Genomic DNA, 57,671 nt, shown 5'->3' on the forward strand with positions numbered 1-57,671 from the left:
CGGTAATGTTCCTGGCGAGTTAACCGGTTCCGGTTCTTTGGATGAATGTACCCAATACCGCGACTACCGTTTCAGTGTGACTGACGATTGTGGTAATTCAGCAGAACAAACCCTTCGTATTACCCGTCACTTTGACGAAACCAATCCAATTGTGGCAGATGTAGCGGATTATGATTTAGGCGGTTGTAACACAGCATGGCCAGAATCAGTATCCACTACCTTCACCGATAATTGTGGTGTCGAAGGACAAACCAGTGGCAATGTAGCCGGCGAGTTAACAGGTTCCGGTTCTTTGGATGAATGTACTCAATACCGTGACTACCGTTTCAGTGTGACTGACGATTGTGGTAATTCAGCAGAACAAACCCTTCGCATTACCCGTCACTTTGACGAAACCGCACCGGTATTTGACATTGATCCGGCCGATCAAACCGTTGACTGTGGTGTGACACCTGTTTTTGGTACGCCGCATGCAAATGATAATTGTGGTGAAACGCCGATTATTAATGATTTAGGCATCGTAGTGGTGGTTAATCCGGATGGTTCAGTGACTCATACGCAATCGTGGACAGCCACTGACGACTGTGGTAACGTATCTGCGGCAATAACTCAAGTGATTACAGTATTGGCTTGTAACGAAGGTTGTACATTAGGTTACTGGAAAAATCATACCGACAGATGGTGCCCATCCTATACTCCTGACATGTTGTTTGGTAGTGTGTTTGCAAATGCACCATCTAATCTTGCTAATTTGACTTTATTGCAAGCCTTGAATGCAAGAGGTGGAGGTATTTATAATCTAGCCCGTCAGGGAGTTGCTGCATTGTTGAATGCTTGTAGTGATGAAGTTAATTATCCGGCACCGTATCTAGATAATCCTCAAGCTGTGATAGATGCAGTTAATGCAGCGTTCTTAGCTGGAGGAAACGCACCTGGACAATTGGCAACACAATTGGATAATCTTAATAATTCAGGATGTCCGTTAGGTGGAACCAGTGCTAATCCAAATCAAGTTGCTGGTAACAATACGGCTAATTTCAAAGCTTATCCAAATCCATTCAAAGAATATATCACCGTTAAATACGAATTCGATTATAAATCTAAAGCAAGAATTGAAGTATTTGATGCGAAAGGTATGTTCTTAATGTCTTACGATGACCCTGATGCTTATTACAACAAAGAGGTGGTTATTCAACCAACATTCAATGCCGGTGAAGGACAGATGTTCTTTATCAAAGTGATCACCGACCATGGAGTAAGCACTCAAAAAGTGATTTCCAAAAAATAGATATCCTTAGTTTATTAAAAAAGGAAGAGGCTGATTAGTGATAATCAGCCTCTTCTTATTTATGATTTCAAAGAAAATTATTTTACCAATCCTCTTGAAATTACTATTCTCTGGATTTCTGAAGTTCCTTCGTAAATCTGGGTGATTTTTGAGTCACGCATCATTCTTTCAACATGGTATTCAGCAACATAACCGTTACCCCCGTGAATCTGAACGGCATCATTAGCAACTTCTAAAGCAATTTCAGAAGCATATAATTTAGCCATAGCTCCGGAATGTGCAATGTCTAATCCTTGATCTTTTTCAGAAGCTGCTTTGTGAATTAACAATCTTGCCGCTGTAGTTTTAACGTGCATATCCGCCAATTTGAAAGCAATCGCTTGGTGATTGAAAATTGGTTTTCCAAAAGCTACACGCTCTTGTGCATATTTTAATGCTAATTCATAAGAACCTTGAGCGATACCTAAAGCTTGAGAAGCAATTCCAATACGTCCACCATTTAACGTTGACATCGCGAAAGCAAAACCAAAACCATCAGCTCCGATTCTGTTTTCTTTAGGAACTTTTACATCGTTAAATAATAAAGTATGTGTATCAGAACCTCTGATTCCCATTTTCTTTTCTTTTGGACCAACTTCAAAACCTGGCATTCCTTTTTCAACAATAAGAACATTAATTCCTTTGTGACCTTTAGAAGCATCTGTTTGGGCAATCACTAAATATGTAGAAGCAGTTCCACCGTTCGTAATCCAGTTTTTAGTACCGTTTAGTAAATAATGATCACCCATGTCAATTGCAGTTGTTCTTTGTGAAGTAGCATCAGAACCTGCTTCAGGCTCAGACAAACAGAAAGCACCGATCACATCACCTTTGGCAAGTGGTGTTAAATATTTTACTTTTTGCTCTTCAGAACCGTATTTTTCTAAACCTGCACAAACTAATGAGTTGTTAACAGACATAATAACTGCAGCAGAAGCATCAATTTTAGCAATTTCTTCCATAGCCAAAACGTAAGAAACGCTATCAAGTCCTGCACCACCGTATTTCGGATCTACCATCATTCCCAGGAAACCAAGTTCGGCCATTTTTTTCACCTGCTCAGTTGGAAATGTGGAGTGCTCATCTCTTTCGATTACACCCGGTAATAATTCAGTCTGGGCAAAATCTCTGGCTGCCTGCTGAATCATTAAATGTTCTTCGGATAAGTTAAAGTTCATTGTTATATTGTTTTGTTTTGATTTTAAAAGTGCCCAAATATAGATATAATTCTCCTATTTTCAATTAGATTGCCTAATTTTATCCCATGCAGAAAACGAACTATAAGGTAATTGGGGTGATGTCCGGAACTTCGCTGGACGGGGTGGATTTGGCCCATATTCATTTTGCGGTGGATAAGGGCAAATGGCAGTTTCAGATATTTGAAAGTGAGACTGTTGCCTATTCCGATGCTTGGGTAAACCGACTGAAAAAAGCCGTGGATTTTTCCATGGAAGAACTTCTTCAGCTTAACGAAGAATATACAACATTGCTTGCCGTAATTATTCAGTCATTTATTCAGAAACATAAGTTGGAGAACTTGGATGCGGTTTGTTCACACGGGCATACGATTTTGCATCAGCCTCAAAACGGGTTTACGCTACAGATCGGGAATCTTCCGAAAATTGCCGGGTTGCTAAACGAAAGAGTCGTCTGTGATTTTCGTGTACAGGATGTAAAACTTGGCGGTCAAGGCGCACCATTAGTGCCGATTGGCGACCGGATTTTGTTTTCCGATTACGATTATTGTTTGAATCTGGGTGGCTTTTCCAATGTGTCTTTTGAAGAAAGCGGAAAGAGAATTGCCTTCGATATTTCGCCTGTGAATACCGTGTTGAATTTTTATGCCGATAAATTAGGATTGAAATATGACGATAAAGGTCAGATAGCCAAAAGCGGAAACATCTCCGAAGTGTTACTGGTAGAATTGAATGCCTTGGAATTTTACCAAAAGAACTATCCGAAATCCCTTGGTTTTGAATTTGTGAAAACCATTGTGCTGCCGATGATGGAAAGCCATTCGATTACAATTGAAGACAAACTCCGAACCTTTACCGAACATGTGGCGTTCCAGATTGCGAATGCCTTGCCGAAAAAATCAGGAAGTCTTTTGGTTACCGGCGGCGGCGCCTATAACGATTTCCTGGTGGAACAGATGCAAACCCAACTTCCAGACATGAAAATTGTAATCCCGGAAGCCAAAACCATAGAGTTCAAAGAAGCCTTGATTTTTGCCTTGCTCGGCGTGTTAAAACTTCGAAATGAGGTGAATGTGCTGGCGAGTGTTACCGGAGCGGCTGAAAATCACAGTTCAGGTGTTGTTTTTGACTTTAGTTCCTAATATAATCGGTGACGGTTTTTATCAGATCCTTGCTTTTTAAATCGTGTCCCAATCCTTCCGTAAGCAGCAATTGACTGTTTTGCCAGTGCTTGTTTAATCGGACGGAATACTCAAAACTTGTCGCTAAATCATTTTTATCATGTATGATTAAGGCAGGAATGGCAATGCTTTCGGCAAATTTGGCGCTGGAAAAATAGCTGGGTAATTTCCCTAATTGTTCCTGAAATTCCTCTATGATCAAATTCACGGATTTTGTTGTCAAGCCTAAAGTTTGTTTGTAAAAATCGAAAAAATCGGATGCTTCACCCGGCGCGCCCATAATCACGACTTTGTTAATAGTATGCTCTTTGTAGTGGTCTAAAAAATAAGTAGTCGCAAAACCACCAATCGAATGGCTTACAATAGAGGTAATCCCCGGGTTTTTGGCTAAAAAGGCATTGATCACTTTCGCATACAAAACCACATGAACCATCTTGCCGGAAGACAAACCATGAGCCGGTGCATCCAAGGCGTACACCGTAAAGTCGTTTTTAACCAGATGTTCAATATAGGCTTTCCAACGGAACGAATGGCTCGCCCAACCGTGAATCAAAAGTATTTTTTTGCTTCCATTGCCCCATTTATAGGTTTGGATATTGTAACCGTCAAGACTAAGACTGTCTGATAAGTCTTTTTGTAAAAATTCCAATTGATGCGGTTTCAGTTTTCGCGCAAACGGATTGCAAAAAAGTTGAAATCCTTTCTTTTTTAGCTTTTTTGGGTTTGCAAACGAGAGAAAATTGAAATAAAATCCTATGGTTTTCTCCAAAATTTTTTTAGAATTCATAATTTTTTTCTTTTTAAGATACCGTTCGGTATCAAATTATTTAAATTTTTTTAGAGCAGGATGTCTGAAACAATCCAGTTTTTTAAGTGGTTCACCACAATCTCGATATCGGTGTTTGAATTTTGCAGTTTGCTCATCATGACACCGCCCTCAAGGGTTGAAATCAGTACAGTAGCCACCAATTTTTCGTTTACTAAATTCCTGACTTGTTTGTGTGTTTTGCCATTGATGATGATTCTTTCCACAGAATCACGAAAAACGAATAAGGCCTGTTGTGCTTTTTGCTTCAATTCAAGGTTAGTGTCGTCAACTTCTACAGCAACATTCAGCAGCGGACAGCCGCCTTCAACAAATGGATTTGTGATGTAACTTTTGAATAAATCGAGTACACAAAACAGCTTGTCCCGGGTGTTGTTTTCTGCCTTTATTTTCTCGTTTAAAGTGATGAAAATAGCCTGCATCATCTTTTGGAAAGCTTCAATTTCGAGGCTCTCTTTGCTCTCAAAATGCCTGTAAATCGCACCTTTGGTTAAGCCTGTAGCCTCAGTGATATCGCTCAAAGACGTGGATTTATACCCTTTTGTGTTGAAAAGGGCAGTGGCTTCTTTGAGCACTTTTGCTTTTGTAAGTTCTGAGGATCGCATATGCAAAGATACCAATCGGTATCGAAATGGCAAAAAAAAATAAATTTTCTTTTTTACATTGTTTGAAACGAACTAGCTTTGCATATCAAAATTTCGTTTTTACAGATGAAATTGCATCAATTAATGTTTGCTTCTAAATAAAAAAATAAACAGTTCAGATATGAAAGATTTACTGAAAAAATTCGAAAATAAAGAACCTGAAGTAGTGTTCCATTGGAAAGATCCGGAAACGGATGCGGAAGGATGGACAGTAATCAACTCGTTACGCGGTGGTGCAGCCGGTGGTGGTACTCGTATGCGTAAAGGATTGGATATGAACGAAGTGCTTTCTTTGGCGAAAACCATGGAAGTGAAATTTTCAGTTTCAGGGCCTGCGATTGGCGGGGCGAAATCAGGAATCAATTTTGATCCGGCAGATCCCAGAAAGCAAGGCGTTTTACAGCGTTGGTATAAAGCGGTTTCCCCTTTATTGAAAAGTTACTACGGAACCGGAGGCGATTTAAACGTAGATGAAATTCACGAAGTTATCCCGATGACGGAAGAATGTGGGGTTTGGCATCCGCAGGAAGGTGTTTTCAACGGGCATTTCAAACCAACGGAAGCTGATAAAATCAACCGTATCGGACAATTGCGTCAAGGGGTTGTGAAAGTAATCGAAAATACTTCTTTTTCACCGGACATCAACAGAAAATATACTGTAGCGGATATGATAACCGGTTATGGTGTGGCACAGGCAGTTCGTCATTTTTATGCTATTTACGGCGGAAACGTTCAGGGCAAAAAAGCGATTGTTCAAGGTTTCGGAAATGTAGGTTCGGCAGCTGCTTTCTATTTAGCGGAAATGGGAGCGAAAGTTGTGGGGATCATCGACAGAGACGGTGGTGTGATCAACGAAAACGGTTTCTCTTTTGAAGAAATCAGAACCTTGTTCTTAAATAAAAACGGTAATACGTTGGTAGCGGAAACCATGATTCCTTTTGCAGAAATCAATGAGAAAATCTGGTCTATCGGTGCTGAGATTTTTGCTCCGTGTGCGGCGTCAAGATTGGTAACTAAAGCGCAGGTGGACAGTATGGTAGCGGCAGGATTGGAAGTAATTTCGTGTGGGGCTAATGTTCCGTTTGCAGACAAAGAAATTTTCTTCGGACCGATTATGGAAGAGGTGGATTCTAAAGTGAGTTTGGTTCCGGACTTTATTTCCAACTGTGGTATGGCTCGTGTTTTTGCCTACTTCATGGAGAAGAAAGTAGCGATGACCGATGAGGCAATCTTTAACGATACTTCAGACATTATCAAAAATGCAATCCAGAAAACTTATGATGTAAGTTCTGACAAGAAAAACATCAGCGCAAGAGCTTTTGAAATTGCCTTAAAACAATTGGTATAATTCTTGTATATTTAGCTCTGTAGAACATAACAAAAAAAGCGTATTTTCGTTATTATTGTTTGAGTAAGAGTTAGAATATGGAACAGTTTGATATATCAGCAGCAGAAAAAAGAAAATCATTCCTGATTACGGTAGTGATTTACGCCTTTTTACTGCTGCTTTTGTTTTTTATCCGATTTTGGCCTCCAACCAATCCGGAAACCTTAGCCATGTTAGGTGGCGGAGGTGGCGGAGGTGGTGTGACCATCAACTTCGGAGACAGTGATGTAGGGATGGGGGATAATTTCCAGAGCGAAGTGCTGAATGTGAAGAACGACGTAAAGCAAGTGGTTGCGGCTTCGGCACAGGAAGAAGATATTATTTCCAGCGACACACCGGAAGACAATGCGGTGGTAATTCCAAAAAATCCAAACCCGGTGAAAACCAAACCGGTAGTGAAAACCGATCCGAAACCTGTTGAGGTTAAAAAGCCAACCGTATCTAAAAACACCAGTGATATCATGGCGAATATCATGAACGGTTCCAAAAAAGGTGGTGATGGTGACGACAACCAAGCCGGAAACAAAGGGAAATCCAACGGAGATATAAATTCCAACGGGTATTACGGAAACGGAGGCTCCGGCGGAGGCTCCGGTGGTGGAAATGGTCCTGGAAACGGTACGGGAACAGGCCCTGGAAGCGGAAGTGGCTCCGGTGGAGGTAATGGAAGCGGAAACGGTCCGGGTAATGGTGCAGGTTATTTTCTAGGTAACAGAAAAGCATTGTCCAAGCCAAAACCTAATAGTGATTGTAGCAATGAAACAGGTAATGTTGTTGTGGAAATTACAGTTGATAAAGACGGAAACGCAATTAGTGCGGTTGCGGGTGTTAAAGGGACAACCATTACGGCGAAATGTTTGAGAGATCAGGCTAAAAATGCAGCATTGAATACTAAATGGCAACCAAGCCCCGATGCCCGTGATAAACAGGTGGGTAGGATTGTTTACAGTTTTGGATTGAATTAACAGAATAGAGAATGGATAAAAGAAAAAGCCGACTTATAAAGTCGGCTTTTTTGTTTTTTAAGGTTTCTAATCAATCGTAATTTAGTTTGATATAGTCTATTGTCTTTTTCGGAATTAATTAAGAGCGGATAGATCGTAAACTATAACTTTGCCGGACATGTCGCCATTTTCATCGTTATGGGGAAATCCTATTGCTATTGTTTTACCGTCAGAAGAAATATCGATACACCAGCCGGTTGAGTTATTAGCCATTGGCGTAGATTCTATCCCGTCAGCATCTGTGATAGTTGTAAGCTCTTTCCAGCTATCGGGTGTTTTTTTAAAGACTTTAACATATCCTGGTTTTTTAAAGCCTAAGTAGGGTAAGCTTAGTGTTAGAATTGTTCCGTCATCGGATATGGCTATGGAATGGCCAAAGAAAGCGTTCTGCTTTTCAGGCTTAAGTGTGAAATTTGCATTTGTCCATTTTTCATTGTGCATCTCATAGGTTTCCACATACCCGGCAGTATTATTTAAGAAATCAATGCTTGAAGAACTTGCGATGATAGTTTTTCCGTTATTTGAAGCCACTACGTTTTTTCCTAAGTAAGCACCTTGTAGACTCCCGTTGAATTTGGGTTCTGTTTTTACCCAATTATTGCCTGTCAGTTTATAGATTGTGATTCCTCCTGTGTTTTTTAAATTCTTCGAATTGGCATAGGGATCTCCTACTGCAATACAATTACCATTTGAAAAAAGGGAAATTGATTCTCCAAAACCTTTCTTGGATAGTGCATCTTCGTTAGGCATAATTGTATTTCCTTCCTGTACCCATTTCTGGTCTTCCGACTTGAATATTTTTACGCAGTTGCTGTATATTTTCTGACTGTAATAAGATACGGCAAGTTTTTTCACGTCCTCGGTAACGCTGATGGTTTCTATCTGATCAAATTCGTTTTCTAAAATGATTTGTTCGTTTGTTCTTTTCCAGTCAGTTCCGTCAAAAGCATAAAAATTAATGGTTCTGAAAGGAGCACCGACGATAAGTTTTGATCCGTCGGCTGACAGTTCCATTATGGCGCCATATTCAAAATCCCTTTTGTCCGGATAAACGGCATTGCCCATTTGGGTCCATTTGTTGTTCGTGAATTTATAAATGGCAATTCTTCCGTTTTTATCCGAAAATTCACTGTTGAAAGGAGCGGCTACTGCTAAAATGCTGCCGTCTTTGGATAGTTTTACATTGCGGCCAAACTGTTCTTTTGTAGTTTTTCCTATAAGTATTTCACCTTTTGCTTTTTGGGCGAATAAAGGGTTGGAAAACGAAAGTATAAGTAAAAAATAACTGAATAGTATGAGTTTGCTGTTTGTTGTTTTCACTTGTAACTTATTTTGATGGATGTTTAGTAAGGATTTTTAATAGGCAAATGTAAGTTTGAGACTTTAAACTTACAAGTTAATTTTTGCAACAATTGGGGTTTTATTACTTTCTTATTCTCGGGGAAATGTGTCTGCTTAACTCCAATGTTCTGGCTCTGGTTGGAGCGGCATCCTTTTATAAAAAAAGCCATTCAGGCGAATGGCTTTTTTTATAAAAGATTGCTGCGCCAGTTCGCTTCGCTCGTGTGAGCGGAAGACAGGTTCCCGGCTCCTTGTTGTTGCTAATTAGCTGCGCTGGTGGCAATCACGAATTTCAGGTTGTTTTTTACCCCAATCTGCAATACGTCTACCAAATCCTGTACCTGTAAGTTGTACGGTATGCGGACTACCACAGCTTGCTCTTTATTGTCACCGATTTTGGTCAGTAATTCTTTTTCCAATTGGTCAAAAGGCACTTCCTGCTTGTCCAGGAAAAAACGTTTTTCTTCCGTTACGGAAAGGCTGATCAGCTGTTTGTTGGTCTTTTCGTTATTTTTCGATTTGGGAAGCGTCATTTTAATCACATTCGGATTCGCCAAAGTCGAGATAATCAAAAAGAACAACAAGAGGAAGAACATGATGTCGCTAAGCGAACTCGTGGCTACTTCCGCGTGAAAGCGTTTATTTCGTTTTATCGGCATTTGGTCTCTGAATTATGTTAACGAATTCCAATACGTGTCTTTGCATGTTCAGTGAGTAATTATCGATCATACTGTTGTACAAGTGGTATCCCGAATACGCAATAATCCCTACGATAAGTCCGGCTCCACTACTAATCATTTTTTCGTATAAACCTCCGGAGATGTTACCGATACTGATGTTTTCCGTAACTGAAATGCTGTAGAAGATCTTAATTACCCCGGAAATCGTTCCGATGAACCCAAGCGTGGGCGCGATACCAGCAATAAGTCCCAGAACCCCCAGTTTTCTTTCCATTTCCCCGATTTCAATATTGGCCATTTTCTCCATATTCGATTCGATTTCGGAAATCGGTCTTCCGATGGTTTGGATACCTTCTTTGATTACGATTGCTGAAGCTGCACCGTCGCGTTCTGCTGCTGAAATGGCCATTTCGATGTTTCCGGAATTCAAATGCGTACGGATGTCTTTCATCAAATGCGGATCGGTTTTAGTGGCTTTTTTGATGTATAGGAAACGTTCTATGATCACATAAATCGTATAGAACAATAAAATGGCAATCGGGATTAAGAAGATTCCCCCTTTTAAGATGAATTCCAATACGGAGATTTCGTTGTCTTTGATTACACCTTCTACCACGGTTCCTGCGGCTTGCGCGATAGAATCATTCTGTACTTGTAAAAAAAATCCAGTCATAAATATTCTGATGATTGCTATAATTTATTTTAAAAATAATCCCAATTTTGCAATAAAGATAAATTTCTATACCCTAATAAACTAAAAAAAAGTTTATTTATTTTACGGGTTACGATTTTAACAGCAAATAGCGTTCCAAAATGACTTATCCCGAAACTTTGCAGTGGATGTTTGCCCAATTGCCCATGTATCAGCATCAGGGTGCCTCAGCCTATAAAAAAGACTTGACTAACACAGTTTTACTGGCAAAACATTTAGGAAATCCGGAGCGGAACGTCAAATGTGTACATGTGGCCGGAACTAATGGCAAGGGGTCAACGTCTTCGATGATTGCGTCAGTTTTGCAGGAGACGGGTTATAAAGTGGGATTGTATACTTCACCGCATTTAAAGGACTTTCGTGAGCGTATCAAAATCAACGGGGCAATGATGCCGGAAGCTTTCGTGGTGGATTTTATAGCGGCTAACAAATCGTTTTTTGAAGCAAACCAGTTGAGTTTTTTTGAGATGACAGTTGGTTTGGCTTTTGAGTATTTCAATAAAGAAAATGTCGACGTAGCAGTAATTGAAGTGGGAATGGGTGGCCGACTGGATTCCACGAACATTATTACGCCTTTGGTTTCTGTTATTACCAATATCGGTTTTGATCATACTCAGTTTTTAGGTAATACATTGGAGGCGATTGCCGGAGAAAAAGCAGGAATCATAAAGCCGAATGTTCCGGTAGTCATTGGTGAATATAACGATCAAACAAAGCCTGTTTTTGTTACTAAAGCAAGGGAGTGTAATTCAGAGATTTATTTTGCGTCTGATTTGATTGAGGTTGACTACCCGGGCGGTTTGTTAGGTGATTACCAGGTGCATAATAAGAAAACCGTGGTGCAAACCGTTGAACTGCTCAAGCAACATTTCGATATAACGGAAGCGCACTTGAAAAAGGGCCTGCTGCATGTTGTTGAAAATACCGGATTGTTAGGTCGTTGGCAGCAAATTAACACCAATCCGAAAGTGATTTGTGATACAGCGCACAACAGTCATGGCTTGAAAATTGTGTTGAGTCAGATTCAGAAGGAGAAATTTGAACAGTTGCGCTTTGTTTTAGGGGTCGTAAATGATAAAGATTTGGACGATATTCTGCCTTTGTTTCCAAAAAATGCCAAGTATTATTTCTGTAAACCGAATGTTCCGCGTGGTCTTGATGAAAAAATAGTACAGCAAAAAGCTGCGGAATTTGGTTTGGTTGGGGAAGTATGTGATTCTGTTTCAGAAGCTTATCGGTTAGCCTTGAAGGATTCTGCAGCAAATGATTTTATTTATATAGGCGGAAGTACGTTTGTTGTGGCAGAAATTGTGTAAAATAATTTTGCAGAAGTAAAAAATACCGCTATATTTGCACTCGCAATACGGGAAAAGCCGGTTGCATGATAAAAGGGCGATTAGCTCAGCTGGTTCAGAGCACCTCGTTTACACCGAGGGGGTCGGGGGTTCGAACCCCTCATCGCCCACCACTTTTATCAAGACATACTGATAATAGAAGAATTATCGGGCGATTAGCTCAGCTGGTTCAGAGCACCTCGTTTACACCGAGGGGGTCGGGGGTTCGAACCCCTCATCGCCCACAGAATTGAAACCTCATACTAAAGTGTGAGGTTTTTTGTTTTTATAATATTGTTTAAGTTGGTTTGAGCATCCCGATTTATCGGGAGGGTCGGGGGTTCGAACCCCTTTCCGTACTCGGAACAAGCAATCGCCCACAAAAAAACTCCTTAAGCAATTAAGGAGTTTTTTATGTCTTTTTTTGAGGTTTATATTGTAAGGAATGATTGGTTCATATTGTTCTTAATATCGCTTTTTTTTGAGGTGTTTTATTTCGTGTAATTCTCTTCCATTTCTTTTAAAGCATCTATAATACTTTGGGTGCGCGCATATTCTTTAGCTTTCTGTTTCTTTCCTAAATAGAAATAAGCAAACAGCATCCAGCCACTGTATGCAACCAAAGTGATTGTTTTGGCAAGTGCAGACATCGGTGCTATTACTTCAATAAAATAGAATGCAAATGCCAGGTTGAGAAGTAGGAAGTAGGCCAGTGCAACTTTAGTGCCTACAAACTGCTGGAATTTGTAAAACTTTTCTAAAACTGTGATGTTTTTTGAAGGGGAATCGGTTACGTTGATGCGTTTTAACCAAATCATTTGGTAGATACGAATCAGTGTGAAGCCAAAAACACAAAGAAACATCAGGGCAATTCCGATAAAAGTCGTAATCATCTTAAAGTCCACAGCGCTTACTACCCAAGCCACACCTACTAAAGAAGCGATCAGTGTTAAAATCTGAAACAGCATTTTGTTGGCAAACTGTTGTTTTTCTTTTTTGGCTTTCGCTATGATCAGGGAAACATCGGGAAGTGTGCTTGGCTTCTGTTGTTTCCAAAGGTCCTGTAATTTGTCAAAGTCCTTCATATTTTGCGTAAATGGTGCTTAATTGTTGTTTGATGCGATGGATTTTTACCCGAAGATTGCCTTCTGAAATCGAGGTGATTTCCGCTATTTCCGGATAAGGGACTTCTTCCAGTAAAAGTGTGATGATAAGACGATCGGCTTCAGAAAGTTCGCTGATACACTTATACAAGAGCTGGATTTGTTGTTCTTTTTCATCGGTTTCTTCTTCTCTTTTAATGATGGCCTTGTTCAGATCCACCTTGTTTTTGGATTTGTCGGACCGTAAATACTGTAAGCAGGTATTCATGGCAATCCTGTAAATCCAGGTACTTAGCTGAGCTTCTCCACGGAACTGGTCATAATGCTGCCAGACTTTGATGAAAACCTCTTGCAGTAAGTCGTCGGCGAGCATGGTGTCTCCTGTATATCCCAAACACAAGCGATGTATTTTAGCGGAGTAGGCCGAGTAGAGCTCTTTGAATTGGTTTTCCTGTTGATGGTTTAGTGTCACAAGTAATGTTGATTTTTTTATTTGGAATGTAGAAAAGTGTCGATTTCGGTGTAAAACCATTCCGGCTGGTCGTACATGATGAAATGTTTCGCATCGGCTACTTTTATGGTTTTGTTTTTCAATTCGGCGTATTGTAAGGTGTATTCTTTTTCGCTCGCTTCTTTGGTGGTCCATTTGCTGGCCAGTACTAAGATAGGGGATTTTATTTTACCGATTTCTTTTCTTAAATCGGTAGTTGCCATTTCAACAATGGTGCTGCCTAGGGTAGTGCGGTCGCTTTTGTAGCTCCATTCAGCTATTTGTTTGGCACGGATGGAATCGGATACCTGATACAGCATCGCTTTGGTCATGTTTTTCACATAGCCTTCGCTGGGAATGGATTTGAAGTTGTTGATGACCGCTTCTTTGTTGTATTGGGGTTGTGTTTTTAATTCTTCAGCTTTAGCATCCGGTTTTCCAACTGCGGAAACAAACGGTAAACCATCCACACAGATGCTTTTCCGAACAAATCCGGCTCGGTGCTTTGTAGCCACAGCGTCATGAAAGCGCCTAAACTGTGGCCGATCAGTATTGGTTTTTGTATTTTATTGTTCTTTACGTATGCGATGATTTCATTGCGGACGGTTTTTAGGATTTCGTCATTTTGAATCGGCTTAGCTTCTCCAAAACCTGCTAAAGTAAGTACATGTAATTGGTATTCGTTTTTAAGGTGTGAAACCGTTTCGTTCCAGACTTCACCGCTGCAGGAGTAGCCAGGGATCAGGATGACAGGTTTTCCTTTTCCGATAACTTTGACTTCAAAAGAAGGATGTTGTTGAGCGAATACATTAAGGGCGGCTAAGGCAACCAATAAAGAGAGAATCAATTTTTTCATAGTATGTTTTTTTGGTTTTTTACTTGAATTTCTCTTTTGATGCAGCGAAGCGGCTATTGTTACAAATAAAAGTTCATTTTTTTAAATTAAATAAAAAAAGCCGCTGTTTATGCGGCTTTTCAGATTATAAAATATCTAAGGTTCGTTCCAGGGCCATACCTCTGGATCCCTTGATAAGAATGGTTTTGTTTTTTGGTTTGTTGTCTTTGAAGGTTTGTGAAAAACTCTCAAAAGATTCATGAAAACGGAAGTGGTTCTGTGTTGTTTTGTTGGCAAAAAAATCTTTTCCGACAAAATGGGTTTCAATTTCGGAGTGATCAAGAAGTAATTCAATTACTTTTTTGTGTTCCTCCAGGCTTTCTTTTCCCAATTCGAACATATCGCCAAGTATGGCTATCTTGTTGAGCCCGTCTAATTGAATGAAATTGGCAATAGCGGCTGCCATGCTGCTCGGATTGGCATTATAGGCATCCAGAATGATTTGATTATCGTTCTTCTCGGTCAATTGAGAGCGGTTGTTGGAAGGGATGTAGTTTTCAATGGCGTCTTTGATATCAGTATCCGAAACATTAAAATATTTCCCGATTGTTATAGCGGCATTGATGTTGTTAGCATTGTAAATCCCGATAAGATGGGAGTTTATTTCCAGCTTGTTGAAGCCTATTTTTACCATCGGATTGGCGGATGCTGTATCAATAACGGTGTCTGCTTTTTGGCTTTGTGAAAAAGTGACACGGGTAATCGCTGTTGTTTTGTCTTTTTGGATCGAATCGTCCAGGTTGACAAAAGCTGTTTTGTGATGTGCTTCCAGGTATTGGTAGAGTTCACTTTTACCTTTGATTACACCTTCAATACCTCCGAAACCTTCCAAATGTGCTTTTCCGAAGTTGGTGATATAACCATAATCCGGTTGTGCGATTTTGCAAAGCATTTCAATTTCTTTCTGATGATTGGCGCCCATTTCCACAATACCAATATCGGTGTTTTCATCAAACGACAAAAGGGTGAGGGGGACTCCAATATGGTTGTTGAGGTTACCGATGGTGGCTTTTGTGTTGTATTTTTTAGCAAGTACCGTATTGATAAGTTCCTTAGTAGTGGTTTTTCCATTGCTGCCGGTTAAGGCGATGATGGGTAAGCCTAATTCCTGACGGTGAAAACTCGCCAGATCCTGTAAAGCAATTAAGCTGTCGGAAACCAATATCATTTTGTCTTCATCGGTGAAGAATTTTTTGTTGTCGATAACGGCAAACGAAGCCCCTTTGTTAAGTGCTTCCTGTGCAAATTCATTCGCGTCAAAGTTATCGCCTTTTAAGGAAAAAAATAATGAACCGGGACCTATTTTACGGGTGTCGGTGGAAATGGTCTTGCATTGTAAAAAGCATTCGTATAATTCTTCGATTCTCATTTTGAAAAGCGTATATAAAAATAAAAGCCCTAAAATAGGGCTTTTATTGTATAGTATGAAAATTTATTTATTAACCTCTTGGTTTTTTCTTGTTGTCTTTCGGACCTACTTTAGACATTGCGCAACGGAAACCGATGTAGTCTGTTGCCATATCTTGTGGGTAGTATCTTCTTGATGCAGGATCCAACCAGTATGCTCTGTCTCTCCAAGAACCACCTTTGTAAACTCTTGAATCGTCGTTTACTAAAGTTGTACGTTTAGAAGATTTGTCATATTGTCTTTTCATTACACCTAAACTGTCAACAGAAATCTGGTGTTTAGGAGAATCGTACATTCTTTTTGCGTCAGTTCCTTTTTGCTCTCCAGCTCCTTCTTCTTCTTCAGAACTTGCGAATTTGAAGTAACGAGTAGATTGTTTGTCACCATCTCTGTAGTTTCTGTTATCAGAAGTAGAGAAGTTGTATCTTAAGTACGTTTCGTTTTCGTCAACTGGAACCTGAGCGATTTGTCCAGGGAAGTTTCTTGCTAAAACTTTACCGTTACTTAATGTGTCGTATTTAACGTTTTCAGCAGTAACCATTTCAACTTTACCGTCTTCACCGATTTTGTTTTTCATGTATACGTTACCACGGAAGTAGTTGAAGTCATTCGCCTCATCGTCAACCATTGGACGATAAACGTCTTGTACCCACTCAGCTACGTTACCAGCCATGTCGTATAGACCAAAATCATTTGGAGGGTAAGATTTAACTTTGTTAGTGATATCAGCACCGTCATCAGACCATCCTGCGATACCGCCGTAATCTCCTTTACCTTGTTTGAAGTTAGCCAATTGGTCACCTCTTAACTGACGTTTTCCAGAACGGGTGTATTGACCTTTCCAAGGGTATTTTTTCTTACCTCTATAGATGTTGTATTCACGGATTCCGTTCAAAGCTGTTGCAGCATATTCCCACTCAGCTTCTGTTGGAAGTCTGTACTCCGGTAAAATGATACCTGAAGATCTTTGAGCGAACACGTTTTTAGGCTCGATAGTTTTACCGTCTTTTGTGGTTTGAGGTTTTGCATTTTTACCTTTTGCACCTTTTTTGCCTCTGAAAACGATTTCCTCGTTACCACCACGTGCAGTAGAAGGACTAGCTAAATAAGCTTCAGTACTGAAAGTGTTTGTAGCGTCAACTTCGTTAACTTTCGCGTCTTTTTTCAAGTATTGCTCTCTTTCTAAGATAGCCTCATTCACACGGTCAGTTCTCCATTTGCTGAATTCAGTTGCCTGGATCCAGTTAACACCTACTACAGGATAGTGTCCGTAAGCCGGGTGTCTTAAATAGTTGTTGGTCATCGTTTCGTTGTAACCTAAACGATTTCTCCATACTAACGTGTCAGGTAATGCACCTGTATAAATGTTTTTGTAATTCTCATCATCTGGTGGGAATACTGTTTTTAACCAGAACAAGTACTCAGCGTACATCATGTTGGTTACTTCAGTTTCATCCATGTAGAAAGACTGAACGTGTTGTTGGTTTGGAGAGTTGTTCCAATCGTGCATCACATCATCTTCCACTTTACCCATTGTAAAGGTACCACCTTCAATGGCAACCATTCCAGGAGGAGTTTCTTGTTTTTTAAACTTGTCGTTGTATTGGAAACCACCTTTCTTGTCGTTGATTTTCCAACCTGTAGCCTGAGAACCTCCTTTAGACGACCCTTTTTTGCTACAACTAGCAAATGAAATTGTAAGCGCTAATGCCGCCAACATCTGTAAAGTCAAAATTCTTCTAATTTTCATACTTTCAGTAGGTAATAAATTTAGTGCCGCAATATAGTAATTAACCGTTAAACTGCAACAACTTTTTTTCAAATTATTAAAAAAAATATAAAATAATGTTAATGTCATCAGTTATAACGGATTCAGCCGAGATATATTGTATAAAATTAGCGAATGCGAAAAATATTTTTTCTATTTGTAATAAGTTTATATAAATAACGTTTAATACTGAATGAGAAACGCATTACTTTTTGTTCTCCTTTTGAATGTTTTTTTCTGTTTTTCACAGCAAAAAGAAACTGTAACCGTGCAATGGAGCGAGGCGTCGTCTTTTTATGTCGATAGCATTCCTTTTGTTATTCCTAAGTTTCAGCGGGAAAGTATTGATTTTAATTCTGCGGAAAGAACGCTTATTTTCAGGAAGAAGTTTCAGGTGTCCGGTATTGTTGATGAAAAGAGTCTTAAAATTGAAAATATTGTTTTCGAAGAAATGACCAAAACGGATTTAAAGGATTTGTCTTTTGAAAACCTGCCAAACTCTGTTAATGCGGTACTTGCTAATCATATAGCCCGTGACGTTGTGTCCGGGGTGCTGTCGTTTTCTCCGGTTATTAAGCAAGGAAATGTCGTGCGAAGAGTAAAGAAACTTGATTTTTCTTTTTCTGTTAAAACATCAGGAAGTGCTTTGAACCGCAACGCCCAATCCATAACGAGTTCCGTTTTGGCCAGTGGGGACTGGTACCGTTTCTCTGTTGAAAAATCCGGTATCTATAAGGTAACCAAATCTTTTTTACAACAATTGGGCATGGATACAAATGTAAATCCACGCCGTTTGAAAATTTACGGGAACGGCGGACGAATGGTGCCGTTAAGCAATCAGCTTTATTATCCTATGGATTTGGAGGAAAATGCCATAAAAGTAATTGGTGAAGAGGATGCTGTTTTTAACGACAGTGATTATATTCTTTTTTATGCTGAAGGGGTTGATGTCTGGAACGAGGAGAGTTTGACAAGTGTTAATTTATACGATACAAAATCCTATTATTATGTTACTGTTGCCGGAGGGGACGGAAAGCGAATCGCGGTAAACCCACAACCGTCTGCAGCGCCGGATTTTACGTTTTCTACTTTCGACGACTATCAGTATTATGAAGTCGATAAAAACAATTCCGGGAAATTAAGCAGAAAATGGGTGGGTGAGAATTTCAATTTTCAGAACATCCAGACTTTTGACTTCAATTTTCCGAATCTGGTAACCACTGCGCCGTTGCAACTCAGGATAAATGCCGTATCGGCAGCCTTTGTTTCTTCCTCTTTTAAAGTAAAAGCAAATAATCAGGAGATTGGGACTATTCCTTTTGGGGTATTGCCGGCATCTGCTGATTTTACAGGATTTGAGAATTTGATGGTAACCCAGTTTACCGCATCGACGCCTGCTGTGAGCATACAAATGGAATATAATAACGGAGGAGCGCCTTCCTCTAATGGATTTCTGGATTACATCTCGCTTGTAGCTAAAAGAAACCTTCAGGGGTATGGGAAACAGTTTTTGTTCCGAAATGATTTAGCAGGTTCTAATGTAGGGGTGGGGCAGTATCAGCTGGCAAATGCTTCCGGGATTTCAGAGATTTGGGATGTGACGGATCTGTATAATGTGACTAAATATGAAAATTCCGCTCAGGCTTCGTTTTCTTTTAAAGCGAATTTAGGGGAAGTCAGAAAATATGTGGCCTTGGATTTGGCAGATGTCTATTCGCCTTCCGGCGGGTCTGATGCCCGTGTGGCCAACCAGAATATAAAAGGTACTTTGTTTGCCGACAATTCAGGGGCTTTTCAGAATGTTGATTATCTTATCGTAACACCTAAATCCCTGAGAGTACAAGCGGAAAAACTGGCGGATTTTCACCGAAACTATTCGCAGCTTACCGTAAAAGTAGTTGAGTTGGAGCAGATTTATCAGGAGTTCTCTTCCGGGAAACAGGATATCGGGGCGATCCGGAACCTTGTAAAATACATGTACAATCAGGACGATCCAAGGGTTACAAGACGGATAAGGTTTGTGAACCTTTTTGGAGATGCTTCTTATGATTATAAAAACAGAATATTCGGTAATACCAATATTGTTCCGGTATTCCATATGCTGCACCGGTATACAACGCCTTCACCGGTCGGGTATGCAACTAATTTTTCCCAGTTGATGGCTTTTATGTCGGATGATTTTTACGGGCTGATGAATACTAATGAAGGCAGCGTGAGTTCTACGGAAGGGATTGATGTGGCTGTAGGGCGAATGTTGGTAAGTTCTGTTTCACAGGCGGAGGCTATGGTGAACAAAGTTGTGGAGTATCATGCAGAGGCTTCCTACGGCAGATGGCGAAACAGTTGTCTGTTTGTTTCGGATGATGTGGACAGGTCTTCTGACGGAACCCTTCAGGAGGATTTGGACGCTATTGCGGAAGATGTGAAAACGCGTAAGTCGTTTATCAATGTAAAAAAAATCCATTCCGACTCTTATATGCAGATGACCTCGGCCGGAGGTAACCGATACCCTAAAGCAAAAGAGGATTTGTTAAACGAATTCGCTCAGGGCAATCTTGTCGTAAATTATTTTGGTCATGGTGGCGAGGATGGTTTGGCACAGGAACGTCTTTTTGAAAAGCTAGATGCACAAAACCTTACGAATCGTTACCGTTACCCTTTGTTTGTGACTATAACCTGTGAATTTACACGTTTTGACAACCCTCAGCGACCTGCTGGAGGAGAATATATGTATTGGAATACTGCCGGAGGAGCGATTTCTTTAGTGGCGACTACAAGGGAAATCAGCCAGTCTACCGGTAAAAATATGAATGATAGGTTAGCTGAGACGTTATTTCCGGATGGAGATGTTTATCCTACGATAGCCGAAGCTTTAATGCAGGCAAAAAATATGGTTTTGTCTTCAGATATCAGAGTAGTTTTCAGCATTGGTGATCCGGCGCTGAAACTTGCCATTCCGAAGCCGAAAGTCCGTCTGACCAAAGTGAATGACGTACCAATCACTCAACCGGTTGATACATTGAAGGCTTTAAGCTATGTGAAACTTTCGGGAGAAGTTGTGGATGAATCCAATAACCTGATCTCGAATTACAACGGGGATTTGGCAGTTCAGATTTTTGATAAGCCGCTTCAGCGTTCTACACTTGGTAATGATGGGGTTATGAACGGGACGCAGCTGTGGGTTATGAATTTCAGTACTTTAGGAGAGACCATTTTCAGAGGAAATGCTTCCGTGAACAACGGATTGTTTGAATTTGGGTTTGTGGTGCCTCGCGATATTCGTATTCCGGTCGGGAACGGAAGGGTTAGTTTTTATGCTAAAAACGGTTCGCCGCTTGAAAACCAGGCAGGTTACGATGAAACCATAAAAGTGGGCGATATCAATACCAATGCCGTTGCGGACAATCAGCCCCCAAAAATCCGTTTGTACATGAACGATGAAACTTTTGTTTCGGGTGGAATCACTAATGCTTCACCTTTTCTGTTGGCTTTTCTGGAAGATGAAAACGGTATCAATACGGCCAGCGGAATTGGTCACGATATAGTGGCGATTTTGGATGGAAACGAAACCACGCCTTATATTTTAAATGATTATTACGAGACCGAACCAAACGATTATACCAAAGGAAAGTTGCGTTTTCCTTTTCATAACCTGGCCAAAGGGCTTCACACCTTAACACTGAAATGTTGGGATGTTTACAACAATTTTGCTACGGCTGAAATTCAGTTTATAGTAGCGGATGACGGCGGGGTTACGTTATCGAATGTGCTGAATTATCCGAATCCGTTTGTGAGTTATACCGAATTCTGGTTTTCGCACAACAAGCCTTATGAGCCTTTGGATGTTCAGGTGCAGGTGTTGACCATTAGTGGGAAATTGGTCAAAACCATTAACCAGTCGGTTACTACTGAAGGGTTTATGTCCCGTGATATTAAATGGGACGGAAGGGATGATTTCGGAGACAGAATCGGTAAAGGGGTGTACGTTTACAAATTAACGGTTCGTTCGTCAATAACGGGGAAAACCTCCGAAAAGATTGAGAAACTTGTAATACTTTAAGAAAATAGTATATTTGTCAAATTAATTTTTACAATAAAAATGAAAAAAATTGCAATTGTAGCTCTTTTTTTATCTGTGGTTCAGTCGATTACGGCTCAAGATAGAGCAATCACAACAGGAGTGCCTTTTCTGTTAATTTCCGCTGATGCCCGTGCCGCCGGTATGGCAGATATGGGGGTGGCCAGTACTGCTGATGTTTTTTCTCAACAATATAACCCTGCTAAATACGCTTTTTCACCCTATAAGCATGGTTTTTCGGTGAGTTATACACCATATTTAACGAGTATTGCCAATGATATTTCCTTAGGTCAGGTAACGTATTACAATCGTTTTAATGAGCGTAGTGCTTTTGCGGGAAGTTTGCGTTATTTCGGTCTTGGTGACATTGAGTTAAGAGATACCGGAGATCCTGCAGAGGTTCCGAGAACGGTTAGTCCAAACGAATTTGCTTTGGATGTGTCCTATTCCTTAAAATTAAGCGAGTTGTTTTCCATGGGTGTGGCGGGGCGTTATATCCGTTCCAACCTGAAAGTAGGTACGGATAATGTGGATGCTTCTGCGGCAAATTCGTTTGCGGTTGATGTGGCAGGTTACTTTCAGTCGGAAGAATTTGCTATGAGTGATTTTAATGCGAGATACCGTTTAGGTTTCAATTTACAGAATATGGGGCCGAAAATTTCCTATGACGGAGATGTGGAGCGTAGTTCGAACTTTTTACCGGCCAATTTAAAATTAGGAGGTAGCTTTGATTTTATCTTAGATGAATACAATAAAGTTACTGCTATTGCCGAAGTAAATAAATTAATGGTGCCAACCCCACAGAAAATCGAAGATAAAAACGGTGACGGAACCATTGATTCAACTGATTTTGCCATTGCAAATGATGAGTACCGAAAAATAGGATGGGTTTCCGGGATGTTTCAGTCTTTTGGTGATGCACCGGACGGATTTGGTGAAGAGTTGAAAGAGTTTACCTGGGCTTTAGGAGCAGAATACTGGTATCAGGATTCCTTTGCTTTCAGAGCCGGTTACTTTAATGAAAGTGTTGAAAAAGGAGCAAGAAAATTTGCGACTATCGGAGCCGGATTCAAGTACAATGTTGTGAAAGTCGATGTTTCCTATTTGTTCTCTACTTCAAAAGTGAGAAATCCGTTGGAAAACACTTTGCGATTCTCGTTAACGTTTAACTTCGGTGATTCGTACGATGATTTATAGGAAAAAATAAAAGTAAATAAACGATCCAAATTCGCCATGAATTTGGATTTTTTGTCTCTAATAATTTGATTACATGAAGAACATTAGTATTACATCAACTTTTTCGGTTTTTGATTCTCAGGAAGAGCTTTCGCCGGATGTTAAAAGTTTGATGGAACAGGCGGTTGAAATCAGAAAGAAAGCCTATGCGCCCTATTCCAAATTTAGAGTGGGGGCAGCCATTTTATTGGACAACGGAAAAGTGGTTGTCGGTTCCAATCAGGAAAATGCGGCTTATCCGTCCGGGCTTTGTGCGGAACGTGTGGCGATATTTCAGGCCGGAGCTATTTATCCGGATGCTAAAATTTTGAAAATCGCGATTTCGGCAACGGCAGATGCCAAAGAAATGTCCGATCCTATTCCGCCTTGCGGAGCCTGCAGGCAGTCCATTGCGGAGTACGAATTTCGTCAGGACGGCCCAATCGAAATCTATTTTATGGGAGCGGTCGGTAAAATTTACAAATCGGATTCGCTGAAGGATTTGTTGCCTTTAAGTTTTGATAAAAACTTTTTGTGATATTTTTAAAATCCTGATTTTTAATTTTCACTTCTAAGATTGAAGTGTTACTTTTGCATTTCGCAAAATTGTGTAATTATAGCTTAAAAGCGCAAAGATGAAACCAATTACAAAAGAAGTTTACCTGAAATGGTACGAGGACATGCAGTTCTGGAGAAAATTCGAAGACAAACTGGCTGCATTGTATATTCAACAGAAAGTTAGAGGATTTCTACATTTATATAACGGACAGGAAGCAGTGTTGGCAGGAGCTTTACACGCGATGGACTTGTCCAAAGACAAAATGATTACCGCTTACCGTAACCACGTTCAGCCGATCGGAATGGGAACAGACCCAAAAAGAGTAATGGCGGAATTATTAGGTAAAGTAACCGGTACGTCAAAAGGTATGGGAGGTTCCATGCACATTTTCGACAAAGAACACGGTTTTTACGGTGGTCACGGAATTGTTGGGGCACAAATCCCGGTTGGAGCAGGTATTGCTTTTGCAGACAAATATTTCAATACAGGTGGCGTAACCTTAACCTATTTTGGTGACGGCGCGGCACGTCAGGGGTCTTTACATGAGGCTTTCAACATGGCGATGTTGTGGAAACTTCCTGTGGTTTTCATCGTGGAAAACAACGGTTATGCGATGGGAACTTCTGTGGAAAGAACGGCAAACCATACCGATATCTGGAAATTAGGTTTAGGATACGAAATGCCTTGCGGGCCTGTTGATGCAATGAACCCGATTAAAGTGGCGGAAGCGATGCACGAAGCCATCGAAAGAGCACGTCGAGGAGACGGACCAACTTTCCTTGAAATGAAAACGTACCGTTACAGAGGGCACTCCATGTCTGATGCACAACATTACAGAACTAAAGAAGAGGTGGACGAGTACAGAAAAATCGATCCGATCACTCAGGTTTTAGATATTATCAAAGAAAACAAATACGCAACCGATGCGGAAATCGAAACGATCGATCAACGCGTGAGAGACTTGGTGGACGAGTGCGAAAAATTCGCTGAAGAATCACCATATCCGGAATTGAATCAGTTGTATGATGTTGTGTACGAAGAGCCTAATTATCCATTTTTACCACATAAATTATAATCGATTATGGCAGTAGTAATTACCATGCCGCGTTTGAGCGACACCATGACCGAAGGTGTAGTGGCAACTTGGTTAAAAAAAGTAGGAGACGTAGTTAAAGAAGGTGATATCCTTGCAGAAATTGAAACGGACAAAGCCACTATGGAATTTGAATCGTTCAACGCAGGAACCCTTTTGCATATTGGAATTCAGGAAGGAGAATCCGCTCCGGTAGATTCACTTTTGGCTATCATCGGACAACCGGGTGAAGATATTTCAGCTTTGTTAAGCGGAGGTAGCGCACCGGCACCTAAAACAGAAACTGCACCGGCAGCAGAAACGAAAGCAGAAGCTCCGGCAGCTGCAGCAGTTGAAATTCCAGCTGGTGTGAAAGTGGTTACCATGCCGCGTTTAAGTGATACCATGACCGATGGAACAGTAGCAACCTGGTTGAAAAAAGTAGGCGATGATGTAAAAGAAGGTGATATCCTTGCAGAAATTGAAACGGACAAAGCCACTATGGAGTTCGAATCGTTCAATGCAGGAACCCTTTTATACATTGGTGTGAATGAAGGACAGACTGCTCCGGTAGACAGTATTTTGGCGATCATTGGTCCTGCAGGGACAGATGTTTCCGGTATTGCGGCCAATTTTAAAGCAGGAGGCGCTGCTGAAGCTCCAACCCGAGGCACAGCCGAATCGAGCGAAGCTAAAGCGGAAGTGAAAACAGAAGTGGCTGCAACGGCAACAACACCAGCAACAAATGCGGGCGGACGAGTATTTGCTTCTCCGTTAGCAAAAAAAATAGCACAAGACAAAGGAATTGATTTATCGCAAGTGAAAGGTTCCGGTGAAAACGGCCGTATCGTGAAAAGTGATGTGGAAGGCTTTACACCAGGAGCTGCTGCACAAACAGCCGCTGCTTCAGCTGCTACAACTGCTGCGCCTGCTGTAAAACCATTCGTTCCGGCTGGAGAGAAATTCCAGGAGGAAATCAAAAATTCACAAATGCGTAAAACGATTGCACGTCGTTTGGCAGAATCAAAATTCACCGCGCCACATTACTACTTAACTATTGAAGTAGCCATGGACGAAGCGATGAAATCAAGAGCAGTAATCAATACGGTGCCGGATACTAAAGTGTCGTTTAACGATATGGTAGTGAAAGCCTGTGCGATGGCACTTAAAAAACATCCGCAAGTAAATTCACAGTGGAGAGAAGATGCTATGATCATCAACCACCATGTGAATATTGGTGTAGCCGTAGCGGTGGAAGACGGATTAGTGGTTCCGGTATTGAATTTTACGGACCAGATGAGTTTGTCTCAAATCGGGGCTAACGTGAAAGATTTAGCTGTAAAAGCTAAAAACAAAAAACTGACGCCGGCAGAAATGGAAGGTAGTACTTTCACGGTTTCCAATTTAGGAATGTTCGGAATCCAGTCGTTTACTTCAATCATCAACCAGCCGAATTCAGCTATTTTATCCGTAGGGGCTATTGAAGAAAAACCAGTGGTAAGAAACGGACAGATTGTAGTTGGCAATACCATGACCGTAACATTAGCTTGTGACCACAGAACCGTGGACGGAGCAACAGGAGCACAGTTCTTACAGACGTTGCGTCAATATTTGGAAAACCCTGTAACGATGTTGGCGTAAGCCCGTCGTTTTTAATAAATTAAATCCCGTTTTGAAATTCAGGACGGGATTTTTAGTATTTTAGATTTATGAACAAAAACATTATCATCACCGGTACTTCCAGAGGAATAGGCTACGAATTAGCATTGCAGTTCGCGTCTGCTGGGCATCAGGTTTTGGCCGTTTCGCGTAAAATCCCGCAAGGTTTGTTGGGGAATGCGAACATCAGTTGTCTTTCCGTGGATTTGTCTGTTGAGGAAGATTTAAACAAAGTTGCTGATTTTATCGGCTCGACCTGGAAAAAAGTTGATGTCGTGATTCATAATGCCGGTTCCCTTTTGAACAAACCTTTCGGGGAAATCTCTTCTGAAGAATTCGAGAACGTGTACAAAGTGAATGTTTTCGGAGTGGCAAATTTAACACGCGTTTGCTTGCCTTACTTTCAAAAAGGAAGTCATGTGATAACTATCAGTTCCATGGGCGGCATTCAGGGGAGTATGAAATTTCCGGGCTTATCGGCCTACAGTTCCAGTAAAGGAGCGGTGATTACGCTTTCGGAATTGTTGGCGGAGGAATACAAAGAGCAAGGGATTGCCTTTAATGTGCTGGCTTTGGGCGCCGTGCAAACCGAAATGTTGCAGGAAGCGTTCCCAGGCTATGAAGCACCGATTTCAGCCAAAGAAATGGCAGATTATATTTTCAATTTTGCCTTAACCGGAAACAAATATTATAACGGAAAAGTGTTGCAGGTTTCTTCAACCACCCCATAAATAATGAGCGACGTCCTTCTTAAATATCTGCCCGAACACGCTGTTCCGCCTTGTTTTGAACTGATCAAAGCCTATGATGTGCATTTGAAGATCGTCAACGAGCGCGTGACCCGTCATGGTGATTACAGAAGACAGCCGGACGGTTCGCATCAGATTACGGTCAACGCCAGTCTGAACAAGTACCGTTTTTTGATGACTCTGATTCACGAAATAGCCCATTTGGTGGCCTTTGAGAAATACGGCAGAATGATAAAACCCCACGGAGACGAATGGAAGCTGACCTTTCAAAAGCTAATGGTGCCGTTTTTGCGTCCAGAGATTTTTCCCAGCCAGTTGTTGCCTTTGCTGGCAAGGCATTTCAGAAACCCGAAAGCAAGTAGTGATACCGATGCGACGTTGTCTTTGGCCTTGAAACAATTTGACCCCGTTAGCGATAAAAATTATATCTTTGAAATTCCCTACGGAAGTACGTTTAGAATCCATAATGGGAAAGTGTTTAAGAAAATTGCACTTCGAACCAAACGATACGAATGTATTGAAGTGAATTCGGGCAGGATTTACCTGTTTAATCCGAATGCGGAAGTGGAATTACTGCCAAGCTAATCATAACTTTGTTACTCAGTAACACAGAAACAATGAACAAGAATTATTATGCCATAATTATGGCCGGTGGAGTGGGATCCCGCTTCTGGCCTGTGAGTACAACTGAATTTCCAAAACAGTTCCACGATATGTTGGGAACGGGCGAAACTTTAATTCAGAAAACGTTCAGTCGTTTGTTGCAACTGATTCCGAAGGAGAATATCATCATTCTTACCAATGAAGGGTATAATGATATTGTTCTGGAACAATTGCCGATGATAAAACAAGAGCAGATCGTTTTGGAGCCCGCTATGCGAAATACGGCACCCTGTATTTTGTATGCCTCCCTAAAGATAAAAAAACAGAATCCGGATGCCGTAATGGTGGTGGCACCAAGTGATCACTGGATTGAAGATGAGGTACAGTTTTGTGCCAACCTTCAGCGCGCCTTCGATTTTTGCGAACGTGACGAAAACCTGATGACGTTAGGTATTTTACCGACGTTTCCCAATACCGGTTATGGCTATATCGAATACGATAAATTAGATTCAAGACCGATAAAAAAAGTGAAGCAATTTCGCGAAAAGCCGGATTATGCGACTGCGCGTAAGTTCATACAAAGCCGTAATTTCCTTTGGAACGCCGGGATTTTTGTCTGGAGTGTGAAAACGGTTTTAAAATCGTATGAAGAGTTCCAGCCGGATATGTATGCTCATTTTATGAACGGGTATGAAATGTATAACACCGAAAGGGAGGGTTCGTTTATTCAGGACAATTATCCGTTAGCGCAAAACATTTCTGTCGATTATGCCATTTTGGAAAAAGCACTGAATGTTTTTGTATTACCGGCTACCTTCGATTGGAATGATTTGGGCACCTGGGGATCACTTTACGATAAATTACCGAAAGATGAACAGGATAATGCCGTAGTCAACGCAACCGTAATACTGGAAAATGCATCTAATAATATAATTCGTACAGAAGGAAAAAAACTGGTAGTGGTGGACGGCCTTCAGGATTTTATTATAGTCGATAAAGACGATGTGCTGTTGATTTATCCAAAAGGGAAGGAACAAGAAATTAAGAGGATAACTGCGATGGCCAATGAATTGAAGTAGTTTACCCCAATCTTATGAAAAAAGCCCTTGCTTTCCTTTTTATTTTTGTTTTTTGCAATCTGTCTTATTCACAATTAGCGGATTTTACATTGCAGCTAAACGTAACCCATGAAACCTGCAGTGGAAACGGCGCACTTGGTTTTGTTGTAAGCAATACAACACCAGGAGCCACTTTAGTGTACAGCGTTTACAGATTACCTGATGTTACGACTCCTATAACGGTTACAAGTGCCAACAGTCTTACAGGGCTCGTTTCCGGAAGTTACAGGGTTATAGCGACACAATCGTTAGGGGCTGAATCGAATTCCCAGCTTAGGGATGCGGTGATAAATAACTTTGTGGCCCCGCTTCAATACAATTTGTCTTCCAGAAACGTATTATGTGGTAACGATGGTGGTATTACCGTGAATGTTACTCATGGAAATGCGGTCAGTTATGAAATAATTTCAGGTCCCATGACTTTTCCGATGCAGGTATCTAATCAGTTTGCCGGCCTGACTACCGGAACGTATCAGGTACGCGTTTACGATTCCTGCGGGGATGCCATAGTACGAGATGTAACCATTACAAGGCCTTCCATCCCGAACCTTATTATTAACGGGTATCTTCCCCATGATTTTACTTGTACTACATTAGATGTTATTATAGGAATAGCAAGCGGTACTATGGATTTTCAGAATATAATAGCCTATCCGCTTCAGGTGGAAACAACAGTATTTCCGCCTTCCGGACCGCCGGTTGTCAATAATCAGGTAATCAATTCAGGTAATCTTATTAATGAACAGCTTACGGTTCCCATTGCCTTTTTTCCGGATCAGCCGTATTCCTTTAACCTTAAGATTACGGATGCCTGCGGTAATGTGTATCAGCTTAACAATAATCCGATTGCTATTGAATTGGACATGGAAATTCATGAAGCGATATTGGCCTGCGGCAAAAAAATGATCGTGAATCCTTTAAATTACGTAGCTCCTTTTACGGTAACTTTTGTATCCGCTCCTGCGGGGTTTAATCCGGCCACTTTTAGCAGCATTCATCCCGGACCTTATACAGAGCCTGCCGAATACGGAAATACTTTGGTTGCGTATCCGGAAGGTGATTATGTGATTCAGATTACAGATGCTTGCGGACGAACCATAACCAAAAGTTTTACAACGGCTATTTTGCCTCTGGAATTTACAATACAGGAGTATTATGAAGATTGTGTGAAGAAACTTTCAGTGGAAACAGCCGCGCCAGTTCCATTTACTGTTGAGTTTTTATCGGCTCCGGCAGGTTTTGTTCCTTTGGTTTTTAATCCGTCACATCCGGGACCTTTTTCTTCTCAGGCAGAATATTTCAATCTTTCGATACCTTATCCGGAAGGAACCTATGTGATCCGGATTACCGACGAATGCGGGCGGGTGGCAGAAGAAACCTATACCACGATCCCATTGAGTCAAACGCTTAACATCTTTAACAGTCCGGGTTGTGAAGCAGGATTTGGTTCGATTCTTCTAAGAACTCCGGAACATTTTCTGAACGTTTATATTGACGCAGCGCCTCCGGGATTTGCATCAGCATTGCCTTTGAATGTCAGTCAGAATATTACTGCTGATGATCAATTCTTTTCAATGAATTCTCTTCCGGCCGGTACTTATACGTTTCGTTATGTCGATACCTGTAACCGTAGCTGGAATCAAACCGTAACCGTAACCGGCTATCAGGTCAATACAAGTGTGGTAAATGTGACGGAGCATTGCAGTTCTTTTGATCTTCAATTGAATTTTTCGTCCAATTCATCCGGTGGTACTTTTTGGCTGCAAAAATATTTTCCGCTAACCAACAGTTGGGGGAATCCACAAACCGGTGTTTCGGGAGGACCGACTGGTTCCCTGAATGCTATGTGGTTAAACAATAACACCAATAATGTCAATTTCTATTATTTTGGGAGGTTTAGGGTTGTAAGTGTTTTTAGTGTGTTTTCCAATGGGGATACTCCTGACGGTTTCTGTGAAAAAGTACTTTATGAATTCGAATTTACTAACGGGCCCAGAATCGGGAACGTGTATGGATATGCTTGCGCGAATAGTTTGTCAGATGTTATCGTAGAGGCTTTCGGAGTCGCTCCTTTACAATATAGGGTCACTACGAGAAACGGATTGCCTTTTGCCCTGAATAACGGAAATTCCCCTTTGTTTACAGGATTGACTACCGGGGTTTATAATTTCCAGGTGGAAGATGCCTGCGGGAATATTTTGAACAGGATATACGATGTGAGTACGCCGGCGAGTTTTAGCATTTCGCCCAATAATTTGTGTGACGGGCAAACCGGTTCACTTTCCGTGCCTTATTTTTCGTTTTTGAATTACCAATGGTGGAAAGATACCAATACCGGCACAATACTCAGTACAACGAATGTTTTGACGTTTCCTAACTTCGCTTCCGCTTCGGATTTCGGGACGTATCATGTCAGGATTACCAATCCGGGCAATCCAACTTCCTGTATGAATCTTGTACTGGATTACACCGTTTCAAACGACTTGCAGACTCCGAACGCCGGAACTGGTAACAATGTGATCCTTTGTGGGGCACAGACGACGCTTAATTTGTTCGACTATTTGATCGGGAGTTACGATACCAATGGAGAATGGAGTGAGGTTTCTTCAAGTGGTATGTTGACAGGAAATATCTGGAATGCTGCGAATTTGCCTTTCGGAACTTATACTTTCAAATATAGGGTAGACGGGTTGTGTGCTGCTTTTGATGAATCAATTGTACAGCTAGACCTAAGGCCGATTCCGCAACAACCGGTGGCTTCAGGGGATGCGATAACGTGTCAGGGCGGGACGCTGCATCTTTTTGCTTCGGATATTCCCGGAGTGACTTACCAGTGGACGGGGCCTAACGGTTTTGTTTCTTCAGACCAGAATCCAGTTATCGACAATGTGAGTATTGCCAATCAGGGAACCTATACCGTAAGTGTTTTGCAAAATGGTTGTACCTCCGAATCGGCCAGTATTACTGTTACCGTGGAAGTGCTTCCGTCTTTTGTTGTCAAGAATGACTGTCAGGGCAACCAAACCTATCTTACGGCCTCGCCGGAAAATGATTTGGCATCGTTTGATTATTTCTGGACGTTGCCGGACGGGACGATCATTCAGAATACCAATCCAATCAATATAACGGGGAGTGCGGTAGGCAGTTATGCTTTCACGATTACGAGTCCTAACGGCTGTACGGTGGTTTCGCCTGTGGAAGTGTTTTGTACCCAATGCGGTATTCCGAAAGGTGTTTCGCCCAACAACGACGGTGCCAACGATACTTTCGATCTTTCCTGTCTTACCGGAATCACTAAGGTTACTATTTTTAACCGTTACGGGGTAAGCGTTTATGAGAAAGATAATTATAGTGATGAATGGGACGGAAAAGATTTTAAAGGACGTTTGTTGCCCACAGCCACCTACTATTATGTAGTCAAGTTTGATACAGGGGATGTAAGGACCGGCTGGGTATATCTTAACTACTAAAAATAAAAAAGGAATCGTTTTAGGATTCCTTTTCTGTTATAATTTGTCGGCTCTGTTTTGTGCCTTACGAACCTTTTTGAACAATTCCGAAGAATACACGAAATCCACTATGGCTTCGTTATCGGTTTTGAAGATTTCTTTTTTAGTGCCTTCCCAGGCCAGAACACCTTCTTTCAGGAAAACGATTTTTTCACCGATTTCCATTACCGAGTTCATATCGTGCGTGTTGATTACGGTAGTGATGTTGTATTCTTCCGTAATTTCCTGAATCAGGTTGTCGATCACCACAGCGGTTTTCGGATCCAGACCGGAGTTCGGTTCGTCACAGAATAAATATTTCGGGTTGTTTACGATAGCACGCGCAATCGCCACACGCTTCTGCATACCTCCGGAAATTTCGGAAGGCTTCTTTTTGTGGGCGTTTATCAATTTTACACGGTCGATTACAAAATCCACACGTTCCTGTATTTCTCTCGGGTTTTTGTTGCTGAACATTTTCAGCGGGAAACCGATATTTTCCTCTACGGTCATCGAATCGAAAAGCGCACTCCCCTGGAATACCATCCCGATTTCGGTACGTAAGGTTCTTTTATCGTCATCGCTCATGTCGGAATAAATCCTGCCGTCAAAAGAGATGGTTCCTTTGTCTACTTTATGGATGCCTAATAAGCTTTTAAGCAAAACCGTTTTTCCCGAACCGGACTGCCCAATGATCAAATTGGTTTTTCCGGTATCGAACGTGGTGCTGATTCCTTTTAAAACTTTCTGATCACCGAAAGACTTTTCTACATTTTTTACCTCAATCATCTTCTTATTTGCTTAAAAGTAACTGTGTTAGGATATAATTCATTAGAATGATAGCAACCGATGTCCAAACGAAAGACGTCGTACTCGCTTTACCTACCTCCAATGCGCCACCTTTCATGAAATAGCCGTGAAAAGACGGGATGGTGGCCAGTAAAAAGGCAAAACAAATTGTTTTTATAAACGCGTAGGTTACATGGAAAGGAATGAATTCCACCTGAAGTCCGGTCTGAAATTCACTGCTGGTAGCGAACCCTCCGTAAACACCTGCGATCCATCCGCCTAAAATCCCTAAAAACATACTCAATCCGATTACGAACGGGTACAACATCAGGGCAACGATTTTAGGGAATACCAAATAATTCAGGGAATTTACACCCATTACTTCCAAAGCGTCAATTTGTTCAGTAACACGCATAGTCCCGATACTCGAAGTGATAAAGGAACCTACTTTACCGGCCATGATGATGGAAATAAAGGTAGGGGCAAACTCTAAAATCACGGATTGTCTGGTGGCAAACCCGATCAGGTATCTTGGGATTAACGGATTGGTCAGGTTCAAGGCCGTCTGGATCGCCACAACCCCGCCCACGAAGAACGAGATGAACGCCACAATGCCTAAGGAGCCGATCACTAAGTCGTCAATTTCCTTCATGATGAGTTGTTTCATCATCGACCATTTGGTGGGCTTGTTGAAGACTTCCTTCAACATCAAAAAATATTTTCCTATTTGGGAGAGATATCGGATCATAGTGCTAAATATTTAGCGAAAATACGAAAATTGTTATGAGTTAGGCTTGTGGTTTGGGAATATTTTGCGGGAAATAGAGTTGGATTTATTCCTGTGGGAATGAGGTTTTTCATTCAGGTTCAGCACTTTGGGATTTAACATCAGGGAAGGAGAATATTTCTTCCAAAAAAGGGTTTATTTGTTTTTTAAGTGGTAATTTTATGGTTATCAAATAGTTATGTGTGGATTATTTGTTTTGCCCTGTGATGTGCTCTGATTTTTGCCCCATGAAAAAGGAGATGAAGTAGTAATTTAAAATCAGAAAATATGGAAACAAACAAACCCTCATACGAAGAATTAGCCCAACTGGTGGCGGAATTGCGGGAAAGACTGCGAAGCTTGACTGCGTCTGCTCAATCACAATCGGATTTGGACAGTCCTAACAAAGAAAAAGCATTGGCAGATAAAGCCATAAAAGCTGAACTCGTCGCTATTTTTTTACAGCAAATACAGTTGCCGCTGGATACCATTATCGGTGTGGCCAATCTGTTAAGCAATCCCAATCTGGATTTTGAACAACGCAACAATTTTGCAGAAATTATTAAAAGCTGTACCGGTGAATTGCGGGGCATACTTTCTGAATTTGCCAGTTATACAACCTCCCAGTCCGAAAAAGAAACGGTTAATACCCAAAAGGTTTCCCTAAACGAGTTGTTGGATGAATTGAAAGTTAAGTTCATAGGACAGGTTTTGCATAATAATCTGGGGCTTCGTTTTATTAAAGGGTTGGCTGACAGAGAAGATGCCGTTATGACCGATGCTGCCATGATTTCTCAGATCTTTACCAATTTGATGAACAATTCCTTAAGATTTACCAGTAAAGGGTACATTGAAATCGGTTACCAGGTAGAACATAACGAATTGATATTTTATGTGAAAGACACTGGTATTGGACTGGAAAAGGATTTGAAGGATAAACTGTTGCGCTCGGACTTTAAACTCGATAAGGTTTCCGATGGCGCAGGTAGTGCAGGTTTGGGGCTTTCCACCGCTAAACATTATCTGGATTTGTTAGGAGGATCGTTGCATGTGCAATCCGAAGTGGGTTTCGGGACTGTTTTTTCTTTCAAAGTTCCTTATCAGCCGGTAGTGGATCAAACAAAATCCGAAGCGCCAAGAAAAACCATCAAAGTACTGATAGCCGAAGATGAGGAAATCAGTTACCTGTTGCTTAAAAGTTTGCTTGAAAAAGGAAACGTAGAAATCATCAGAGCCAAAAACGGTGAAGAAGCCTACTGGATTTATAAAAGCAATCCGGATATCAATCTGATCCTTATGGATTTACGAATGCCGCAAGTTGATGGCTATACCGCTGCGCAACTCATTAAAAACGAAGCACCGGAAATTCCTATTATAGCACAATCCGCTTATGTTTTGGATGAAGATAAGGGGAATTACGGCAAAGCGTTTAATGACTATCTGTCCAAACCCATCAACAAAAAAGAATTCCAGCAGGTTTTGGATAAATACATTGATGTCGCGTTTTTGAATTGAATAGGAAATAATTCCAATACTAGATCAGCAAAGAAGTTTTACAAAAAAAGCCTCGTGTAATCATGAGGCTTTTTATTTTATAAGTATCTGAAAACTGCGACTGCGACTGTGACCGCGACTGTGATCGCGACTGCAAACTAAAACAATTTCTCCTTCATCTTCTTCCAGCGATACTTACGGACGAATTTCGCCTGTTCCGGGGTTACCAGCATGGTTTTGTTTTCCGATTTTGCTTTCCAGAAGCCTTTCAGGTAATCCAGAAACAAAAGCGGTTTGCCTTTGCGCATCGCCAGTTTTAAGGAAGCAATAGCGGTGATGAAAAAACCGTAACCTAAAGTATAAAACGCTTCGCCCTGTTTGTAACGCGAGGCTTGGTTGTAATTCGCTCCGGTGGGTTTTAAGTGCTTTACTTTTAAGGATTCATCGGTTACTACTTTCCAGTTGTGGAATTTGCATAACAATTCGTCTACTGTGTCCCAGCCCATAGCTGGTTTTAATCCGCCAATTTGTTCGAAGCACGCTTTTCGGTAGGCTTTGAACGCGCCGCGGATGTGGTCTTTATCGGTTAAATTTTCCAGTATCCATTCGTTATTCTTCTCGATGTAAGCAAATCCGCCCACCATTCCGATTTGGTCATCACTTTTAAAATGATTGATGATGGTTTCGAAATAATGCTCCGGGAAAATCAGATCGGCATCGGCTTTTACAATAAGGTCATAATGGTTATCCAGGGTTTCAAAGCCTTTCTGAAACGCCTGAATCACTTTGCTTCCGGGCAAATGAATCGCATCCGAGGTTTTGTTCACCAGGGAAATCCAAGGGTGTTTTTGGGCAAATTCCTGAACAATCTCCGCCGTACTGTCCGTAGAATTGTCGTTCACCACGACCACTTTAGCGGGTAAAACGGTTTGCTTTACCAGCGAATTCAGGGTCAGGGCCATGAATTTTTCTTCGTTATGCGACGGTATTACGATGTAATATTTCATAATTGTACAAAAGTAGTGTGTAAATATCTTTATTTTTGTGGGATTAGAAAAATTACACGTTGGAAAAGAAACGATTTGCCTTTATAGAGATGGAAACCCATTCGGCCTTGCTGGAGCAGTGGTATTTCCTGTTGAAAGCGATGGAGCAAGTCGAGTTTGAGTTTTTCGTACATGAAAAAGTGTTGCAGAAACTCAGCAGTATCCCCAGAGAGAAGATTACGGTCGTACACACCGTTTCGGAAATTCAAATGGCTGGTTTTGATGCCGTTGTGGTGAATACGCTTCACCGTAATTTTCAGCAGTATAAAAACCTGTTTGAGCAAAAACCCGTATTGTGTCTGGTGCATAACCTTAATTTCAGCCTGTTTCTGAAAACCATCAACTGGCGCAATATTTTCAGGGAAAAAGAACGCTTTACCTATTTTCTGAAATTGTACCTGAAAGAAAAGGTAGGGAAGCATCGAAAAGTCTTTTTAAAAGCAAGCCAATTCGGGGTATTGTCCCAAAGCTTGTATGATGAGGTAGCCCGTCACGGAAAGCATACTGCCAAAACGCAGATGGTACAGATGAGTTACTGCAAATCCAATACGTTTCCACTATCGGACAGTATCAATATCGTAATGCCGGGCAATGTGTCCAACCGACGAAAAGATGTGGCGCTGTTGTTCTCGATTTTACCGAAACTCCAACCGAAGGCAAAACTTCATTTCACCTTTTTAGGGAAACCGGAAAATGAAAACGTATTGCAACAACTCGAACAATTGAAAACCAAATGCGCGGCCGATATTTCCCTTACCCATTACCAGCAGTTCATCCCGTGGGAAGAATACAGCCGGGTGATTGCCAAAGCCCATTTGTTGTTGTGCCCGATAAAAGAGCATACTTCCTTTTATTGGGTGGATGAACGTTACGGCAGCACCAAAGTGAGCGGGAGTGAAGCGGACTGCATTTACAACGGAAAAATCGGTTTGTTCCCAACCTCGTACCCGAAAATGAACTGGCACAACCTCTACTATGAAAGCGCTTCGGATCTGGAAGCGATGCTGAACAACCTGACCATAGCACAACTTTCAACAGAATACGAAAAACTGCAACCCTATTTGCAGCAATATACTTTTGATAGCGTAAAAACTAATTTAGAAAACCAATTATTGGCCTTAGCCAATTCCAAATAAAATGCTGAAATTTTTAATCAAAATGGCCTATCAGTTCTGGCCGTCGTTATACAAAAAGCGTTATTACAAAACACTGGATTCGCTTTCCACCGGGAATTATAAATGCGAACCGGAATTACTGTACATTCAACAAGTTTTGAAACAAGATTCGGTTTTCATAGACATCGGAACCAACAAAGGGATTTATCTGTATCAGGCAGAGAAAGTTATCAAAACCGGAAAGATAATCGGCTTTGAACCGAACAAGAGTTTAGTGAATTACATCAAACCGTTGTTCCCAAAAGCGGAAATTTTTCCTTTGGCAGTGTCCTCGCATTCCGGAACTGCCGTGCTGAACATTCCTAAAAAAGCAAACGGGTTACAAGACACCCGCGCCTCTTTGGAAGCAATGGGAGAAGATGTGGAGAAAGTTGAAATCCAAATGGTCGCGCTGGACGAATTCGCCAGAGAAAAGCAGCTAACAAAAATCGACGTAGTAAAAATCGATGTGGAAGGCCACGAATTCGACACCGTAAAAGGCTGCGCGGAAATCCTGAAAACGATTAAACCAATCTTCATCATCGAAATCGAATTACGCCACGCCCATTATCCAATTAAAGACATCTTTGATTTTATCATCGGCTTTGGTTACGAGGTGTTTTACTTCGACAGAAAATCATTGAAGACCGTTCCGTTTGATTGCAACCAAATGGCGGAGTTTCAAAAAGACGAGTATCTGAACGATTTTAATCGCTATATTAACAATTTCATTTTTATTCCGAGAGAATTATAAGTTATGAATTATGAATGGGAAAAGTCTTTAAAATAAAGTTGTGATCAATGAGTGAAAATATTGTTAAGACTAAGAGTTTTCAATTGGCAATAGAAGGCGTTGCATTGTATAAAATTTTGGTTGAATCTAAAAAAGAATATGTGATGAGTAAACAGTTTTTGCGTTCTATAACATCTGTTGGAGCGAACGTTCGCGAAGCGGTTAATGCGCAATCTAAAGCTGATTTCATTCATAAGCTATCTATTTCTCAAAAAGAATGTGATGAAACGTTATATTGGCTTGAATTAATGAAAGCCACGGAGTATTTATCGTATGATGAATTTGTAAATATTCATACGCAAACCAGCGAAGTTTTAAAAATTATCAGAAGTATAATTATGACCACAAAGAAGAGCCTCATTCATAATTCATAACTCATAATTCATAATTTTTATATGAGCGTAGTCGCCAGACAAAGTTTAAAATACAGTATCGTAGGCTATTTCAGTACGTTGATAGGTATCCTCTCGACAGTATTCCTGTATCCGAACGATTTGGACTTTGCGGGGAAGATTCAGTATATCTTGCCTACCGCTTTGCTTGCTTTACCCTTGGTGACCTTTGGCATCATGCACGCCAATGTGCGCTTTTATCCGAAAATGGAGCAGTCGCAAAACCAGCATAACCTATTGAAGTATTCGATTTGGTTCATCCTCCGGAATTTTGTGATCGTTACGGTTTTGTTCTGGGGGTTGTCTTATTTTATTGAGCAAATCCGGGAGACCCAGTTTTACGCCTTTGGGGAATACATTTTTCCGGTGATGCTGTGCTTGGCTCTTATTCAGTTGTTTTCGCGCTTTATTTCGATTAAAAAACGAATTGTGGTGCCTAATATCTTCGAAAACGTTTTCCCGAAACTGGGCTTGATTTTCGCTTTTGGCGCTTTTTTCTTTTTAAAAGTGAAAGCCACTACGGCGATTTGGATTGTAGTGTTGTTTTTCGTGTTGGCATTAATCGGCATGTTCTTTTATGTGCAGCGTTTGGACCGATTCACCGGCAAGACGTCCTTCGCCTTCCTGAAAGAAAACAATTTCCAGAAAGAACTGATGCAATACTCGTTCTACACCTTCTTCGGAAGCTTGGGTTCCATCGTAGCACTGAACATCGACGCCTTCATGATCGGGGAATTCATAGACGATTTCTCTCAATTGGCCATTTACAATACTTCCGCCAATCTGGTTAGGATGATTACCGTTCCCGCGTTAGGCGTGTACACCATTTCAGCTCCTATCATCGCAAAATATATCGAAGAAAATAACATGGCCGATTTAAAAGCCTTGCACCACAAAACGTCGTTCTATCTGTTCACCATGGGCGCCGTACTGTTCGGGCTGGTCGCCTCCGGAATCGAAAACCTGTTCTTCCTGATGAAAAACGGCAGCCAGTTAGCCGAAGGTCTCCCGGTAGTTTATATCCTTGGTTTAGCCTTGTTATTCGATTTAGCCACTGGTTTCAACGGCTACATCATCACAAATTCCAAATACTACAAATTCAACAATACGACCACCATCGCCTTGGCGCTGTTAACCATAGTAAACAACCTGATTTTCCTGTTGATTTTCAAAATGGGAATCACCGGTGTGGCCATCGCAACCTCTATTTCCTTAACGGTCTACAACCTGATTAAAATTATCTTCAATTACCGCAAGTTCGGTGTGCATCCTTTTAGTTCAAAATATCTTTATGTTTTAGGGCTTTTAGTTGTAGTGCTTATCGTCGGACGTGTTTTACCGGATTTTGAGAATAAGTTTGTGACGCTTTGCTACAAACCTATAATTGCTTTTGTGATTTTTGCCTTCGGCAATTGGGTTTTTAGGATTATTCCGGTTCGGGAGGTGTTGCCGAAGTCGTTGTTTAAATAATTTTTTACCGGGGCGGTGGCTGAGGTTCTCGAAGTCACGTGTTGTTTTCTATTGTCATTGCGAGCGCAACGAAGTGGATGCGTTTACCGTCATTGCGAGTGGAGTGTAACGGAGCGCGGCAATCTTATGTTGTTTGCCTTTACTTAAAAAACAATTTTCTCATTGAATGTTTTCTTTTTCTTTTGTCTCGACACAAACCTTTAGGTTCAACGAATACCAAAACAAAATAATTTCCATGAGTTAAAAGAAACAAAAAATACTCAAGTGTTATTTAGCCTAGGGATTTCGTGAATCTTCGATTTCAAGACTTGAACGCTTCACCTAAAAATTTAAAGCGCTTCCTAAAATCTCCGAACTCTCTCGTTGTACACAACGAGATCAAACAGCGGATAATTCTTAACGGAATCACTTTAAATTTTCTTAACGGTTACGCGTTCTAGGTCGTTTCGCCTAGAGGGACGTTTTGTTTTAGTACTTCGTTTGTTGTTCCTAAGGAACGTTTGATAGTACGGATTGCAAATCCGCGCTATCGGGTTATTTTTCTATCCCCGAATCTTTTATAAAATCACCAAGACGATATTTTTTAAGGTCCTCATATTTTAAGCTGCTATAACCTAAGTTCATTTCCTTAATGATTTCATTTTCTACAGACATTAAAAATTCAACCATTTTCTTTGGATGAGGAATTCCTTTCGGATAATCTCGCTCGACAACATAAATATAGTTTTCTGATAGTACTGAACTAAAAAGTATGTTCATTAGATGATTAAAAGTCAGTATTTTATTTTTAAGAACTCCATTTGGTAGATATGCATTTGTGAGAACCTCTATTCTGGTTCCAACTTGTTGAATTTTATCTTTGTTAATGAGTTTTTTTAGATGTTCTAAGTCTTCTTCGAATCTTTTTTCTAAGTCTTCAGTTTCTTCGTTGTTTTTTCTTTTGTTATTAATGTCTTTTAGATCATTTAGAAGCATCCATAATCGCATATAATGTTGAGAAATGTACAAAAGACCCTCTGAAATTTCTTCAAGCTTTCCAATTCTTATCTGCCTTCTGTTGTTTTTCGTTCCCATATAAATAGAAAAAATGGATATTAATATAGCGATTATTGGTAATGTTATTTTGAGTGTTTCCATGAGAAAATGAGATGAGTTCATCGCTGACATTCTGTTACTTTGAGTTTATATAGATTTAGTTTTGCTTTCAACCCTCCACTTACTAAAAACCGTTGCTGACTGCAGTTGTTAATGTTCTATTTGCGTGAAAAGGAGCTCGAAATAATTAGATCTCATTTCACTTGAAGTTTGAATAATCGAAAATTTGGCAATACTTGATTTTGCCTTCGCTATATTATCTTCGATTGCTTTAGCAGAATTATCATTAGAAAATGCCATAACATACTTAATGTTTTTGTCAAAAAGTTCAAGGAATTTCTTTTCAGAGTCAATCGAATTTGATTGCTTTTTCTTTATAAGAGAATTGTAGCATTTTTTTAAATACTGTTTTTCTTTGCTAGATCTAGATTCTTCAACTCTTCGAGCTGAAAGAATAATTTGATTTTGTAATTCCCTCATCGACGAATCAAAGCCTCTTTTTACATGTATTAAATATACATTTCGTTCGTCATATTTTATTATATCACAAAGCTCAATGCCGCTGATGGCTATTGTGTCGAATACTAAATAATTTTTTAGATTTTTATACAATAAGTTGTATTTTTTTTCTGTATTCTCCTTTTTTAAGTTCCATTTTTTTGGAAGCAATGAATTTGGCGCTTTAAAATTTTTTAATACTCTTTCACAATTTCGATTAAGATCTTTTAAAAAAGAATCTTGTAAAAAATACCAGTTATTATCTAAAAGGAAAATTGGCTTTTGATTTATCTGAAATTCAGTATTAAAATGATGAAGGAACATCCCAGAACTCAAGTTTTTTCGAACACCGATTTTGTAACTCCGGATCCGTACACCAAACAGGAAATATTTAAATGTGTCAATTGTAACATTCGCTCCAAATCTATCTATAGCGCGTGAAATAACATGATAATAAATCTCGTTTCGATCAATTACTTTCTTAAAGGTGTTATGCTTTTTTTCATCATCTAATTCAATAAGTTCGAAAAAATCTGCTTCGTAAAATTCTTCTAGTTTGGATGGATGGCAAAATTCAAAATGAAATTTGTTTACCGGATTAATCGTAGAGCGTAGGGTATTGTTTATATCGTTAAATATTGTTGTGACGAGATTTTCAATTAATGTATTCTCAATTAAGTTATAATCTGTTATTTTTTCATAAGTAGTTAGGTAATCCTTTTTGTCGAGTTCTTCTATGAATTTTAATTCTTTTATAACTTCTAGAAGATCAGGGAATTCGATTACTTTTCGAAATTTAATTGAGTTAGATATATGAATTTGAATATTATTAGAATCTCGCTTCAGTGCTTCAAAGTAATTGTTCTCATCGTTGTTAAGTTTAACGCTAATATCCGTTGGAACAGTGCCAAACTTAATATGGTCGATAAGCTTAAAATTACTTTTATAGTGGTTGGAGTTGACAGCAATTTTACCGGTGATGTTTCGAGTTCTGATACTTAACAATTCGTCATTTTCAGGATCCAAAATTCTTGAGTAGATGTTGATGCCAAAATCATCCTCAATATATGTTTGAATGTATCGAAATGCATTACCACCGATTATACAATATAAATGATTTTGAAACTCAATAAAAAATAATAGAGAAACTTTTTGTTGATTGAAATCTGCATCTTTAGTGAAATTTGTTGGAAAAAAATTTATCCATTCAGATTGTACATCTTGCGTTTTATAAATATATAAGAAAAACCATAAATTATTTTCCTCATCGATTTCAACTTTGTAGTCGTTAGTGGTTAATTGGAACTTGGGATCTGTTTTTAATCTTGATATTCGAACGATTGCTTTGCAGATTTCTTCTGTATCCGAATAAGATTTTAATAATCTTTGCGATTTATTTATTTTGTAGATTTTCGGGTTTACCTTCATCGTTAATCAAATAATTGCAGCCAACTTGTAGATTTGTGTACTTAAATATTATTTTTCAGATAATAAAAATTTAATACAATGCAAATCCTTCAAACCTAACCATAAATAATTACTTACACAATCACCAAATTAGGTGATTTTTCAAAAAAACAGTTATGTTCCTAAAAAAAATATTCACTTAAAACAGTTCGCAATAGTCTTAAAAAAAACTACAACTGTTTGGTTGTAGTTTTAAGTTTTATTCTTTGTGGGCACGGATTGCAAATCCGCGCTATCGGGGTGTTAGAGTAAATTAATTACTGAGGAATTTGTATTTTATATCGACCAATTTTTTGTTTGTTTATTTTGGTTCTTTTAGACAAAAAAGTTGCATTGCTATTTGTTCTAATTTCTTTCAAGATTCCTAATTTTCTTAATGAGGTTACTTCTCTGTCATATGTATCTCTGTCAGAGGTGTTAATTGCTCTATAGATGTCAAAAGGGCTAATCTCTTGGGATTTCATGCCAAGTATTATTATTCTTTTTTGTAATGGACTTATTTCTAATTTTTTGAACATATTTATAAAAGCTTCTTCTGAAGCACTAAAAATTGATTTATTGTTTAGAATTATGGAAAAAGAATTATTTTGATTTAATAATTCGGGTTTTTCCATTTCTTGAGAATGCAATAAAGTGAAAATCCTTTTTAGTCCTTCTCCTAATTCCCTAACAATTTTATTTTCACGAAGGACTCTAGCTGTTAGTGTATTTCGAGACTCGTGATGGCCTTGTAATTTTTTTAAATCTTCTATATTTATCGTAGAAAGTAGTAAGCCTGGACTTTTTATTTCCAATCTATCATTAAAAATAAATACATCAATTCCATTTTGTATTGTATAGTCCCTATGTGTAATTGCATTAACCAAAGCTTCTCTTACAGCTTCTTCGGGATATATGAACTTTTGTTCAAATTTAGCTTCAGAGCCAAATTCTGTTTTATAAGCTAAGAATGGTCTCAGTTTTTCCCAGGCAGTTGTTAGTAAATAAAAAATGTTTCCAGTTACTATTTCATCGTTGATTACATTGTACTCTTTTCCACTTTTTAGTTCATTGCCAGCAATTTGCAGAATTCTGATTTGACATCTTGCGTGCCATTTTGTAATGTCCTTGGCAAAAAGCAATAATGCCGCTTTTCTTAGTTTTAGTGAATTTACTTCAAATTCCGCTAGACCTGTTTGTTGTAAGTAATATTCGGCACTAAGGCCAGATATATATGAATTAGACAAACTTTGAATAAACGTCGAATCTAAGTCGTTAACTGTAGCATCGTAGCAAAATTCTCTATCATATACTCTAGATTTTATCTCATTTCTTTCAAACTGTATTTTCGAAAAGCTAATAGGAATTGTTTCTTTATCTTTTCTACAAACACATCTGCCATCCGAAAGTTGATATATTTCATCTACACCTTTTGAAACAGAAAAAAATAAAATACTTTTCCCGTGAATATAATCTAATCTAATCTCATTTTCCATAGAAAGTTTTGAGTCTGAATGAATATAAGATTTATATCCTTTTAAGAGATTTGAAATTTCTTCATCATTAAATGGTAATCCAGTAACATATCCATTGTCCTCTACTCCAATCAATATTGAGCCTCCGTCAGCATTTGCAAAAGCAACTAACGCTTCCGCTATGTATTTGTTTAATTCTTTAATAGATCCTGGCTTTTTATTATCATTAGGTCCTTGATAGGCAGATTTAAATTCTCTAAAATGTGATTCTCCCAAAGTTAGTATGTTTTTTACTCTTTCCTTTAATGTTAAAATCTCTTCCATGATTAAGTGTTGTTTTTCTATGATATTTCTGATAACAGTTATAATGTCTACAAGACATCTTTAGCAAACTTTTCAAACCTAACCATAAAAATTTACTTACACAATCACCAAATTAAGTGATTTTGTAAAAAAGTTTAATTGGGTTGTAAAAGCTGTATGAAATAAAGAGATTGCCGCGCTCCACTTCGTTCTGCTCGCAATGACGAGAGTAAGTGTGGCTTCGAGAGCCTCAGCCACCGGGGAGTATAAACAAAATGCCCATCAAACCACTCCCGACCTAAAACGCGTAACCGTTAAGAAAAATTAGAACACTTGCGTTAAGAAATATCCGCTGTCTGACCGGAGGGAGTTCGGAGATTTTAGCAAGTGTTCTAATTTTTTAGGTGGAGCGTTCAAGTCTTGATTTTTTGTTTCTTTTTGTATCAAGACAAAAGAAAAAGAGAAAAATTCAATGAGCGGATCATCTTGTAGAAAACAAAAAAAACCACAACTTTATAGGCTGTGGTTTTAGTTATATTCTATATTGGCACGGATTGTAAATCCACGCTATCGGGAACGGATTGCACCCGAGGCTTCAGCCGAACTGACGAAGTAAATCCGCGCCATCGGGATACCTATTTATCTATTGCCCGATGCAACATGCACTTCTACATGGTTGTTAGGTGTATTGGCTGTTTTAATGAAAATCAGATCCGGACGGTTGTTTACAGTGAAATTCTGCATTAGCCATGTGCCACCCTCTTGGCATTTAAAAGCTGTCGGACATTCCATAGTGCGGGTTTTATATTGCGATGCACTCGATGCGATATGTACTTCTACAGCGCCCGATGGTGTATTCTTGGTTTTGATAAAGGCCAAATCAGCAGCATCTTGGTGATTTGCAATAGTCCATATGCCGTTTTGCTCGCAATCGAAGGTAGTAACCGTCTGCAAAATCATCTTTTGATAATTTGAAATCCCCGATGCAATATGTACTTCTACTTTATTTGATTCCGTATTTCTTGTTTTGATGTAGATAAGATCCGGATGAGGACTGGCTCGGTCATAATTTGCCATAGCCCATACGCCGTCATTCTCGCAATCGAAACAAGTGGCTGTTTGTAAAATCTTTGATTGGTATCCGGAATGTTCGGAGGCAATATGTACTTCTACTTTTTTTGATGCCGTATTACTCGTTTTAATAAATACGAGATCGGAAGAAACAGTATTGAAATTGAAAATGCTTTTTTGGTAATTTGTTACTAACCATGTGCCGTTGGTCTCATTTTTAAAGGCGGTAGCAGTTTCCAAAGAGCGGTTCTGATAGTCCGATGGATATCTCGGGGATATGTGCATTTCTACATTGCCTGAAGGTGTATTGGCCGTTTTGATAAAAATAAGATTAGGGTTTCCACTGTAGATGGTGCCGCCATATCCGGAAGGCTTCGACATCGTCCATGTGCCATCTGTTTCATTTTTAAAAGTGGTAGGTTGTTGGAAAATGATTTCGTGATATGGATCGAAGTTGCTGCCTATTAGTTTACGGATAAGGTTGGGTTCTGATTCAGGGAAATCCATAGGAATGATACCATAAGCTTGCTTGCCGGGGTTATTGATGAAGTAATCGTTTAACCAATAGTTTGTTCCTTTATAATTAGAATTATAACCCGTTGCCAAAGTGGCGGGAAATACCCCACCTGTACCACTTGTGAAGTTTACATATAATCTGTCGGGACCATAATCACCTCTTTTTGCTTCTTCAAGGCGGGGTAAAACATAATTTTTGTACTTATGGTCCAATTGACCCAATACGTAACTTTGATATTCATCCTGAATTCTCATTTTTACAGCATGGTCACTATTTTTAGTGCTGTTTTGTGGCCAGTCACTATAAGCATCTATGCCGACAGCGTGAGGTTTTGGGTTAACATAAAATCTCCGAAACAAAACTAGTTTATTTCGTATGTCTTTAAGGGTAACGTCTTCATCTTTAGTGCACCATCTGTGGTCGCCTTCAATCTTCGGCCATAAAATGTTATAAAGGGTTTCGTTTGTTTCCTTATTTTCATCTTTAACAGACATGATAATACTTTCAGATGGATTACGATCTAAAAAAGAGATGCAATCGCGAATCATTTCGTCCCATGTGAACTTTAAGTCAACAGTATTATGATAGATATTAAGTCCTTTTAGCCGGATATCCAGAAAGCGGATTCCTTTGTTGAGTTGTTCTGTAATACTCATGGTCTGACATATTGCAGCATCACTCAGCCCTAGAGTGCCATAAGTGTTTATTCCTCCCTTGTTGTAAATGCGATAGGTACAACTGTCATGTGTGCCGGGAATAGTTAGTTGTGAAAGTTTTTTGCTGTCATCAAGATAGCTCATCCAGTTTTCTGTAAAGTTTGCCATAGTGTTTTTCAGTTTTTTAGTTTTTAAATTGGTTTAAAAATAATAGGGAGGTAGAAAATACATATGCGTAGAATTACTTGAATTTGGAGCTTAGGAAATTATAAGTTATGAATTATGATAGGTAGTAACAAAGACAAAACGCCCATCAAAGCACCCCAACGACCTAAAACGCGGAACCGTTAAGAAAAATTAGAACACTTGCGTTAAGAAATATCCGCTGTCTGATCTCGTTGTGTGCAACGAGAGAGTTCGGAGATTTTAGCAAGTGTTCTAATTTTTTAGGTGGAGCATTGCAGTCTTGAAATCGAAGATTCACGAAATCCCTAGGCTAAATAACACTTGAGTATTTTTTGTTTCTTTTAACTCATAAAGTTTTATTTGGTTTTGGTATTGCTTCGCCAGTTCGCTAACGCTCGGGTCGTTGAATCTTCGATTTGTGTCAAGACAAAAGAAAAGAAGAAAATAGATGGCACGGATTGCACCCGAGGCTTCAGCCGAACTGACGAAGTAAATCCGCGCTATCGGGTTTATGAATTATGAATTATGATAGGTAGTAACAAAGACAAAACCCCCATCAAAGCACCCCCGACCTAAAACGCGGAACCGTTAAGAAAAATTAGAACACTTGCGTTAAGAAATATCCGCTGTCTGATCTCGTTGTGTGCAACGAGAGAGTTCGGAGATTTTAGCAAGTGTTCTAATTTTTTAGGTGGAGCATTACAGTCTTGACTTTTTGTTTCTTTTGTGTCAAGACAAAAGAAAAGAAAACCAAAAGGGAAAGTTTAGAACTAAACTTTCCCTTTTTTATATCTCTTGTCTCTAAAAAGAATTAATCAATTAGTAACTTCCCATTAAAAATCTTCGTCTCACTTTCAATCCTGTAAAAATAAAGACCTTTAGCAACAACCTTGTCCAGTGAGATTTCATTGGTGGTCATCTGTTTTTTCACTACCAGTTTGCCGTTTAGATCGTATAACGTAAAGGTGAAATTAGTATCGATGCCTTTCACGTTTAACAATTGTCCCTGGATATAAGGATTCGGGTATACCATGAAGGCGGTGTGTGGGGTGACTTCTTCTACGCCCAGTGTCACGTTGCTTCCTATAAACCATTGTAGTGATTGGTTTAGGCCGGAGCCCGGGAATCGGATGGTGTTGGTGTTTAGGGAAGTGGCGGTGGCGTCTTGTGTCCAGCCTGGTTGCAAATGCCCGTTGCTGTTGCGTTTGTATATACTGAAGTTTCCAGGGGTAAAGGAGGAAACATTCGTGCTGGTCTGTAAATCTACTGTGGTTAACCCGGTAAACGTTAAATTAGTACCGTAGTTGTTTAAGATCCAGTATTCGTTGGCTACGGCATTGGTTGCGGGAGCCTCATTAGGAAGTACATTTAATTTGGAAACCACCACTTTGCCGTTAGGGGTAGAGGAGGAGAAATTCAAACTCGCATTAGCCCCTGAAAAGTTGTACGTTCCTGCTGCGGCAACCGTCAGTAACTGGCTGGTACCCACACCAACCGGAGCGGTAGAGGCAGGGAAGGTAATAGAACTTGAAATGGTTAAATCGTTCCCGTTTTTTTTATCATAAAGCAAGCCAAAATTCTGGGTATTGTTAAACTGGTAATACGCAATCAGATTAGGGTCCGTGCTGCTTGTTTTGATTAAGTGGCGGCTCAGGTAGATTTCATCATCCGTAAGGGCTCTGTTCCATAAGGTGAACTCTTCCATTTGTCCTTTATAGGTTCTGCTGCTGGAATTGTAATCTTTACCCAAGATAATCTGATTCAGGGTTATAGGCGTAAAAGTACCGTTGTACGTATACTTTTTATCATTTAAGAATATAGTAACCTGTGTAGGTGTAAATCGGATAGCCACAAAATTCCATTCGTCTGCATTGGCAAATAAGCCTGTATTTACCCAATAATAACTGTCATCTAAGTGAAACTGCAATTGATTATTGGATTTAAAACCTAAAAGATTTTTGGTGTCCGAACCCATACAGATAATCCCGGCCCAATCCGGTTGTATACCATTGGGCTTCACCCAGCCCGTAAAAGTTACATTTGGAGAGCTTCCGTAATTTAAAACATCAGAAGCTATGGATTGACTTGTGGTACTCATTTCCAATACTTGCTTGGATTCCGATTCGATGGCACAAACAGAAGGCAATACTTCAATCATATTGGTCACTGTTTTGGAGCTGGAATTGCTGTTCCCGTCTGTTACGGTCAGCGAAACGTTGTATAAGCCCGGTGTTGCATAAGTAACCAACGGATTTCTTACTGAGGTTGAGGAAACCGACGTAGCGCCCGGGAAGCTCCAGTTCCAGGTGGCCCCGGTATGGTTTAACACAGAAAAATCATCAAACTGCACCTGTGTTCGGTGGCAGTCAATGGTTTTATAGGCCACCATAGGCTGTGCCACCGGAAGGCTGTTTTCAAATAAGGCTGTTTTCCAGAACCCTCTTGTCCCACTGATGCGTAACTCCCCATTTTTATAGAACGGTAATACGCCTATAAAACGGTTGTTTATTGGTAAGCCCTGATTAAACACCTGCCAGTCGGCGTGCGTTGCGTTTCTGTAATAAACATTGGTATTCCCCGCCATGATGATGTACACACCGTCATTGGTACCCATTTGGGCTACCATGCCGTCAATACCTTGTGAGGAAATTGTTGCTGTAGTTAAATTTGTCCAGGTATTGCCTAAATCCGTTGATTTGTAAACCTTGTTTGAACCAGAACCATAAGCAATAAACAAGGTGTTATTTTCATTAAGCGTGATATATAGCTCAACCTGAGTGGCAGGTAACGTTAATTGTGTCCAGTTGGCACCACCATCCTGAGAACGCCATAATCTGGAAACACCACTTTCGCGTTGCGCTACATAAATAAGATTAGGATCTTGTCTTGAGATTTCAATACCCGTTACAATATTGGTGGTGGTTGTTCCGAAAGCACGCAGTAGGGTAAAGGAATTACCACCGTCTGTACTTTTCCAGAGCTTGTTTTCGTTGCCCAGGTACATGTGGTTAAAATATCTTGGATCGTACTCCACTTCACTTTTAGTATCGGTGTAGTATGCTTCATTTGGGAACAATGAAAAATTGGGTATGGAAGTATTAAGTGTGGTAAAGTTGGAGGCTATTTTTCGGGCACTGATATCCGAATGGTACACCTTGAAATTGTTTCCTAAATTCACATAACCCGTTGCAGATTCTCCACCGCCTAAGGAAATGAATTTTCCGTTTCCGTAGTTGGCATGGTACACGCCGTTTCCGTTATGGTAACGGCCACAGGTAACCACATCTTCATTCCATCCTTGTCCGAAGCCCCAATTGTCGGCGGCATTGATACCTTTATTGATGGCTCTGACAATACTCAGATTGGCATCATACAAATCGATACCGCCGTCCGTTGCCACGAACACATCATTTCCGGTGATTAAAATATCCTGATGATCGGGATGACGGTAGTAGTTAGTTGAGGTGTCACTGTCATCATAACCGCCCCATCTGGAATAGGTTGTGCCGCCGTTCTCGCTTTTAAATAGATTCAGCATCCCTACTAAAAACTTGTTTGGGTCCGTATCGGAAACATCAATTGCTAAATTGTAAAACCCTTGATCGTAATCACCTCCATTTATACCAAAACAAGAAAAACACCAATTAGTAGCAGCACTATACGGCCCTCCGGGATTATTATTTGGAGTGCCGTCATTGTTTTGATCGTAAGGTAATGTCCAGTTTTCCCCTGCATTGTCGCTTCGGTATACACCGATAAAATTTACGTCCGTTGCATAATCGTCAACATTACCTAACATTACCACATAAATCCTGTTCGGATCTGCGTTGGTAACTCCCATTCGGGCACCTCCGATAGAACTAGTCGCCGTGGGTACAAACCAGCCGTTGCTTCTTAAAGTAAAAGTCGTTCCTCCGTCTGTTGATTTATAGAACTCTGTTAGCTTTAACGTAGGATTCTGCTTTAAAAGGAACACCGTTTGCGGGTCATCGGTTTTAAATTTCACATCCCGGCAAATATCGGTAAACACCTGTGTCCAGCTTGTGCCTCCGTTAATGGATTTATACAAACCTTTGTTCCCCGCAGCAAAAATGATCTGATTGTTATTGGGGTTGATGGCAAATTCATAAATGTTGAGGTTGGAAACATTTAGTACCTGAGCCCAGTTTGCGCCTCCGTCTGTAGACCTGTAAATACGGTGCGACGAACCCACAAACATGTTGTTGGGATTGGTAGGGTCTATTTCCACACTATTGGTGCCGTCATTAAAGAAATTATCGCCTACCGGAAACCAGTTTTCCCCTTTGTCAGTAGATTTAAAAACGGCTCCGGTTTCGGTTCCGCAAAGCATTATTAACGGATTTGTTACCGACTGCGCTATGGAATATACGTTTACTTGTTCCGATCGTGTTTCGGTTCCGCCATTGCCAAAAGTTTCAAAAGGCCCTATAGATGTCCAGTTGGCCGGTTGTCTTGCCTGAGCCCCCCTTTGCGAACGCTCATTTACAGGGCTTGACAATCCGGTGTCTTTAACTTCAACAGCACCATTTTCAGTATACCAGTAATTCTGATGCACCGTTTTTACAAAGTGCTTGTAGTTTTGCGTATGTAATGTTTTTACAAATTTATTTGCTTTGTAATAAGCAATATAGGCCTTTTCTATCTCGAAAAGATTCGGATCGGCACTATACATTTTATGCACCCAATCCGGAGCATTTTCCTCTACCGGGATAAGTGCTTTAAATAAAAGCGGGTACTTTGGTTTGGGTTCGTAGCTTTTAAATCCCTGTGCATGTGCGACACTAAATGAGAAAAATAAAAGCAAAAGTTGTACTGCTAGCTTCATAGTATGTAATATTTACTTGTTGTTCTGTAGCAATTGGGGGTTGTAAATTTATAAAAATTTTAACAGATAATATTTTTTTAACATTAAGTTTTTGGATTTGACAAAGAAGAAGAAAATATTGTGCATATTTCAAAGCTATACAGGCGGGTTGTGAATTATAAGTTATAAGTTATGAGTTATGAGTAGGGGATGGTGTTTACAAAAACCAAAACGTCCATCAAAGCACCCCAACGACCTAGAACGCGTAACCGTTAAGAAAAATAAAGCCAACTCCGTTAAGAATTATTTTCTGTTTGATCTCGTTGTGTGCAACGAGAGAGTTAAAATAATTTAGGAGTTGCTTTAATTTTTTAGGTGTAGGGTTCCAGTCTTGATTTTTTGTTTCTTTTGTATCAAGACAAAAGAAAAAGAAAGCATCAATGAACAAATCATCTTCCATCAAGACAAAAGAAAAAGATAATAAATCCTTACTCCATGCTAAAGCCATGCTAAAGCCATGGATACTCCATGGATACTCCATGGTAACCCCATGCTAAAGCCATGTAAAAAGCGCAGCTTTTATAAAAAAGTAAAAGGGAAAGTTTAAAACTAAACTTTCCCTTTTTCTAATCTCTTATCTATGTTCTAATCTCTAAAAGCGATACACAAACGCATTAATATTCATTCCCGCACCAACCGAAGCAAACAAAACCACATCGCCTTTGTTCAGTTCCTGGTTTTCAATCTCACCTTTCAGGATTAAATCGTATAAAGTAGGAATCGTAGCCACACTGCTGTTGCCCAGTTTTTTGATGTTCATCGGCATTACGTTTTCAGGAGGCGTAAGCTTGTAGAGTTTGAAAAAACGCTGTACAATTGCTTCGTCCATTTTTTCATTGGCCTGATGGATCAGGATCTTTTTTACTTCCGAAATCGGTATGCCGCTTCTGTCTAAACAGGACTTCATGGCTAACGGAACTTGGCTTAGCGCGAATTCGTATATTTTTCGTCCGTGCATTTTTAAGTAACGTACGTCCGGATTATGGTCTTGGTTATAGGATTTTCCGAAGAATAAAAAGTTGGCTTCTTCGTAAGTAAAAGAAGCAGTTTCATGGGCAAGGATGCCATCATCGCCTTCCACTTCTTCCAAAACCGTTGCACCGGCACCATCCGAATAAATCATGCTGTCGCGGTCGTGCATGTCCACCACGCGGGAAAGTGTTTCGGCACCGATTACCAGACATTTTTTAGCCATTCCGGCTTTAATAAAAGCCTGTGCCTGAATCATACCTTCAATCCAGCCCGGGCAACCAAACATAACATCGTAGGCAACGCATCTTGGGTTTTTGATCTTCAGTTTGTTTTTCACTCGGGACGCCACACTGGGTACCGTATCACTTTGAATCGCCCCGTGTCGCACATCGCCGAAGTTATGGGCCACAATAATATAATCCAGTGTTTCCTGATCGATTTGCGCATTTTCTATGGCTTTTTCAGCGGCAAAAAACGCAATGTCCGAGGTGTTTATGTTGTTTTCGACATAACGGCGCTCTTCAATTCCGGTAATGTCCAGGAATTTTTCGGCAATCACATCGTTGGGAATGGCAAAGGTAGAGCCGTCCTCGTTTAGAAATTGATGGCGTGCGAAATCAGTATTCGTAACAATTTGTGTTGGGATGTAACTTCCGGATCCCGTTATTTTAATGCTCATTGTCTCTTTATTATTGTAAACTTCCTTTAAAAGTTCTTAAAGATATAACATTAATTTAAAAAGGGATTCAAAATTAATTCGAATCCCTTTTAAATGTTAAATAAGAAGCTTTTACTATTTGATGTTCAGTTTCTCCAAGTGTAAGCTGATTTCTTTTAGTTTTTTGTTGTACTCTAAAAGCAATACGTTTCCAACTTTGGCAGGAAGTACTCTATAATCTTTAGTTTCACTCTGTAAGTAGATTTTATCTTCTGAAAGTTGACCTTCATCGTAGATGATCGTTTTGAAAGCATTCTTGTTCTTTTCACCTTTTAATCTTTCATAGTCGATGAAACAAGCGTAGAAACGATCGTTTGCTTTGTCGATCTGCGTGTACTCGTAGTCAAAAGCACCGTAAGCTTTTAAAGCGTGTGCGTTTAACTGAGGGCTACCGAAATCCGTTAAGCTTGGCGCACTTGATTTTCCTTTTTCAAACTCTTTGATTTGCGTAAGTTTAAAGTTAGAATCAAATTTGAAAACTACCGAATTGGTAATCGTGATTTTAGTAACTGAATTTCCGCCTACTTGTCCGCCCAGTGCTCCTAAAGCACTTAAGGCAATACCACCGGCACTTGCTGTTCTTTTGTAAAACTCACCAATCGCGTAGTACTCGTTAGTGTTAGTTTTTACGATATTGTGGAAGTAAACATATCCTTTGTCGTCAATAAAACTTTTTTCAACTTTAGTAAGTTTGGCAACATCTTCTTTCCAGCTGGTGAAGTTTTCCGCAACTGTTTTTCCTGTAAAATCAACCACTTCCGTGAAAATACCTAAACTTTTGTCGCTTATGATGTTGTCGCCGTCTTTAAAATATTCTCCCATCAATACCACATTGTTGTTGGCATCAATGAAAGCGTTGTTGATCAGTCTTGGCTTGCTTTTTCTAGAGAATTCTCTCTCGAATAATAATTTACCGTTGGTAACATCAAGAATTTTTACTCGGTACGTCATTTTTCTTGACATCAAACTTGGTTTTGCCCCTTCGATTGCCACAACGATTTTGTCGTTTACTTCGATAGGGTTGATGGTTAAGATTTCTTTTGAATCTTCCGGAGAATCGAACGACCATGCTTTTCCACCGTCTGTAGGATAATATTTTAAGGAATATCCGATTTTCTTGTTGTCCTCAAATTTGTTGAATAAGAAACCTTTACCGTCAACAGGGAACAAAACGTTGAAGTCTCCTGTTTGTTCCATCATCTGAAGGTATCTGATTTCTTTGTTTTCAAGAGGGATTTTTACAGTTTCCTTTTGGTTGGCCTGTTTGTCGAAAGTCAACAAATTGATTTCTTTTTCTTTATAGTTAGCCATGGCGAACATCATTGCCTGGTTGTTGAAGCTACTTTTCATTAAGAAAGTGTGCTTGTTGTCAACATAAGATTTTTTAGCGACCTCATTCAGGTTTTTGTCCAAAATCTGAATAGCGAATTCGCGATCCCCTTTTTTTAATTTGTCTACGATGTAATAAAAATAATACCCGTCCACATCTTTGTTTTTGTCAAGGATGGCGCCTGAGTTTCTTAGGACGAAAGTGTTTACTCCGTCAATCTTGCTGGTTTGCGCATAGCCGCTCAGGGTAAGAGCCGTTAGGAGAATTAATAGAATTTTGTTTCTCATTTTTAATTATTTAGTATTAAGGGTTTTAAAAAAGTCTGCAATGGATTTGAATTCTTCGTCGCCCAGCATAAGGCTTTCGTGTTTTGTGCAAAAACTGTGGCCAATTTTCCGGGTTGTTTTTACCTCCAAGTTGTGCAGGAAGGTTCGAACTTCATTCAGCTGTTTTTCATCTGAAAAAGTACTCACAGGGCTCACGAACTTGCCAAAGGTATGGCCGTTTTTCAGCTGATAGGTTTTCTTTAATAAGAGCGCCATGATCTTGCAGTAACTCTTCTCGTCAATTTGGTTTTTATTGCGAAGCACCAAGGTTTGATAGAGTGCCAGGTCAAGGCTTAAATCGTCAAGAAAGATGCTGATGCTGTTTTCTGAGGCAATTTTTTTAATGCGTTCCAGTTCAGAAGCCGGTTTTGGTGTGCCACCCTGCGTCTTTAGTAATTTCTGAAGCGCTTCCACACGCACAGGAATATCCGGGTGTGTTTTTAAAGAATCTTTAGACAGCGCATAGTCATCTGATTTTTCCTTTAAATCAAAAAGCGTTTCATCTTTGGTCAGCCAGGCTTCCTTGAACGGATAGCTGTCAAAATTGAAATGTTCCTTCAGTTTGGTTTCTTCATTAAAAACCATGTCGTCAACAAAATCTAATTTTTTCAGCGCCGTAACACTCGATTGTTTGTTGAATTTGGTTTTGCTGAAAATGGCCAGTCCTAAGGAGTCGGCTTGTGTTTCCGCTTTTCGGCTTCTTTTCAGGAAATTATAACTGAGTTCTTTAACAAGGGTTGAATAGGCTTTTCGTCTACCGTATTCCTGGTTCTTTACCTTGTTCAGCTTGGATTTAGTGTCTTTTGAATTAAGGGTCTGAATATACGACAGCAAACTTTTGTCGTTATGCTCCAGTACATAATGAGCTACTTCATGGGAAAGAATAAACGCCAATTCGTCGTCGTTTTCCACAAGGTTGAACAGACCAAGGTTAATGGTGAACATGCCGTTTCCATAGCAGGCCGCATTAGGGATCGGTGATTTGTTTACCAGGAAATAAAAGTTTTTAAAATCGATGTTCGGATTGGCAACACTGATTTCTTTGACAATACCTTTTAAGTAGTTCGAAATGTCTTTATCAAAAATATAGGTACTGTCACCTAAGGTTTTAATGAACTCATTCTTTCGGTCGGTAATGATTTCTTTGATTTCCTTTTTGTTTTTATCCCCTAATTTGACGATTTTTTTTTCGGAAATACTATTGATGTATTTCACTAAAGAATCTTTGTTTGAGGGGGTATATTTAAATGTTTTGCCTTGCGGAAAGCAAAGCAAAACATTTAATAAAAGGAATAGTAGGGCTAAGTTTTTCTGCATGCTTAGCTCTCCATGTATGCTTCAATCGGTGCACAAGAACAAACAAGGTTTCTGTCCCCATACGCATCGTCCACACGACGTACGGAAGGCCAGAATTTGTTGTCTGCAATGTACTCAAGCGGGTAGGCCGCTTTCTCTCTTGAATATGGGAAGTCCCAACGCTCAGCAGTTAACATCGCTAAAGTGTGAGGTGCATTTTTCAATGGGTTGTTGGTGTCATCCGCCGTAGCATTAGTGATTTCTTTTCGGATGGAAATCATCGCCTCACAGAAACGGTCTAACTCCGCTAAATCTTCTGATTCGGTAGGCTCAACCATTAACGTACCCGCAACCGGGAACGATACAGTTGGTGCGTGGAAACCGTAATCCATCAAACGTTTAGCGATATCGCCAACTTCGATGCCGTTTTGTTTGAATTCACGACAATCCAAGATCATTTCGTGAGCCGCACGTCCCATTTCCCCTGAATATAAAATCGGATAATGTTCTTCTAAACGTGCTTTCATATAGTTAGCATTCAAGATGGCATGCTCAGTAGCGGAACGTAAACCTTCAGCACCCAACATAGTAATATAACCGTATGAAATCAAACATACCAAAGCAGAACCATAAGGTGCAGCCGAGATAGCCGAGATAGCGTCTTTACCACCTGTAGCCACAACCGGGTTGGTAGGTAAGAAGTCCACTAGTTTCTCGTTTACACAAATTGGTCCAACACCTGGTCCACCACCACCGTGAGGGATCGCGAAGGTTTTGTGTAAGTTTAAGTGACAAACATCAGCACCGATAGTAGCAGGATTTGTTAATCCTACCTGTGCGTTCATGTTAGCACCGTCCATATATACCAATCCGCCGTTATCGTGGATTAATTTAGTGATTTCAATGATCGAAGATTCGTAAACCCCGTGAGTAGAAGGGTAAGTCACCATCAAACAAGACAAGTCGTCTTTGTGTTCGATTGCTCTTGCTCTTAAATCTTCTACGTCGATGTTTCCTTCCGGAGTGGTTTTGGTAACGATGATTTTCATACCCGCCATCGCTGCAGAAGCCGGGTTGGTTCCGTGTGCTGATGAAGGAATCAAACAAACGTTTCTGTGTCCTTCGCCTCTTGAGATGTGGTAAGCGCGAATTGCCA

At 40.0% G+C, this 57,671-nt stretch carries 43 protein-coding genes and 2 tRNA genes (1 of these 45 running past the window's edge); 21 read left to right on the forward strand and 24 right to left on the reverse strand.

Annotated features, from left to right (window positions below; translation table 11 throughout):
• Window positions 1-1,288 (forward strand): T9SS type A sorting domain-containing protein (locus ACWPKD_RS09860; protein WP_455412524.1); only part of this gene is annotated, 1,288 nt, incomplete at its 5' end.
• A gap of 77 nt (window positions 1,289-1,365) precedes the next feature.
• Here the strand turns inward: ACWPKD_RS09860 and ACWPKD_RS09865 are convergent.
• Window positions 1,366-2,505: an acyl-CoA dehydrogenase gene (locus ACWPKD_RS09865; RefSeq protein ID WP_455412525.1), complete on the reverse strand. Its 1,140-nt coding sequence runs from the start codon at window positions 2,503-2,505 to the stop codon at window positions 1,366-1,368.
• 86 nt (window positions 2,506-2,591) lie between these two features.
• On the opposite strand from ACWPKD_RS09865, the gene ACWPKD_RS09870 reads away from it, so the two are divergent.
• Complete coding sequence (locus ACWPKD_RS09870) at window positions 2,592-3,665, forward strand: anhydro-N-acetylmuramic acid kinase (RefSeq protein ID WP_455412526.1); 1,074 nt, start codon at window positions 2,592-2,594, stop codon at window positions 3,663-3,665.
• Here the strand turns inward: ACWPKD_RS09870 and ACWPKD_RS09875 are convergent.
• Together ACWPKD_RS09875 and ACWPKD_RS09880 are read right to left on the reverse strand one after the other, a co-directional pair.
• Window positions 3,655-4,491: an alpha/beta hydrolase gene (locus ACWPKD_RS09875; RefSeq protein WP_455412527.1), complete on the reverse strand. Its 837-nt coding sequence runs from the start codon at window positions 4,489-4,491 to the stop codon at window positions 3,655-3,657. The genes ACWPKD_RS09870 and ACWPKD_RS09875 overlap by 11 nt on opposite strands.
• A 50-nt stretch (window positions 4,492-4,541) precedes the next feature.
• Window positions 4,542-5,105 (reverse strand): TetR/AcrR family transcriptional regulator, encoded by a 564-nt coding sequence (locus ACWPKD_RS09880; protein WP_455412528.1) that lies wholly within the window; start codon window positions 5,103-5,105, stop codon window positions 4,542-4,544.
• A 190-nt stretch (window positions 5,106-5,295) separates the two neighbouring features.
• Between ACWPKD_RS09880 and ACWPKD_RS09885 the strand changes: the two genes are divergently transcribed.
• Window positions 5,296-6,522, forward strand: coding sequence for a Glu/Leu/Phe/Val dehydrogenase dimerization domain-containing protein (locus ACWPKD_RS09885; protein ID WP_455412529.1), 1,227 nt, complete (start codon window positions 5,296-5,298; stop codon window positions 6,520-6,522).
• Between the two features lie 77 nt (window positions 6,523-6,599).
• Window positions 6,600-7,526: an energy transducer TonB gene (locus ACWPKD_RS09890; RefSeq protein WP_455412530.1), complete on the forward strand. Its 927-nt coding sequence runs from the start codon at window positions 6,600-6,602 to the stop codon at window positions 7,524-7,526.
• A gap of 114 nt (window positions 7,527-7,640) precedes the next feature.
• On the opposite strand, the gene ACWPKD_RS09895 is transcribed toward ACWPKD_RS09890, so the two are convergent.
• The 3 genes from ACWPKD_RS09895 to ACWPKD_RS09905 all read right to left on the reverse strand — a co-directional run bounded on the left by ACWPKD_RS09895 (window position 7,641) and on the right by ACWPKD_RS09905 (window position 10,259).
• Window positions 7,641-8,885, reverse strand: coding sequence for a hypothetical protein (locus ACWPKD_RS09895; protein ID WP_455412531.1), 1,245 nt, complete (start codon window positions 8,883-8,885; stop codon window positions 7,641-7,643).
• 281 nt (window positions 8,886-9,166) lie between these two features.
• Window positions 9,167-9,565: an ExbD/TolR family protein gene (locus ACWPKD_RS09900; protein WP_455412532.1), complete on the reverse strand. Its 399-nt coding sequence runs from the start codon at window positions 9,563-9,565 to the stop codon at window positions 9,167-9,169.
• Window positions 9,546-10,259: a MotA/TolQ/ExbB proton channel family protein gene (locus ACWPKD_RS09905; protein ID WP_455412533.1), complete on the reverse strand. Its 714-nt coding sequence runs from the start codon at window positions 10,257-10,259 to the stop codon at window positions 9,546-9,548. The genes ACWPKD_RS09900 and ACWPKD_RS09905 overlap by 20 nt, the downstream gene beginning before the upstream one ends.
• A 140-nt stretch (window positions 10,260-10,399) precedes the next feature.
• Between ACWPKD_RS09905 and ACWPKD_RS09910 the strand changes: the two genes are divergently transcribed.
• The 3 genes from ACWPKD_RS09910 to ACWPKD_RS09920 all read left to right on the forward strand — a co-directional run bounded on the left by ACWPKD_RS09910 (window position 10,400) and on the right by ACWPKD_RS09920 (window position 11,877).
• Window positions 10,400-11,614, forward strand: a complete 1,215-nt coding sequence (locus ACWPKD_RS09910; RefSeq protein ID WP_455412534.1) for a bifunctional folylpolyglutamate synthase/dihydrofolate synthase — start codon at window positions 10,400-10,402, stop codon at window positions 11,612-11,614.
• Between the two features lie 74 nt (window positions 11,615-11,688).
• A tRNA-Val gene (locus tag ACWPKD_RS09915) sits at window positions 11,689-11,766 on the forward strand.
• Between the two features lie 36 nt (window positions 11,767-11,802).
• Window positions 11,803-11,877 (forward strand) — tRNA-Val (locus ACWPKD_RS09920).
• 246 nt (window positions 11,878-12,123) lie between these two features.
• Here ACWPKD_RS09920 and ACWPKD_RS09925 read toward each other — a convergent pair.
• From ACWPKD_RS09925 to gldJ, 6 genes are all read right to left on the reverse strand, one after another.
• A complete protein-coding gene (locus ACWPKD_RS09925) occupies window positions 12,124-12,717 on the reverse strand; it encodes a hypothetical protein (RefSeq protein WP_455412535.1) in 594 nt (197 codons plus the stop codon).
• Window positions 12,704-13,207: an RNA polymerase sigma factor gene (locus tag ACWPKD_RS09930; RefSeq protein WP_455412536.1), complete on the reverse strand. Its 504-nt coding sequence runs from the start codon at window positions 13,205-13,207 to the stop codon at window positions 12,704-12,706. The genes ACWPKD_RS09925 and ACWPKD_RS09930 overlap by 14 nt, the downstream gene beginning before the upstream one ends.
• Before the next feature lie 17 nt (window positions 13,208-13,224).
• The gene (locus tag ACWPKD_RS09935; RefSeq protein WP_455412537.1) at window positions 13,225-13,695 is read right to left on the reverse strand and encodes an alpha/beta fold hydrolase; all 471 of its coding nucleotides are present in this window, start codon (window positions 13,693-13,695) and stop codon (window positions 13,225-13,227) included.
• A complete protein-coding gene (locus ACWPKD_RS09940; RefSeq protein WP_455412538.1) occupies window positions 13,635-14,081 on the reverse strand; it encodes an alpha/beta fold hydrolase in 447 nt (148 codons plus the stop codon). The genes ACWPKD_RS09935 and ACWPKD_RS09940 overlap by 61 nt, the downstream gene beginning before the upstream one ends.
• 124 nt (window positions 14,082-14,205) lie before the next feature.
• A complete protein-coding gene (locus ACWPKD_RS09945) occupies window positions 14,206-15,489 on the reverse strand; it encodes a UDP-N-acetylmuramoyl-tripeptide--D-alanyl-D-alanine ligase (protein ID WP_455412539.1) in 1,284 nt (427 codons plus the stop codon).
• 70 nt (window positions 15,490-15,559) lie between these two features.
• Window positions 15,560-17,278: a gliding motility lipoprotein GldJ gene (gene gldJ / locus ACWPKD_RS09950; RefSeq protein WP_455412540.1), complete on the reverse strand. Its 1,719-nt coding sequence runs from the start codon at window positions 17,276-17,278 to the stop codon at window positions 15,560-15,562.
• A 211-nt stretch (window positions 17,279-17,489) separates the two neighbouring features.
• Here gldJ and porU point away from each other — a divergent pair, with 211 nt between their 5' ends.
• The 9 genes from porU (at window position 17,490) to ACWPKD_RS09995 (ending at window position 31,819) form a co-directional block, all read left to right on the forward strand.
• Window positions 17,490-21,356 carry a type IX secretion system sortase PorU gene (porU, locus tag ACWPKD_RS09955; protein ID WP_455412541.1) on the forward strand — a complete coding sequence of 1,289 codons (3,867 nt, stop codon included), beginning with the start codon at window positions 17,490-17,492 and terminating at the stop codon, window positions 21,354-21,356.
• Window positions 21,357-21,395: 39 nt separating this feature from the next.
• A complete protein-coding gene (gene porV, locus ACWPKD_RS09960; protein ID WP_455412542.1) occupies window positions 21,396-22,571 on the forward strand; it encodes a type IX secretion system outer membrane channel protein PorV in 1,176 nt (391 codons plus the stop codon).
• Window positions 22,572-22,644: 73 nt separating this feature from the next.
• Entirely contained in the window at window positions 22,645-23,127 is a 483-nt protein-coding gene (gene cdd, locus ACWPKD_RS09965) for a cytidine deaminase (RefSeq protein ID WP_455412543.1), read from the forward strand.
• A gap of 97 nt (window positions 23,128-23,224) precedes the next feature.
• On the forward strand, window positions 23,225-24,223 hold the full coding sequence (pdhA, locus tag ACWPKD_RS09970) for a pyruvate dehydrogenase (acetyl-transferring) E1 component subunit alpha (protein WP_455412544.1): 999 nt from the start codon (window positions 23,225-23,227) through the stop codon (window positions 24,221-24,223).
• Between the two features lie 6 nt (window positions 24,224-24,229).
• Complete coding sequence (locus ACWPKD_RS09975; RefSeq protein ID WP_455412545.1) at window positions 24,230-25,861, forward strand: pyruvate dehydrogenase complex dihydrolipoamide acetyltransferase; 1,632 nt, start codon at window positions 24,230-24,232, stop codon at window positions 25,859-25,861.
• A gap of 68 nt (window positions 25,862-25,929) precedes the next feature.
• Window positions 25,930-26,610 (forward strand): SDR family NAD(P)-dependent oxidoreductase, encoded by a 681-nt coding sequence (locus ACWPKD_RS09980; RefSeq protein ID WP_455412546.1) that lies wholly within the window; start codon window positions 25,930-25,932, stop codon window positions 26,608-26,610.
• A 3-nt stretch (window positions 26,611-26,613) separates the two neighbouring features.
• Window positions 26,614-27,213 (forward strand): SprT-like domain-containing protein, encoded by a 600-nt coding sequence (locus tag ACWPKD_RS09985; protein WP_455412547.1) that lies wholly within the window; start codon window positions 26,614-26,616, stop codon window positions 27,211-27,213.
• A 32-nt stretch (window positions 27,214-27,245) separates the two neighbouring features.
• Window positions 27,246-28,310: a mannose-1-phosphate guanylyltransferase gene (locus ACWPKD_RS09990; RefSeq protein ID WP_455412548.1), complete on the forward strand. Its 1,065-nt coding sequence runs from the start codon at window positions 27,246-27,248 to the stop codon at window positions 28,308-28,310.
• 14 nt (window positions 28,311-28,324) lie between these two features.
• Window positions 28,325-31,819, forward strand: a complete 3,495-nt coding sequence (locus ACWPKD_RS09995; RefSeq protein WP_455412549.1) for a T9SS type B sorting domain-containing protein — start codon at window positions 28,325-28,327, stop codon at window positions 31,817-31,819.
• A 36-nt stretch (window positions 31,820-31,855) separates the two neighbouring features.
• Here the strand turns inward: ACWPKD_RS09995 and ACWPKD_RS10000 are convergent, their stop codons facing one another.
• A complete protein-coding gene (locus tag ACWPKD_RS10000) occupies window positions 31,856-32,626 on the reverse strand; it encodes an ABC transporter ATP-binding protein (protein ID WP_455412550.1) in 771 nt (256 codons plus the stop codon).
• A gap of 4 nt (window positions 32,627-32,630) precedes the next feature.
• A complete protein-coding gene (locus ACWPKD_RS10005; protein WP_455412551.1) occupies window positions 32,631-33,374 on the reverse strand; it encodes an MlaE family ABC transporter permease in 744 nt (247 codons plus the stop codon).
• Between the two features lie 306 nt (window positions 33,375-33,680).
• Here ACWPKD_RS10005 and ACWPKD_RS10010 point away from each other — a divergent pair, with 306 nt between their 5' ends.
• The gene (locus tag ACWPKD_RS10010; protein WP_455412552.1) at window positions 33,681-34,907 is read left to right on the forward strand and encodes an ATP-binding response regulator; all 1,227 of its coding nucleotides are present in this window, start codon (window positions 33,681-33,683) and stop codon (window positions 34,905-34,907) included.
• Window positions 34,908-35,044: 137 nt separating this feature from the next.
• Here ACWPKD_RS10010 and ACWPKD_RS10015 read toward each other — a convergent pair whose 3' ends face one another.
• Window positions 35,045-35,893 carry a glycosyltransferase gene (locus ACWPKD_RS10015; RefSeq protein ID WP_455412553.1) on the reverse strand — a complete coding sequence of 283 codons (849 nt, stop codon included), beginning with the start codon at window positions 35,891-35,893 and terminating at the stop codon, window positions 35,045-35,047.
• 59 nt (window positions 35,894-35,952) lie between these two features.
• Here ACWPKD_RS10015 and ACWPKD_RS10020 point away from each other — a divergent pair, with 59 nt between their 5' ends.
• The 4 genes from ACWPKD_RS10020 to ACWPKD_RS10035 are packed head-to-tail and all read left to right on the forward strand — an operon-like array spanning window position 35,953 to window position 39,741.
• Window positions 35,953-37,068, forward strand: coding sequence for a hypothetical protein (locus ACWPKD_RS10020; RefSeq protein ID WP_455412554.1), 1,116 nt, complete (start codon window positions 35,953-35,955; stop codon window positions 37,066-37,068).
• 1 nt (window position 37,069) lies between these two features.
• A complete protein-coding gene (locus ACWPKD_RS10025; RefSeq protein WP_455412555.1) occupies window positions 37,070-37,840 on the forward strand; it encodes an FkbM family methyltransferase in 771 nt (256 codons plus the stop codon).
• A 47-nt stretch (window positions 37,841-37,887) separates the two neighbouring features.
• A complete protein-coding gene (locus tag ACWPKD_RS10030; protein WP_455412556.1) occupies window positions 37,888-38,253 on the forward strand; it encodes a four helix bundle protein in 366 nt (121 codons plus the stop codon).
• Window positions 38,254-38,274: 21 nt separating this feature from the next.
• The gene (locus tag ACWPKD_RS10035) at window positions 38,275-39,741 is read left to right on the forward strand and encodes a lipopolysaccharide biosynthesis protein (RefSeq protein WP_455412557.1); all 1,467 of its coding nucleotides are present in this window, start codon (window positions 38,275-38,277) and stop codon (window positions 39,739-39,741) included.
• A 534-nt stretch (window positions 39,742-40,275) separates the two neighbouring features.
• Here ACWPKD_RS10035 and ACWPKD_RS10040 read toward each other — a convergent pair.
• The 9 genes from ACWPKD_RS10040 to gcvP form a co-directional block, all read right to left on the reverse strand.
• On the reverse strand, window positions 40,276-40,908 hold the full coding sequence (locus ACWPKD_RS10040) for a hypothetical protein (RefSeq protein WP_455412558.1): 633 nt from the start codon (window positions 40,906-40,908) through the stop codon (window positions 40,276-40,278).
• A 78-nt stretch (window positions 40,909-40,986) separates the two neighbouring features.
• Complete coding sequence (locus tag ACWPKD_RS10045; RefSeq protein WP_455412559.1) at window positions 40,987-42,762, reverse strand: DUF6119 family protein; 1,776 nt, start codon at window positions 42,760-42,762, stop codon at window positions 40,987-40,989.
• 296 nt (window positions 42,763-43,058) lie between these two features.
• Complete coding sequence (locus tag ACWPKD_RS10050; RefSeq protein WP_455412560.1) at window positions 43,059-44,579, reverse strand: ATP-binding protein; 1,521 nt, start codon at window positions 44,577-44,579, stop codon at window positions 43,059-43,061.
• Window positions 44,580-45,197: 618 nt separating this feature from the next.
• Window positions 45,198-46,970: a phosphatidylinositol-specific phospholipase C gene (locus ACWPKD_RS10055; RefSeq protein ID WP_455412561.1), complete on the reverse strand. Its 1,773-nt coding sequence runs from the start codon at window positions 46,968-46,970 to the stop codon at window positions 45,198-45,200.
• An 829-nt stretch (window positions 46,971-47,799) separates the two neighbouring features.
• A complete protein-coding gene (locus ACWPKD_RS10060) occupies window positions 47,800-51,834 on the reverse strand; it encodes a LamG-like jellyroll fold domain-containing protein (protein ID WP_455412562.1) in 4,035 nt (1,344 codons plus the stop codon).
• A 631-nt stretch (window positions 51,835-52,465) separates the two neighbouring features.
• The gene (locus ACWPKD_RS10065) at window positions 52,466-53,524 is read right to left on the reverse strand and encodes a 3-oxoacyl-ACP synthase III family protein (RefSeq protein ID WP_455412563.1); all 1,059 of its coding nucleotides are present in this window, start codon (window positions 53,522-53,524) and stop codon (window positions 52,466-52,468) included.
• Window positions 53,525-53,638: 114 nt separating this feature from the next.
• Window positions 53,639-55,180, reverse strand: a complete 1,542-nt coding sequence (locus ACWPKD_RS10070) for a DUF6770 family protein (protein WP_455412564.1) — start codon at window positions 55,178-55,180, stop codon at window positions 53,639-53,641.
• A gap of 6 nt (window positions 55,181-55,186) precedes the next feature.
• Window positions 55,187-56,434 (reverse strand): M48 family metalloprotease, encoded by a 1,248-nt coding sequence (locus tag ACWPKD_RS10075; protein ID WP_455412565.1) that lies wholly within the window; start codon window positions 56,432-56,434, stop codon window positions 55,187-55,189.
• Window positions 56,435-56,538: 104 nt separating this feature from the next.
• Window positions 56,539-57,671, reverse strand: the final stretch of a protein-coding gene (gene gcvP / locus ACWPKD_RS10080; RefSeq protein ID WP_455412566.1) for an aminomethyl-transferring glycine dehydrogenase. It continues 1,735 nt past the right edge of the window; 1,133 of the gene's 2,868 nt are visible here — the last part of the coding sequence; its start codon lies off the right edge, out of view; it ends in the stop codon at window positions 56,539-56,541.

This window comes from Flavobacterium pedocola (assembly GCF_053764385.1).

Coding starts and splice junctions, on each gene's coding strand:
- ACWPKD_RS09865 (WP_455412525.1), bottom strand. CDS start 2,505: ATGAACTTTAACTTATCCGAAGAACATTTAATGATTCAGCAGGCAGCC.
- ACWPKD_RS09870 (WP_455412526.1), top strand. CDS start 2,592: ATGCAGAAAACGAACTATAAGGTAATTGGGGTGATGTCCGGAACTTCG.
- ACWPKD_RS09875 (WP_455412527.1), bottom strand. CDS start 4,491: ATGAATTCTAAAAAAATTTTGGAGAAAACCATAGGATTTTATTTCAAT.
- ACWPKD_RS09885 (WP_455412529.1), top strand. CDS start 5,296: ATGAAAGATTTACTGAAAAAATTCGAAAATAAAGAACCTGAAGTAGTG.
- ACWPKD_RS09890 (WP_455412530.1), top strand. CDS start 6,600: ATGGAACAGTTTGATATATCAGCAGCAGAAAAAAGAAAATCATTCCTG.
- ACWPKD_RS09900 (WP_455412532.1), bottom strand. CDS start 9,565: ATGCCGATAAAACGAAATAAACGCTTTCACGCGGAAGTAGCCACGAGT.
- ACWPKD_RS09905 (WP_455412533.1), bottom strand. CDS start 10,259: ATGACTGGATTTTTTTTACAAGTACAGAATGATTCTATCGCGCAAGCC.
- ACWPKD_RS09910 (WP_455412534.1), top strand. CDS start 10,400: ATGACTTATCCCGAAACTTTGCAGTGGATGTTTGCCCAATTGCCCATG.
- ACWPKD_RS09925 (WP_455412535.1), bottom strand. CDS start 12,717: ATGAAGGACTTTGACAAATTACAGGACCTTTGGAAACAACAGAAGCCA.
- ACWPKD_RS09940 (WP_455412538.1), bottom strand. CDS start 14,081: ATGAAAAAATTGATTCTCTCTTTATTGGTTGCCTTAGCCGCCCTTAAT.
- ACWPKD_RS09945 (WP_455412539.1), bottom strand. CDS start 15,489: ATGAGAATCGAAGAATTATACGAATGCTTTTTACAATGCAAGACCATT.
- gldJ (WP_455412540.1), bottom strand. CDS start 17,278: ATGAAAATTAGAAGAATTTTGACTTTACAGATGTTGGCGGCATTAGCG.
- porU (WP_455412541.1), top strand. CDS start 17,490: ATGAGAAACGCATTACTTTTTGTTCTCCTTTTGAATGTTTTTTTCTGT.
- porV (WP_455412542.1), top strand. CDS start 21,396: ATGAAAAAAATTGCAATTGTAGCTCTTTTTTTATCTGTGGTTCAGTCG.
- cdd (WP_455412543.1), top strand. CDS start 22,645: ATGAAGAACATTAGTATTACATCAACTTTTTCGGTTTTTGATTCTCAG.
- pdhA (WP_455412544.1), top strand. CDS start 23,225: ATGAAACCAATTACAAAAGAAGTTTACCTGAAATGGTACGAGGACATG.
- ACWPKD_RS09975 (WP_455412545.1), top strand. CDS start 24,230: ATGGCAGTAGTAATTACCATGCCGCGTTTGAGCGACACCATGACCGAA.
- ACWPKD_RS09980 (WP_455412546.1), top strand. CDS start 25,930: ATGAACAAAAACATTATCATCACCGGTACTTCCAGAGGAATAGGCTAC.
- ACWPKD_RS09985 (WP_455412547.1), top strand. CDS start 26,614: ATGAGCGACGTCCTTCTTAAATATCTGCCCGAACACGCTGTTCCGCCT.
- ACWPKD_RS09990 (WP_455412548.1), top strand. CDS start 27,246: ATGAACAAGAATTATTATGCCATAATTATGGCCGGTGGAGTGGGATCC.
- ACWPKD_RS09995 (WP_455412549.1), top strand. CDS start 28,325: ATGAAAAAAGCCCTTGCTTTCCTTTTTATTTTTGTTTTTTGCAATCTG.
- ACWPKD_RS10000 (WP_455412550.1), bottom strand. CDS start 32,626: ATGATTGAGGTAAAAAATGTAGAAAAGTCTTTCGGTGATCAGAAAGTT.
- ACWPKD_RS10005 (WP_455412551.1), bottom strand. CDS start 33,374: ATGATCCGATATCTCTCCCAAATAGGAAAATATTTTTTGATGTTGAAG.
- ACWPKD_RS10010 (WP_455412552.1), top strand. CDS start 33,681: ATGGAAACAAACAAACCCTCATACGAAGAATTAGCCCAACTGGTGGCG.
- ACWPKD_RS10015 (WP_455412553.1), bottom strand. CDS start 35,893: ATGAAATATTACATCGTAATACCGTCGCATAACGAAGAAAAATTCATG.
- ACWPKD_RS10025 (WP_455412555.1), top strand. CDS start 37,070: ATGCTGAAATTTTTAATCAAAATGGCCTATCAGTTCTGGCCGTCGTTA.
- ACWPKD_RS10030 (WP_455412556.1), top strand. CDS start 37,888: ATGAGTGAAAATATTGTTAAGACTAAGAGTTTTCAATTGGCAATAGAA.
- ACWPKD_RS10035 (WP_455412557.1), top strand. CDS start 38,275: ATGAGCGTAGTCGCCAGACAAAGTTTAAAATACAGTATCGTAGGCTAT.
- ACWPKD_RS10040 (WP_455412558.1), bottom strand. CDS start 40,908: ATGTCAGCGATGAACTCATCTCATTTTCTCATGGAAACACTCAAAATA.
- ACWPKD_RS10045 (WP_455412559.1), bottom strand. CDS start 42,762: ATGAAGGTAAACCCGAAAATCTACAAAATAAATAAATCGCAAAGATTA.
- ACWPKD_RS10050 (WP_455412560.1), bottom strand. CDS start 44,579: ATGGAAGAGATTTTAACATTAAAGGAAAGAGTAAAAAACATACTAACT.
- ACWPKD_RS10055 (WP_455412561.1), bottom strand. CDS start 46,970: ATGGCAAACTTTACAGAAAACTGGATGAGCTATCTTGATGACAGCAAA.
- ACWPKD_RS10060 (WP_455412562.1), bottom strand. CDS start 51,834: ATGAAGCTAGCAGTACAACTTTTGCTTTTATTTTTCTCATTTAGTGTC.
- ACWPKD_RS10065 (WP_455412563.1), bottom strand. CDS start 53,524: ATGAGCATTAAAATAACGGGATCCGGAAGTTACATCCCAACACAAATT.
- ACWPKD_RS10070 (WP_455412564.1), bottom strand. CDS start 55,180: ATGAGAAACAAAATTCTATTAATTCTCCTAACGGCTCTTACCCTGAGC.